Origin of the sequence: Streptomyces sp. NBC_00090 (genome assembly GCF_045160815.1) — a bacterium.
GTDB lineage: Bacteria > Actinomycetota > Actinomycetes > Streptomycetales > Streptomycetaceae > Streptomyces.
On sequence record NZ_CP108224.1, the window covers coordinates 6,848,628 to 6,904,764 of the forward strand.

Consider the following 56,137-nt stretch of genomic DNA (forward strand, 5'->3'; position numbering starts at 1 on the left):
CCCGGCCGCCCGCCGGCCGCGCCGCCAGCTCGGCGCGCACCCGCTCGTAGCTCGCGGCCACCTCCCGCGCGGTGCCACCGAGCCCGTACACCGCGTCGTGCTTCGCCACCCACGTACGGAAGTCCGCCCAGCGCCGCTCGAACGCCTCCGACTGGGCGAGGTTGTTGTGGTACCAGATCCGGCCCGGCGTCGGATCGACCGGCGCGTCGAGGACCATCCGCCGCACCCTGTGCGGGAAGAGGGTCGCGTACAGACCGCCGACGTACGTGCCGTACGAGGCGCCCAGGTACGTCAGCCGCGGCTCGCCGAGCGCCGCCCGGAGGATCTCCAGGTCACGGGCGTTGTTGAGCGAGTGGTAGTGGCGCAGGGCCGCGCCCGTCCGGCGCGCGCAGCCCTCGGCGTAGGCCTTCGCCCGCGCGATCCGCTCCCGCTTGTAGACCTCGGAGGGCAGGGTGGGCGCCGGGGTCGGGCCCGTCACCCGGTCCGCCGGGTCCTGGCAGGAGACCGGCGCCGAACGGCCCACCCCGCGCGGGGCGTAGCCCACCAGGTCGTACGCGGCGGAGATCCGCCGCCACTCCGGGAGCTCGGCGGCCAGCGGGAAGTACGTCGAGGAGGCGCCCGGGCCCCCGGGGTTGAAGACGAGCGCGCCCTGCCGCCCGGTGGCGGGCCCCGAGGCCCGGACGCGGCTGACGGTCAGCGGGATCCGGTCCCCGCCCGGGTCCGCGTAGTCGAGCGGCACCCGGACCGTGCCGCACACGACGGACGGCGGCAGCTTCTCGGCCGCCGGGCAGACGCCGAAGTCGATCCCCTCGGCGGCGGCCCGGCGGGCGGCGAGCACGGTGCCGCGCGCCTCGGCCTGCGGAGCGTCGAAGGAGGAGGGGGATGAGGGAGTGGAGGGGGAGGAGGGGGAAAGGGAGGGGGAGAGGGGGACGGTGGTGAACAGGAGGGCGGTGAGGGCTCCGTACAGCGCGGGAGAGGGCATCGGTGCTTCCCTTCGTGGCCGCGTACGCGTGGGGCGCGCGGGGACAAAGGGATCGTTGGCGCGGGGGAGCGGCGAAGTAAAGGATCTACGGCAGGCGTGCGGGAGCGTGTCCCCGGAGCGCCGCGCGGAGCTCGGGCTCCAGGACGGCCGGGCCGCGCGTCGCGAGCGCCGTGAGCGGATCGGCGGGGGAGAGGCCGGAGAGCAGCCGCTGCCCGGCGGGGGAGGCCCAGCGGGTGTACGGGTACACCTCGATCCGGTCGATCAGCAGACAGAGCCCGGACGCGAGCAGCGGCAGCGTGAACGCGGCGACGACCAGGGTCCGTTCGGCGGCGGGCACGAGGAGCGCCGACGCCGTCCCGAGCGCGAGGGCGAGCAGGAAGGCGGCCCGCACCGCCCGCACCCCGGCCGCGACCTCACGGCGGCCCGACTCGGACACGGCGAGCCCCCGGTCGACGAGCCGCTCCGCGAGCGCCCGCACCGCGTCGGCGGCGGCCACCACCGGACGGACGGCGGGGACGGGGCACTGGCCGGCGGGCCCGATGGCGCCGAGCACGGCGCCCTCCAGCTCGTCCCGGCCCCCGCCGGTGGCGTCCACGACGGTCGCCCAGCCGGTGTGGGCGAGCAGCAGCCGCCGCTCCCGGTGCATCGAGACGAGGGTCAGATCGATGACCCGGAGCGGTCCGCCGGCGAGATAGGCGGCTTCGAGGACGGTGAGCTCCGGCTCGCTCCCGGCGGCGGGGCCGTACGGGTCACCGGGCGCGTCACCGGGCAGGCCGGTGGGCGCCGGGTGGGCCGCCGCGAGGGCGGCCCGGCACAGCCGCGCGCAGCCGATTCCGGCCACGACGCACGCCACGAGGAGAAGGGGAACCCAGACCATGCCCTGGTTGTACGGCAGGACGGACGGGCCCGCCACTCGAACGGGTGCTCAGTCGCGGGTGCACCGTCCCGGGTGCTCAGTCGCGGGTGCTCAGTCCCGGGTGCTCAGTCGCGGGTGATCAGCCGCTGGAGCTGGAGCACGAACTCCCGCTGGAACTGGAGCTTGAGCACGAACTGCCGCTGGAGCTGGAGCACGAGCTGCCGCCCCCGCCGCCGCAGCTCGACCCGCCGCCGGAGCAGGAACCCGAGGAGCAGGAACCCGAGGAGCACGAGCCGGAGGAGCACGAGCCGGAGCCGCCGGAGGAACCGCCTCCGCCGCACGAGCTGTTCTCCGCGCACCACATCATGGCCACACCTGCGGCGCCCGAGTCCGTGGCGTAGAAGGGCGAGGGCGCGGGACGCCGCCCCCGGCCCCGGCCCCGCGGCGGCGCGTACACCCGGGCGGCGGCGAGGAGCTGCTCCCGCAGCACCGGGTCCGGCAGGGCCCGCAGCCCGTACAGGGCCACGAGATGGCCGGCGTCCGCGAGGTGACCGTGCGCGCGACCGTACGCGGCGCGGGCGGCCTGCCCGTACGCCGTGACCTGTGACGCGGAGATCGCCCCGCAGGCGATGGCCGTGACCCCGGCGGCGGCGAGGACGGGCAGCACCTTGACGACGAACGGGACCGACACCTCCGATGTGGTCGCGAAGTCGACGATCGTGAGGACGACCGAGAGCGGGAAGAGGAAGAAGGCCGTGAGCCCGAGCGCGAGGCACCACCGGAGGGTGGTGCGCCGCGTCGCCGGGGCCACGATCAGCCCGCGCCCCGCGAGACCGTCGCCGATCTCCTGGACCGCCGGGTGCCGCATGACGGCGAGCCGCAGGTGGTGCAGGGCCCCGTGCGGGGCCGCCGCGTGCTCCTGGAGCACGGCGCGCTCCACCGGGTCGTACGCGGTGGGCCGGACGACGGCCACGATGCCGGGGCCGCCGATCGCCAGCCGGCCGTCGGCCTGGAGGGCGGCGATGGCGGTGTCGGCGACCCTGGCCGGGCCACCGTTGAGGAAGGCGGCCTCGTACCGGTCGTGGAGGGGCCCGCCGGAGCCCCGGCGCGACCGGACCACCCGGGCGATGAGCAGCGCGACGCCGGTGATGCCGGCCAGGTAGAAGAGGACGAGCAGGACGTCCATGGTCACCTCCGTACGAGGGCGTGGCGGGCGGCCCGGGCGAGCCGGGTGGCGCGGCCGGGCGGGCGGCTGCCGGAACGGTCCTGCCACCACTCCGTGAGCCGCCGCCGGGCGGCCGGGTCCTCGGGGCGGTCGGCGAGCAGCAGGTGCTCGGCGAAGTCGAGCGCGTCCCGGCGGTAGCCGCCGGTCATGGGACGGGACCTGGCGTACGACAGGAACGCGGGCCGGAAGCCCTTGCCGAGGATCTCCGGCAGCTCCGGGGCGACCTTCGCGACGACCCCGGCCCGCTTGGAGGCGAGCGCCCGGCTCTGCACCCCGAGACGCCGGCTGTCGAAGCCCTCGGGCGCGGGCGTCCCGGCGACCAGCGCCGACAGCAGCGAGGCCTGCGCGAGCCCGACCCGCTGCCGGGCACGGTCGCCGGACTCGGACTCGGGCTGTGAGCCGGACTCGGGCTTGGGCCGGGCGGAGTCCACCGGCCCGGACCCGGACTCGGACCCGGACCCGGACTCGGACCCGGACCCGGACTCGGACCCGGACCCGGACTCGGACCCGGACCCGGACTCGGACCCGGACCCGGACTCGGACCCGGACCCGGACTCGGTGGAGGCCGCGGGCGCGGGCACGAGAGCCGCGGCCACCGGCGCGGGCACGACGTCTCCGTACTCGGGCACCTCGTCCGGTGCCGTGACGGCGACGCTCGGCATCGGACCGCCCGACACCCGGGCGCCCGCGCCGATGAGCAGCGGCTGAGCCGGCGCGCCGGAACGCGGGACGCCCGACACCGACCTCCGCGTCACGGCCCCGTGGGCCGTCGAGCTCCCGGCCGCCCGGCCCCGTGCCGTCGCGCCGCCCCGGGCCACGGTCTCCCGGATCACGGTCAGCTCCGCCGCCAGCTCCTCCGACGGCGGGAAGTCGTCGTCCCGCTCCAGGAGCACCCCCGGCGGCGAGACCCGGGACGCGAGGTCGGCCAGGACGTCGAGGACCGGGCGCGGCACCGGGTGGGCGTGGGTGTCGTGCCAGACGCCGTCGCGCTCGACGCCGCCCGCCACGTGCACGTACGCGATGGCCTCCACCGGCAGCTCGGACAGGGCCTTCGCCGGGTCCTCGCCACGGTTGACGTGGTTGGTGTGCAGGTTGGCGACGTCGATGAGGAGCCGCACCCCCGTGCGCTCGACGAGTTCCGCGAGGAACCGCCCCTCCGTCAGCTCCTCCCCGGGCCAGGAGATCAGGGCCGCGATGTTCTCCAGGGCGAGCGGCACGGGCAGCGCGTCCTGGGCGATGCGTACGTTCTCGCAGAGCACGTCGAGCGCGTCCCTGGTCCGGGGTACGGGCAGCAGGTGGCCCGCTTCGAGGAGCGGCGACGCGGTGAGCGGGCCCCCGGCCCGTACGAACGCGATGTGCTCCGTGACCAGCGGCGCCCCCAGCGCCACCGCCTTCTCCCCGAGCGCCGCGAGCCGCGCCGGGTCGGGGCGGTCCGCGCCGCCGAGCCCCAGCGAGACCCCGTGCGGGACGACCGTCACGCCGCGCTGCCGCAGCCGGGTCAGCGAGTCGGGCAGGTGATCGGCGCAGATGTTCTCCGCGACCACCTCGACCCAGTCGACGCCGGGCAGCGCCTCCACCGCCTCCGCGATCTCGGGACGCCATCCGATGCCGATGCCGAGTTCCGTCATGTCCCCCTCCTTCGGTCCTCAGTCATCCACGTGATGACCCCGGTGGAGTCGTTCGAATCCCGGGAGGGGGACGTTCAGAGCTTCATTTGAGGTTCCGGATGTGAGGGTCGGACCTCGGACGGACACCGCCCGCCCGCTTCCGGCCTCGGACGAGGGCCCCGCCGAGGTCCAGTCGGTCGAGCAGTCCGGCCCGGGTGAAGGCGGCGACCAGGTCGGCACGGTCCTCGGTGAAGTGCGCCCAGCTGTCGCAGTGGACGGGGACCACCCGACGGGCACCGAGGATCCCGGCGGCCTCGGCGGCCTGCGCGCTGTCGAGGACGCTGACGCTTCCCCTGCCCAGGTCTCCTGCTCAGGCCTCCAGCGCAGGCCCTCTGCCCACGCCTCCAGTTCAGGCCCCCTGCTCAGGCCTCGCAGGCGGTCCGGGGGAACTCGGACACCACCGTGCAGGAGCCCGGGACGATCTCCGTGAACCCGGCGTCCCGGACGACCGGCAGCCCGCTCACCGTGAGGGCGGCCCAGCGCTCGGGCGTCGCGGTCCGCACGGCGAGCGGGAAGCCGGCCTCCTGCCACGCCTTCCGGTCCGCGTCCGACATCGCCCACCACAGCAGCTGCGCGCCGTGCCCGGTCTGCGCCATCGTCTTGCCCGCCGACATGTCGAGACCGGGGTTGAGCCAGAGCACCGCGGCCCCGTCCGGCACGGGTCCGGGTTCGGCCGGGTCGTCGAGGTCGGTGCCCGACACCTGGAGCTTGGCCAGCAACTTGGGCCAGCCGTCGAGCGGCACCGGCGGGAAGACCCGTACCTCCGCCTCCGTGCCGGTCACCGTGATCCCGGGGAGATCGCCGGCCCGCCGCCACTCCGCGCCGCGCGCCCGGCGCACGACCTTGCGGATCCGGGCGTCCTGCCAGTCGGTCATGGCCTGCGCCCACTCGCCCTCGTCGAGGGAGCGGTCGTCGGTGAGGATCTCCAGGACGGCCCGCGCGGAGGTCTCCAGGGCGTCGGTACGGGACGGGGGCGCGTCGCGCTCGATCCGTACGACAAGGGGGAGGACGAACTGGGGCTTCTCATCGCGGAGGTCGGTCTCGTTGCTGCTCACCCGGCAAGTCTGCCACCGCGGGTGCGGGGCGGACGACGGCGGGACGGCGCGCGTGGGCGACGGCCGGACGGCGCGTGGGCGACGGGGGATTCTTGTGGGAATCGGAACCTCCGGGCCAGGATGCCCCTCATGAAGAGTGATCTGTTCGCGGGCGAGCACCTCGCCGAGACGGCCGACTTCCCGGGCATGACCCTGCAGAACGCCAAGTCGGTCAAGTACACCGTCAACGGCGAGATGCACGCCCGCCAGGGCTCGATGATCGCCTTCCGCGGCGATCTCCAGTTCGAGCGCAAGGGCCAGGGCATCGGCGGCCTCCTCAAGCGCGCCGTCACCGGCGAGGGCCTGGCGCTGATGGCCGTGCGCGGCCAGGGCGAGGCCTGGTTCGCGCACGAGGCGCAGAACTGCTTCATCATCGAGATCGAGCAGGGCGACGCGTTCTCGGTCAACGGCCGCAACGTGCTCTGCTTCGACGCCACGCTCCACTACGAGATCAGGACCGTGAAGGGCGCCGGCGTGACCGGCGGCGGCATCTTCAACTCCGTCTTCTCCGGCCACGGGAAGGTCGCGCTGATCTGCGAGGGCAGCCCGATCGTCATCCCGGTCACCCCGCAGGCCCCCGTGTACGTCGACACCGACGCCGTCGTCGGCTGGAGCGAGCAGCTGCGCACCTCGCTGCACCGCTCGCAGTCCCTCGGCTCGATGATCCGCGGCGGCTCGGGCGAGGCGGTGCAGCTCAAGCTGGACGGACAGGGCTTCGTCGTCGTCCGCCCCAGCGAGCTCACCCCGCAGAAGAACTCGTCCAGTTGAGGCTGGAGCGGGTCGGGCGCCGGTACGGCCCGCGGGGGCCTTGGGTCCTGCGCGGGGTCACCCTCGGCCTGCCCGCCTCCACCCTCGTCCGCGTCACCGGCACCAACGGCACCGGCAAGTCGACGCTGCTCCGGCTGGTCGCCAGGATCGACGCCCCCGGCGAGGGCCGGGTCACCGGCCGCCCGCCCCGTACCGCGTACGTCCCCGAACGCTTCCCCGCCGTCCTGCCCTTCACCGCCGCCGACTACCTGGTCCACCTGGGCCGCGTCCAGGGCCTCGGCCGGGCGGCGGCGAAGGCCGGGGCGGTGGAGTGGCTGGAGCGTTTCGGGGCCGCCGAGCACGCCCGTACCGAACTGTCGGAACTCTCCAAGGGCACCAGCCAGAAGGTCGCCGTCGCCCAGGCGCTGGTCGCCTCCCCTGACCTCCTCGTCCTCGACGAGGCCTGGACCGGCCTCGACACCGCCGCCCGCACGGAGCTGGACCGCGCGGTCCGGGAACGGGTCGCGGCGGGCGGGACGGTCGTCTTCGTCGACCACGACCCGCGCCGCCTCGCGGGGGAGGCGGACGCGGTGTACGGGGTGAAGGCGGGCGCGGTGCGGGCCGTGACCGCGGCCGAGGCGGGTGAACGGGAAGCGGCGCCCGGGCCCCGGGTCCGGATCACCGCCTCCGGCGGCAAGCCGCTCCCGGACGGACTGCCGGGCGCCCCCGCCACCGAGCCGCCGGACTACTCCGACAGAGCCCCCGGCGGCCCCGGCACCCCCGACACCCTCGTCCTCACCGTGGACGCGGCCCACTCCGACGCCCTGCTCGGGGCGCTCCTCGCGGCCTCCTGGCACATCCACCGCCTCGGCACGGAGAAAGGCGTACGGGTATGACGGCGCTCCTGCGCTACCAGTCGGGTCTGCTGCTGCGCTCGCAGCGCTGGCTCGCGCCCCTCCTGCTCTACGCGGCCTTCCTCGCCGTCGGCGTCCGCGCGGGCGAGCCCGTGCTCGGCGCGCTCGGCTTCGCGGCGGCGGGCCTGCTGCCGGTGACGGCCTGGTGCGTACGGATCTGCCTCACCCAGGAACCGCCCGCCGCCCGGAACGTGGTCGCCGCGGCCGCCGGCCGGGGCCGTGCCCACCTCGCGGCGCTCCTCACCGGCACCGCCCTGCCGGGGCTCCTCGGCGTGGTCGCCGTCCTCGGGCTGACCGCGATCGGCGACCGGCGCGGTGTCGGCCCGCTCGCCGCGACGGGAGCCGGGCTGCTCGCGACGACGGCCTGTGTCCTGACGGGCGCCGCCGTCGGAGCCCTGGCCTGCCGTCCTTTTCTCAAGGCGCCCGGCTGGTCGGTCGCGGCCCTGGCCCTCGGCTCGCTCCTCGCGCTCGTGACCACGGGCTCCCCGGCGAAGCACGCGCTGACGGCCCTGGTCACGGGCTCCCGCACGGCGACCGCGCAGCTGCCGTGGCTCGCGTGCGCCGGTGCGGTCCTCCTCGCGGCGGCGACGGCGGCCCTCGCCTGCCGGGCGACGGCACAGCTGGAATGAGGGGGCCCGGAGTGCGTACGCTCGAAGACATGAGCGAGTCGACGTCGTACTGCGATGCTCCCGAGCCCGGCCCGAAGCACGAACCGGCCGCCGAGGGACCGTTCGCCGCCTGTGTGCTGTGCCAGGAGCCGACCGAGTACCCGGAGTCGGTCAAGGGGATCACGCTCTGCCCGGTCTGCGAGTGGCAGGAGGCCCAGCGCAATGCCTGCTCGGGCTGAGGCGACCGAGCGCCACCCTCGCCGTCAGCGGCTTCAGAGGCTTCAGCGGCTCAGTGCCGTCAGCGGCTCATGAGCTCCGAGACCTTCACGAAGCGGTAGCCGCGCGCCCGCAGCTCCGGGACGATCCGGCGGATCGCCCGTTCGGTGACGGGGGCGGCGCTGCGCGTGCAGTGCATGACGACGAGCGAACCGGGCTTCACGCCGTCGAGGACCTGCTCGGCGACGGAGTCCGCGTCCTCGGCGAAGGCGTCGCCGCTGACCACGTCCCACTGGACGGCGGTCACCCCGGCGGGGCCGAGCGCGCGCAGAGCGGCGTCGTCGTAGCAGCCGCCGGGGAAGCGGAAGTACGGCACGACGTTGACGGCCCCGGCGTCCCGGAAGGCGTCGAAGGCCCGCTGCACGTCGGCCGTCATGTCGGGCCCGGCGACGGTCGGGAGGCCGTAGCAGGGCGACGCGAAGGCGTAGTGGCTGTAGGAGTGGTTGGCGATCTCGAAGAGCGGATCGCCGCCGATGGACCTGGCCTGGTCCGGGTACTCCTCCGCCCAGCGGCCCGTCATGAAGACGGTGGCGTCCACCTTCAGGCGGCGCAGGGTCGCGATGAGCCGAGGGTTGTCGAAGTGCTCACCGCGCGCGGCCCTGGGCCCCTGGTCGGCGGTCATGTCGGCGTCGAAGGTGAGCGCGACGACCTTCTCGGCGCTGTTCGGGGAGCCCGCCGCCCGGCGCGCGTACACCGGGGTGAGCCCGCCGGGACCCGGGGTCAGGGTGGGCGGCGCGGTGGGTACGGTCCCGGGCCGGGGGGCGGCCTTCGCGGCGGGGGCGGTGGGTGCCGCCTTCGCGGTGGGTGCGGCGTTGCCGTCGGTGCGGGCGAGGGGCGCGGTGCCCTCGCCGCAACCGACGAGGACGGCGCCCAGAAGACCGAGCGCCGCCAAATTTCGTACAGGAATGTTCACAAACGGAAGCTAGCCGATCGAATTGACTATCGCTCGCGACTCGACAGCAGCAGCACCCGAGTCCACGCGCTGAGCTGACGCACCATCGCCTGGGTGTGCGCGGCCCGCTCCCGGCGGAAGGGGAGCACGAGCAGTGCCGGTACGAAGGCGAGGGTCACGAGCAGCAGGGGCAGCGTGGCCACGAGAACGATGAGGGCGCGTTGCGCCCAGCGGAGGGTACGCATGCGGAGAGGGGCTCCTTCGGCCGGGGAACGGGTGAGCCCCCACCGTCGGTCGCTTCGGGTACGTTGCGACAGCCGCAACCGTTGCCGATGCGGCGTCAACACCGCTGGGGGAGAGGCGTCATGACCGAGGTCGCCCGCACGCAGGGCAGTTCGTCGGAGATCGAGCGGGGCGGAGTCCCCGAGGTTGCGGCGCTCGGCAACGTGTTGAAGGGGCTGTTCAACAGACTCGACATCCCACAGGCCCAGTACGCCCACCGCGTCCACCTCGACAAGTCGGCCGTCTCCCGCTACCTCGCGGGCCGCCGCCTCGCGCCCCAGGAGTTCATCGACCGTCTGGTGCGGGAGGTGGAGGAGCACGTCGGGGCCCCGCTCCAGCAGGAGGCGAAGGAGGCGATCCGGAACCAGCGGCTGGAGGCGCTCCGCGTCTGCAATCCGGACGAGTTCCGGCTGGAGACCCTCCGGGGCGAACTGGCCCGCTCCCGACGCGACACGGAACGCGCCCACCGCAACATCGAGGCCCTGCACGCCCTCCTGGAGCGCAAGGAGTCCGAGGTCCGGCACGTCGCCGATGACCTCACCCGGCTCCGCCTCGACTGGGGAGCCGAGCGGACCGCCCTCACCCGCTCGCAGGACGAGCTCCTGGGGGAGATCGCCCGGCTCCGCCAGGACCTCCAGGACGCCGAACTGCTCCGGGCGGATGCCGAGCGCCAGAGCCGGGAGCTGAGGGACCACGTGCTGGGCCTGGAGGAGGAACTGTCGCGGCGGGGGCCGGCGGTGCGGGGCGACGTACCGCTGGAGCTGTTGAAGAGCCGGCTGATGGGGATGTGGGACGAGGACGATCTCCCCGAGGCGTCGCGAGACCTGACCGAGGCCGCGTGGTCGCGTCCCCTTGAGGAGGTGGCGGAACTGCTGCGCTGGTTGCTGGAGCGCGGAGCGGCCCCGGAGACCTTCGCCGCGGACGTGGCCCGGCTGCGGCCGCTGGACGACGTGCTGGCCTTCGCCCCGGAAGTCGTACGACTGGGACGGACCCGGACCCGGGAGTCGTGGACGGCGGCGGTCGCCGCCCGGGTCAACGAGCGCAACGCCGCCGTCGTCTTCCAGGGCCTGCGGGACGCCGGGACCCGCTCCGACTCCGAGGCCGACCGCGTCCTCGCCGAAGCGGTGCGCCGCGTGCGGAGCAACGTGGAGGTGGTCGCCCTCGTGACGGCCGCGCTGGCCGGCACGGCGACCCCGGTCCGTCTGACGCGGCTGGCGGAGAAGCTCGCCCACGGGAGTCGGCTCGACCGGTTCGGCCTGCGGGTCTCGATCGGGCTCGCGGAGGCGGGGAGGTTCGACGTCGCGGCGCTCGTGCTCGCCGCAGGGTGCGGCCACGCGCCCGACCGGCTGGGCGACGACATCGACGACGTGCGGCTCGGCCATGCCGTCAGGGAGCTCGACGACGCCGGGATCGACGCCCTGTTCGATCTGGTGACGTGGCTGGACGACACGAACGTCATGACCACCTTCACCGACCGGCTGGCCCGTGCGCACGAGACGGCGCTCCTCGACCGGCTGTTCACCACGATGGTGGACCACGACCGACTGGAGCTCCTCGACCTCGAGTCGTCCGAGCCGCTGACGAACGCCGTCAGGAACTGGCGCCGCTCACGTCAGCAGTAGCCGCCGCCGGCACTCGGCCACGTCGAAGTCGCCCGCCGGGTACTTCGGGTCCAGCGCCTCCAGGTGTTCGAGCAGCAGCTTGCTGATCGCCCAGTTCCGGTACCACTTGCGGTCCGCCGGGACCAGGTACCAAGGGGCCTCGTCCGTCGTGCACTGTTCGAGGGCGATCTCGTACGCCTCCTGGTACGCCGGCCACACGGACCGCTCCTCGATGTCGCCCGTGTTGAACTTCCAGTGCTTCTCGGGATTGTCCAGGCGCTCCAGGAGCCGGTTGCGCTGCTCCTCGTACGAGAGGTGCAGGAAGACCTTGACGACCGTCACCCCGTCTTCGGCGAGGGAGTTCTCGAAGCGGTTGATCTGGTCGTAGCGGCGGTCGAGCCGCGCGCGCGGAACCAGGTCGCGGACGCGTGCGATGAGGACGTCCTCGTAGTGCGAGCGGTCGAAGATGCCGATCTCGCCCGGCTGGGGGAGCGCCTGCATGATCCGCCAGAGGAACGGGTGGTTCTGCTCCTCCGGGGTCGGGGCCTTGAAGGCGCGGATGCGGCAGCCGGACGGGTTGAAGAGGCCGATGACGTGCTTGACCGTGCCGCCCTTGCCGCTGGTGTCCATGCCCTGGAGGACCAGGAGCACCCGTCGCCGGTCGCCGGCCGTGCTCGACGCGTACAGGCGATCCTGGAGGTCCGCGAGGCGCGGCGCGAGGGCGGCGGTGGCGGCCAGGCCGGCCGCCTTGCCGGTGGGGCCGGCCGGCGTCCCCGCGGCGTCGTACGCGGTGAGGTCGAGCCGCTCGCCCTCGGGAACGCGCAACACGTCACGCAGGGGTACGTCACGCGGGAGTGCTTCCCGCTGCCTCGGGTGCCTCTTCCTGCCGTCCTTCTTCGCCACCTCGGGACCCTTCCGCCGCGCCGCTCGTCCTCGCCTTCCCCTGATCCTGCGACGGAACCAGACCGCCCGCGAGCGCTGGGGAGCGGCTCGGCAGGTGGTGGAAGAGGAGGCTGAGCAGGAAGGCGGCGGTCGCGCTACGCGCTCGTTACGCGCGTAGCGCGACCGCCTGGTGCGGATCGGATCAGCTCAGCACCACGGGCCCGTCACCGCGAACGTCGTCCCCGGCGTGTAGCAGTTCACGTACATCGTGGAGCCGTCCGGGGAGAAGGTGACGCCCGCGAACTCGCCCCATTCCGGGGCCTCGGGGGTCCCGATGTTCTGCGCTCCCCGGGCGACCGGGTACACCTCGCCCTTCCTGCTCACCCCGTAGACGTGCTGCGCCCCTTCGCCGTCCTCGCTGACCATCAGGCCGCCGCTCGGCGTCAGACAGATGTTGTCCGGCGACTCGCCCGGGAGCTGGATGTCGGTGCTCGGGCCGAAGACGACGACGAGCGTGAGCCGGCGCCGGTGCGGCTCGTACTTCCAGACCTGCCCGAAGTGGGTGGCGCCGGAGCCGTCCGTGAGGCGGGCGAAGGAGGACACGAAGTACACGGCCCGCCCGCCCCAGTAGCAGCCCTCCAGCTTCTGGGCGTGCGTGATGCCCTTCGGGCCGAAGTCCTGGAGCCTGATGGGGGTCTCGGTCGCCTGCGGATCCGGTACGGGCACCCATTCGACGCCCTCGAAGCGCGCGCCGGTCTCCTGGACCACGGAGAGGTCGGGTACGCCGGGCACCCGCATGGCCTCCAGGGCGCCGCCCGCGCGCAGCGAACCGGTGCCGCCGAGCGGCTTGTGCGGGAGGAAGCGGTAGAAGAGGCCGAAGGGCTGCTGGAAGGCGTCCTCCGTCTCGTACACGATGCCGCTCGACGGGTCGACGGCGATCGCCTCGTGCTGGAAGCGGCCCATCGCGGTGAGGGGGACGGCTCCGGTGCGGTGCGGGTCGGCTCCGTCGACCTCGAAGATGAAGCCGTGGTCCTTGGTGTAGCCGTTCGTCCCCGCCCTGTCCTCGGTCTCCTCGCAGGTCAGCCAGGTGTTCCAGGGGGTGTGCCCGCCGGCGCAGTTGACGGCGGTTCCGGCGATGGCGACGCGCTCGCCGAGGACGTTGTTCCGGCCGTCGAGTTCGAGGGCCGTGCACCCGCCCTTCGCGGCCGGGTCGTACGTCAGGCCGGGGACGGTCGGGACGCCGATGCGTCCGGTGACCCGGTTCTCGTGGTTGCGGACGAGGTGCACGCGCCCCCGGCGGCCGGGGAAGGCGCCCATGCCGTCGTGGTTGCTGGGGACGGGGCCCTCGCCGGAGCGGAGCGGCTCGCCCTGCCGGGAGAGGACCTTGTAGCGGAAGCCGGCCGGGAGGTCGAGGAGCCCGGCGGGGTCGGGGAGGAGCGGGCCGTAGCCGCCCCGCGTACCGAGCTTCCCGAGGTCTCCGGCGGCGGCCGCGCTGCCTGCGAAGAGCTCGGAGAAGGCGCCGGTGAAGGCGATGCCGGCGACGGACGCGCCGGTGCTGGACAGGATCTGACGTCGTGTTGCGGACATGAGGCAACCCACTTTTCCTGTTGGCGGACAGGCGTGATGTGACGTGTGACCCGCATGTGTGTATCACGCACTGTGCTGACACGTGAACCATGCGGGCCACAACTGCCTCATGTGGCGCTTGTTCTGACCTGGGGTCAGATGAGCTTGGCGGTGAGCGTGATGGTCGTGCCCGTGAGCGCCTGGCTGACCGGGCAGTTCTTCTTCGCGTCCTCCGCGAGCTCCTGGAACCGGTCCGGGGTCAGGCCCGGCACGTCGCCGTCCACGGTGAGGTGGACGCCGGTGATGCCCTCGCCCGGCTGGAAGGTGACGTCGGCCTTGGTCTCCAGGCGGGTCGGCGTGTTGCCGGCCTTGGCCAGGATGTTGGAGAAGGCCATCGAGAAGCAGGAGGAGTGCGCGGCGGCGATGAGCTCCTCGGGGCTCGTCTTCCCGTTCGGCTCCTCGGTGCGGGCCGGCCAGGAGACGTCGTACGAGCCGAGGCCGGACGAGTCGAGGGTGACGACGCCGGAGCCCTTGAGGAGGTCGCCCTGCCAGACGGTGTGGGCGTGACGCACGGTGGCCATGGTGGATCCCTTTCGATCGGGTATGGCCCCCAAGCTACTGCCCCACAAGCCCCTTTGCGTCGCGTGCGAGCGCGGTGAGCCGGGAGATCGCCCGGAAGTACTTCTTGCGGTATCCGCCGTTCAGCATCTCTTCGCTGAACAGCCGGTCGAAGGGGAGGCCGGAGGCGAGGACGGGTATCTCGCGGTCGTAGAGGCGGTCCGCGAGGACGACGAGCCGGAGCGCCGTCGACTGGTCCGGGACCGGCTTGACGTCGGTGAGGCAGACCGCGGTGAGGTCGTCGGTGAGCGCGCCGTACCGGCTCGGGTGCACCTTCGCCAGGTGTTCGAGCAGGTGCGGGAAGTCGTCGAGGGAGGCGCCCGGCGTCGCGTACGCGGTCTCCGTCACGACCTGGTCGGAGTAGGGGGCCGGGGCCTCGGGCAGGCCGCGGTGGCGGTAGTCCTCGCCGTCGATCCGCAGCGGCATGAAGTGGGCGGAGAGGCCCTGGATCTCGCGGAGGAAGTCGGCGGCGGCGAAGCGGCCCTCGCCGAGCTTGCCGGGGAGCGTGTTGGAGGTGGCGGCGAGCGCCACGCCCGCCTCGACGAGCTTGCCGAGCAGGCTGGAGACGAGGACGGTGTCGCCCGGGTCGTCCAGCTCGAACTCGTCGATGCAGAGGAGACGGTGCCCGCTGAGGGTCTTCACCGTCTGCTGGAAGCCGAGCGCGCCGACCAGGTTCGTCAGCTCGACGAAGGTGCCGAAAGCTTTCAGCGAGCGGTCGGCGGGGGTCGCGTGCCAGAGGGAGGCCAGCAGGTGGGTCTTGCCGACGCCGTACCCGCCGTCCAGGTAGACCCCGCGCGGCCCGCTCGGGGCGGCCGGCTTCTTCGCGAACCAGCGGCGCTTCCCGGCGCCGGAGGCGTGCGCGCCGCCGAGACCCTCGGCGAAGCCGCTCAGCGCCTTGACGGCGTCCGTCTGGCTGGGCTGGTTCGGGTCAGGGAGGTATGTGTCGAACCGTACGGAGTCGAAGCGTGGCGGCGGCACCATCTCCGCGACGAGACGGTCGGCGGGGACGTGGGGCTCTCGGGAGCAGAGCGAGAGCGGGGCCGCTTCGGGGGAAGCCGCTTCGGTGAGGGCACGGGTGGACACAGTTCCCCACTGTAAGCGCCATGTCAGACTGCGAGGATGCGACGCCTGCTCCCTGTGACGGACATGACAGCCCACGAGACCGAGGCCGGGGGCCGGGACTGGTCCCTCGACGAGCTGGCCGACGCCTACGCGTATCCGGCGGGGGACGGTGTGTGGCTGCGGGCCAACATGGTCTCCTCGCTCGACGGGGCCGGCCAGCACGACGGGCGCTCCCAGCCGCTCTCCTCCGACACCGACATGCGGATCTTCGGCACCCTGCGCGGTCTCGCCGACGTGGTCGTCGTGGGTGCGGAAACGGTACGTCTGGAGGGGTACCGCCCGGCCAGGGCGCGGGAGGCCTTCGCCGCCCGCCGGGCCGCCGCCGGGCAGGGACCCGCACCTGTGATCGCCGTGGTCAGCGCCTCCCTCGCCCTGGACTTCTCGCTGCCGCTCTTCTCCGGGCCGCTGGTGCAGACCCTGATCCTCACGGGGGCCGCGGCCCCCGCCGAGCGGGTACGGGCGGCCCGGGACGCGGGCGCCGAGGTGCTGATCGCGGGCGACGGGGCCGGGGTGGAGCCGGCCCGTGCGGTGGCGGCCCTCGCGGAGCGCGGGCTGCGGCGGCAGCTGACCGAGGGCGGGCCCCGGCTGCTCGGCCAGTTCGTGGCGGCGGGCGTCCTCGACGAGCTCTGTCTGACGGTCTCGCCGACGATGACCGCGGGTGACGCGCAGCGGATCGCCGGAGGCCCTTCGGTGGCCGTCCCGACACGCTTCGCCGTGGCTTCGGTGCTGGAGCAGGACGGCTTCCTCTTCACCCGCTACCGTCGGATCTGACAATCGGCGGAATTTGTCGTTCCGCTTACCGTCCGCTGGGCACACTTACTTCGCAGACCCCGTGCGGGCACGGGGAAGGATGGTTTCCGCAGAAGGGCTCCAGAGGTGTTCACAAGCGTTCTGATGATCGAGAAGCCCCTGACGTCCGTCGACGTGGAGTTCGTCACCACACTGCACGGAGACGAGGGCGTGTCCTTCATCGTCCTCATGCAGCCGCGTGGTGACCAGGCCGATGTGCTGTTGCGTGCCATCGACGACGTCGCCATGGGCGAACTGAAGGAAGCCGCCCACGAGGGCGGGGAACCGGAGGGCAAGGCCGCCCGGGTCCCCGCCGAGCTGGCTCTGGAGCACTCGCTCCAGGGCCTGAGAGACGCCGGCTGCGAGGCGGTCGGCCAGGTCGTCGAGGACCACCCGCTCACCAGGATGAAGGCGGTGGTCGAGGAATCGGAGGCGGACGAGGTGATCGTTCTCACCGCCCCGCACTACGTGGAGGAGTTCTTCCACCGGGACTGGGCCTCCCGCGCCCGCCACAAGGTCGGCGTACCCGTGCTCAAGCTCTTCGCCCACAGCGAGGAGTAGCGAGGAGAGCTCTTCGCCCACAGCGAGGAGCGGCGAGGAGAGCTCTTCGCCCACAGCGAGGAGCGGCCGGGAGCAGTGGGGAACCCCTGGGGGGTGTCCGGCGGCCCGGCCCTCGGGCAGCCCGTGTCCGCGCCCCGTGCAGGGGGCGCGGACACCGCGCACCCGCCGCGCCCGGGGCCGGCCCGCGCGAGCCACTAGGCTGGTGCTTCCAGTACGTCGCACCCCCGGGGAGAGATCCGCATGGCACCCGCCATCCCTGCCGCCATGGAACGGCCGCACTTCATCGGCATCGGCGGTGCCGGAATGTCGGGCATCGCGAAGATCCTCGCCCAGCGCGGCGCCAAGGTCGCCGGCAGCGACGCCAAGGAGTCCCCGACCGCCGAGGCGCTGCGCGCCCTCGGCGCCACCGTGCACATCGGCCACGCCGCCGAGCACCTCGCCGACGACGCCTCCGCCGTCGTCGTCTCCAGCGCCATCCGCGCCGACAACCCCGAGCTGGCCCGCGCCGCCGAGCTCGGCATCCCGGTCGTCCACCGCTCCGACGCGCTCGCCTCCCTCATGGACGACCTGCGCGCGATCGCGGTCGCCGGCACGCACGGCAAGACCACGACCACCTCGATGCTCGCCGTCGCCCTCACCGAGCTGGGCCTCGACCCCTCGTACGCCATCGGCGGCGACCTCGCGGGCCCCGGCACCAACGCCCGGCACGGCGCCGGAGACGTCTTCGTCGCCGAGGCCGACGAGAGCGACCGCAGCTTCCAGAAGTACGACCCCGAGGTCGCGATCGTCCTCAACGTCGAGCTGGACCACCACGCGAACTACGCCTCCATGGACGAGATCTACGAGTCCTTCGAGGCCTTCACCGCCAAGATCCGCCCCGGCGGCACCCTGGTCGTCGGCGAGCACGCGGGCGCCCGCGAACTCGCCCGCCGCGTCGCCGACCGCGACGGTCTGAACATCGTCACGGTCGGTGAGTCCGAGGACTCCGACGCCCGCATCCTGAAGATCGCCCCGAACGGGATGAAGAGCGAGGTGACGGTCGCCCTCGACGGCGTCGAGCACACCTTCACCGTCTCCGTCCCCGGCCGCCACTACGCCCACAACGCCGCCGCGGCCCTCGCCGCCGGCGCCCGCGTCGGCATCGACCCGGCCGAGCTGGCCCAGGCCCTCACCGCCTACACCGGCGTCGGCCGCCGCCTCCAGCTCAAGGGCGAGGCCGCGGGCGTCCAGGTCATCGACTCGTACGCGCACCACCCGACCGAGATGACCGCCGACCTGGAGGCCATGCGCGGCGCCGCCGGAGCCGCGCGCCTGCTCGTCGTCTTCCAGCCCCACCTGTTCTCCCGCACCCAGGAGCTCGGCAAGGAGATGGGCGACGCGCTGGCCCTCGCCGACGCCTCGGTCGTCCTCGACATCTACCCGGCCCGCGAGGACCCGATCCCGGGAATCACCAGCGAGCTGATCATCGCCGCCGCGCAGCGCGCCGGCGCCGACGTCACGGCCGTCCACGACAAGGCGACCGTCCCCGACGTGATCGCGGGAATGGCCAAGCCCGGCGATCTCGTTCTGACCATGGGCGCGGGCGACGTCACGGACCTCGGCCCGCGGATCCTGGACCACCTGTCGAGCTGACCAGCAGCTGAGGAGCGAGCGATGGCGTACGAGGTCGAGAAGCCGGACGAGCAGTGGCGTGCGGAGCTGAGTCCGGCGGAGTACCAGGTGCTGCGCCAGGCGGGCACCGAGCCCGCCTTCCGGGGCGAGTACACCGACACCACGACCAAGGGCGTCTACTCCTGCCGTGCCTGTGGCGCGGAGCTGTTCACGTCGAACGAGAAGTTCTCGTCGCACTGCGGCTGGCCGTCCTTCTTCGACCCGAAGGACAGCTCAGCCGTCGAGCTGATCGAGGACCGCACCCACGGCATGGTCAGGACCGAGGTCCGCTGCTCCCGCTGCGGCTCGCACCTCGGCCATGTCTTCGAGGGGGAGGGCTACCCCACCCCGACGGACCAGCGGTACTGCATCAACTCGATCTCGCTGCGGCTGGAGTCCGAGCCGGAGGTTCAGGCGTAGCGGTACGCGTGCCCCGCGCGGGGGCGTTCCCCGCGCGGGGGCTCAGCTCGGAGAGGGTTCCGGGGTGAGCTCCTCGCGGTCGAGGCGGGAGCCCGACTTGTAGATGGTCACGGTGCCGCCGCTGATGACGTAGCGGTACGGGCTGTTGTTCGCCTCGTACCCGTCGCTCGTCTTCTTCGCCGGCATGGCGATGCCCGCCTCGCGCCGGTCCCTGAACTCGCCGTAGTAGTACAGCTTCCCCGCCTTCGTACGGCAGAGGGTGATCTGGTGGTCCTCCGTGTGGAAGGCCTCGACGAGCGTGGCGCCCTTGCCGCTCGGCAGCGCCGAGGCGATACGCGACGGGCACGTGGCGCCGGTGCTGCTCGGGCTCGACGTCGGTTTCGAGTCGGTCGGGTCGTCCGAGTCGAGGGCCCCGATGAAGACGCTCTGCGCGATCCCCAGCAGCACGAGTCCGCCGACCACGCCGAGGCAGCTGATCATGCAGCCGTTCGACTTCTTCTTCACCGGCGCCCGGTACGGGGGCGGGGTGTAGGTCGGCGGCGTGTACCGGGGCGGGGTGTACGAGGGAGGGGTGTACGAGGACGGGGTCGTCGCCCGGGGCGGCGTCGGGGTGTAGCCGGTGCTGCTCGGCGGCGGGTAGAAGACACCCGTCGGCCGGCTTCCGGTGGTGCCGGTGCGCGGCGGGGTCGCCTTCCTGGGGGTCGCCTTCTTGGTCGGGCTCGTCCTCGGAGGTGTGGCCTTCGGGGTCGTCGTCCGGGGCGTCGTCGTCCTCGGGGGCGTGGCCTTCGGGGTCGCGGGCCGCGGAGACGTCTTCTTCGGCGCGGGGCCGCCGGTCTCCTTCCAGTCCTTGCCGCAGCCGGCGCAGGTGGACCTTCGCGCCGGGTTGGTGGCGCGGCACCTCGTGCACTGCCAGTCGCCGGCGGGCCGGGCGGGCGACGGGCGTTTCGGCGCCGGGCGCGACGGGGCGGCGGGCCGCGGCATCGGAGCCCGCCGGGTCGACCCGCAGATGGCGCAGGCCGTGTCCTTCGGTCCGTTGTTGTTGTCGCAGTCCGCGCACTTCCAGTTGGCCGAGCCCGCCACCCCTGTCGTCCCTCCTAATGGTCGCTGTTCGCCGGGCGTTCCATCACGGCCCGGAAGAGTTCTCTGGACCCCGGTCCGGCGGGGCTGACGATCCAGCCGGGCGCGTCGGGGGTCCGCTCCAGCTCGGCCTCGTCCGAGGCCGCCTCCGGCACGGCGCCGGCGCCGGGACCGGCGTCGATGCCGGTGCGGGTGTCAGTGTCGAGACCGTGGCCGGTGCCCGTGTGGCCGTCCGTGGCCGTCACCGTGACCGGGGCCCGCGCCGTCCCGGACACGGTGACGGTCTCCGCGTCCGCCTTCGCGTCGGCCTCGTCCGGCACCCCGTAGTCCCTCCAGAGCACACCCACGAGGCGCTGGGCCTGATCCACCTTGCCGACGGGCACGTCCGCGCGGATCACGACCGACTCGGACCCCGTGGCGATGCCGGGGAAGCGGAACCGGAAGACGAGCCGGTGGCTCCCGCCCGCCTCCTTCGGATGGCGGAGCGAGGCCGAGAGACAGTTCGTCACCCTGGTCTCGAAGATCCCTCCGCCGATCCAGGTGAACTCCAGAAGACCGTCGGACCCCAGGGAGAGGCGGAAGCCGTCCCACTCCAGACTCACAGGCTGTTCGCGATCGTCTCGATGATCTCGTCCATCTCGAACTCCTCCAGTCCCTCGCCCGCCTTGGAGGCGAAGTGCAGGGTGAGGTCCCACTCCTCGGCGATCGGATCGGACCAGGGAGCCTCCTCGGGGGCGAAGAGCACCAGGCGCTTGGCGGACTGCTCCATGACCGAGGTCTGGCTGCGGGCGTAACCCCACTGCTCGAAGAGGTCGTCCATGCTCCGGGGGATGTTCCGCGGGTAGGTGGCCGCGTCCGCGCCGACCGTACCGAGGGCGTGCGCGGGGGCGTCCGTGAACATCACGATGACGTGGCGCCTGCGGTCGAGCCCGGTCTCCCAGGGGGAGTTGATCGCGAGCGCCAGCGCCTCCAGGCCGGACTCCGGGATGTCACCGCCGCCGCCCGCGTCGATTCCGCTGACGAACTGCTCGAACTCCTTCGCCTGGGCGGGGAGGTGGAGGAAGTCGGTCTCCTCGATGGCGTCCGAGGGGTCGTCGCCGAAGTCGCGGAAGGCGATGACCTTCAGCCGCAGCTGGCTGATGGACTTGCCCTTCTTGGCCATCACGTCGTCGAGGCGCTGGTGGAACTGGAGGGCGCTCGACTTCACCGTGTCGAGGACGGGGTGCATGCTGCCGGTCGCGTCGATGCACAGGGCGATGTCGACGGCGTACTGCAGATTGCCCTGGTACTGCCCGCGGGCATCGTTCATGGGTGGTTCTCCTTGTCAGGGGGTACGGCGGTCGCCGCGGCGACCGCCGAGGTTGATGCGGACGCGGGACGTGCCCGGCGTCGGCGCGGGCTCCGGGGTCGGTGCCGGTGCCGGTTCGCCGGCCGCCGGGGGAGGAGGCGCGGGCGCGGGAACGGTGGGGGTCGTGGGTGCGGCGGGGGCCGCCGGCGGCGGGGTCCCGACGGAGTCCTTGCGGCGCCCGAAGGTGGACCGGATGCGGCTACGGCGCTCGTCGGACGGTGGGGCCGTGGCGGTCGACGGCGTGGCGGAGGGCGCGGCCGTCGTCGGGGCCGTCGTGCCCGGCCGGCGGTGCTGGAGCGTGCACACCCCGGGGTCGGCGAGCGCCGCCAGGAAGGCGGAGACGTCCGGGCGGGCGCTCGGGGCGGCGGAGGTCATCCGGCGCAGCAGGTCGAGCAGTTCGTCGGAGAGGCGCGGGTCGAGCCGGAGCTCCTCCCCGGCGTTCACGGCGTCCGCGGGAGAGCCGAACCTCGCGTCGTACGTGGGCAGTTCGCCCACCACGTACAGATGGGTCATGAGCCCGAGCGCGAAGATGTCGACGGCGCAGGTGAGGTCCTTCGGGCCGGCCGCCCCGTCGCCCTGGAGGTAGCGCCGCCACTCCGGGGCGCCGTACACGGAGTCGCCCGAGATGTCGTCCGGATTCGGGGGGTCCCCGGAGTCGTAGGAGTCGTCGAAGTCGATCAGCTTCGCCGAGTGGAATGCGGCGCCCTCGCGCTTCTGGACCAGGACGTTCAGCGGCTTGAGGTCTCCGTGCACGGTGCCGGTGTCGTGGAGCTGCTTGAGGCTCGACCCGAGCGTCTTGAGCAGCACCATCTTCTGCCGCGGTTCCAGGGACTGCGGCCGGTCCAGGCTGGAGGTGTCGATCCGCTCCGTGACCTTGTAGTAGGTGCTGCCCTCGTGGAAGAAGTCGGTGGCGAGGACGAGGTTGCCGCCGCCGAGCGTGTCCGGGCGCAGCCGCTTCATGATCTTGCGGTGCCGCTGCTCGAACTCCCGGGCGACCTCGCGGCGGATCCGTACGCTCTTCGAGTCGGCGGCGTCGTCGCGCGGGCGCTTCGGTTCGAGGAACTGCTTGATGAAGTACTGTCCCCCGTCCTTCTCCGCGAAGGCCCAGATGCACTTGCCGCCGTTGGCGTTGGTGGGATCGGTGACGACGCGGTACCCCGCGATCGTTTCGCCCTTCTTCATCGGTACTCCTCGGATGCGGGCGGCAGATAGGTCTCGTATCCGGCGCGGTAGGTCTGCCAGCTCTGGTCCTGCCAGACGCGGACGCGGGCGTGCGTCTCGCGCTCGTCCTCCGGTCCGCCGGACCCCTCGCTCCCGGCGCGGGACGCCCGGTCGAGGATTCGCGGACGGCCCCGCAGGTGCCGGTCGCCGAGGTCGGCGAAGCGCTGCTCGTAGAGCGCGCGCAGTTGGGCGAAGTCGTGGTGGCCGAGGGCCAGCAGGGCGAGCGAGGCGTCGTCCCCGGTGTACGCCTGCACCTCGCGGCGCAGCAGATCGGCCCACTCGTACTCGTTGTTGGCCTGGCCCAGGGTGCTGAGGAGCAGGTACTCGAAGTCGGCGGGGGTGTGGACGTAGCCGAAGTACCCGTCCGTGGCCACGACCAGGATGCAGGGCAGCTCGAACGAGGCGATGAACTGCGCGCCGATGGTGAACTCCCGGTCCGCGCAGATCACGTTGGTCATCGGCGGGTCGGTGCGCAGCAGTTCGAGGGCGTCGCTCTCGCGGGTGTGGTCCCGGGTGAGGACGTGCAGTCCGCTCTCGGGGGAGAGGACGTACGCCCGGGAGTCGCCGGCCCACAACGGGCGCAGCTCGACCGCGGAGCCCTCCTCGCGGATGCGGTAGTGCAAGCCCGCGAGGGTCGTGGGCAGCTGGCGGCGCATGGTGCCGCCGATCTTGCTGCGCCGCTGGGGCGCCTTGGCCAGGAACCAGTTCAGGTACCCGTGAAGGGTTCCCGGGCCCACCTCCTCGTTCCCGCGCGCGACCTCGTGGAACCAGCAGTCGGTGGCGAGGCGCGCGACCCGGGCCCCGACCCAGGCCCCGGTGTGCCAGTTGCCTTCGGGATCCTGCCAGGCGGGGGTGGCGCCCGCGCCGCCCGAGCCGTCGAACACGGCGATCATGCCCTGCGCGGTGTCCCAGTGGTGGGCGACGAACGGGTCGGCGTCCTCGCCGAGACCGGGCACCTGCTCGGTCCACACCGAGAGCGCGTGAAGGCCCTGAGTGCTCCTCGCCCAGATCGCCTGCGACGGCGGCCGGCGGGCCGGCGGCTCGGGCTCCTCGTCCGGCAACGGCGGAACGCCGACCGGGCCCTTCGACGCCATCGGACCGGGCCCGATCTCCGGGCCGGTTCCCGGGCCGAGGGTCTCGAAGGGCCCCGCCGGCGGCTCCGTGGGGGCCGGGGGGCCGGCCGGTCCGGCGGGTGGCGACGAGTGATGCCACAGGTCGGGGCTGTGCCCCGGCGTGGCGGTCCAGGCCCTGTGTTCCTGCTCTGCCATCAACGCTCCCTGTCGGGTCCGGGTCGAGGGGTGTCCCGCTTGGTGGTGCCCCGCACCCTGCTCACCCGGGGCGCCGGCCGGTCCGTGGGCGGTGTGGTGGACGGTGCGGCGGGCCGGGTGGCGGACGGCTCGTCGGCCGCGGCGGGAGGCTCCGCGACCGGGCGTCCGGGGCGGCCACGGCCCGGGCCGGAGCGTTCGCCGCCGCCCGCGCCCGGCAGCGGCTCGTCCTCGGGAGGCCCGTAGCGCCCGGCGCCACGCGGCGCCGAGCCGTAGCGCCCGCCGTCCCGGTCGCGTCCGCCATCACGGTCACGGCCATGGTCGCGGTCGCGGTCACGTCCGCCGTCCCGGTCGCGGTCACGTCCGCCGTCCCCGTCACGTCCGAAGTCGCGGTCGTGGTCGGTGTCCCGGTCGCGGTCCCGCTCGGCTCCGCCGTCGCGGTCCGCCGTGCGCGGCGCCCGACGCTCGGATCCGTACCCCTCCGTACGACTGGCGTCGCCATACCCCTCCGAACGGCCCGCGTCGTACCCGCCCGAGCGCCCGGGTCCGTACGCCTCCGAGCGCCCGGGTCCGTACGCCTCCGAGCGCCCGGGTCCGTACGTCTCCGAGCGTCCGGAGCCGTACGCACCGGGTCCCCGTCCGCCCGGGCGGGACCGTCCGGCGTCCCCCGGGGCCTCGTCGCGCAGCACCTCGCCGCGCAGCGGCCTGCGGGGTTCCGCGTCGTGGTCGTAGTGGTCCTCCGGCGCGGGTCCGAGGGCGGGGGCGGGGTCCGTGGCGCGGGCCAGCGAGCCGCGCAGCCGCCCGCGCCGGGCGGCGCCGTCGAAGAGCCCGTCGCCCTCGCGCAGCACCTCCTCCAGGACGGTGCGCTCCAGCTCGGCCTGCTCGAAGGGCTCCCGGTCCGAGTCGCCGCGGTCCAGGACCATGCGCATGATCTCGCGCCGGACCTCGCGCTTCTCGGCCTCGTTCTTCTCGATCCAGGTGAGCGCGGCCCGGGGGCCCTCCTTCTCCATGATCTCGGCGATCAGGCCGTCGAGGCCCTCCTCGCGGATCATGTCCAGGTGGCGCCCGCGCCGCATCCCGGAGAGCCTCGTCTCCCGTACGACGTCACGGAACTCGCGTCCGCTGGCGGCGATCTCGTCCTCGTCGACGAGCAGTTCGACCTGTACGTTCCGCAGGCGGATCGCGTCGTCGCCCGTGAAGCCGGCCACCGCCGAGTTCAACGCCCGCTCGGCGTCGTGGAACTCGGCGATGTCGTGCTCCCGGGACACCTCGCGGAGCGTCTTGCGCAGGTAGCCGAAGAGGGCCCCGCTCATGTCCCGGATGCCGCGCGACACGACCTGGGCCGGGTCGGCGACCCGGCACACCAGGTCGACCCGGCTGCGGAAGGAGAAGGTGTGGTCGCGGCTGAGCAGCGGGATGTCGAGGACGAGCCGGTGCTCGGTCATGTCGACGGTGAACATCCGGTGGTACGCGCCGAAGCGCGAGGACGGGATCTCCTCCCCGTTCCGGATCGTCAGGGACGGGCCGCTGTCCCTGACCAGGACGAGCGCGCGGCCCGGCTCCGGCGGCCGAACCGGCTTCGTCAGCCGCCACTTGGGCAGCTCCTCACTGGACAGCACCGGGTCGTAGGTCTGCTGTTCCACGGGCTCCTCCTCCCTTCCTCAGGCGTGTTCAGGTCGTGCGGGCCGGGTCGTACAGGTCAGGTCGTACGGGCCGGGTCGCGGTCGTACAGGTCAGGTCGTAAACGTCAGGTCGTACAGGTCAGGTCGTACGGGTCAGGCCCCGGTGCAGCAGGGCCGCGTTCCGCGAGGGCCGCTCGCGGTCGCGCGCCCATTTCTCGAGCCACCACACCAGCCGCTCGTGGTGCGAGCCCGGCCTGCGGGCGATGTCCCACAGCAGGCCGCCCAGGGCGTCGAGGGTGGCGGGACCGCCCCGGTCGGCGTACACGTCGATCCAGTCGCGCAGTGCGAGGAGGGCGGTTTCCTGCATCGGGCGGCGCGCGAGGGACCGCGCCCACAGCTCCCCGATCGCCCGTCGGTGCGAGGGGAGTCCGCTCAGCAGCACGGGCACCCCGGGGACGCCGTCCACGAGGCCGTCGGCCACCGCCTCGTACGGACGGGTCGTCGCGAAGAGGAACGCGGAGAGCGACTTCACGACCATGGGGGAGAGGTCCTGCGGCTCGGACCACTCCAGATAGGCGTCGAGGAGCGGCCCGGCCTGCCCCTGGTGAAGGAGGTGGACACCTCCCCAGGCCACGGACGGCAGGGTGCCCCAGTCGTCGTCCCGGTCGAGGGCGTCGTGCAGGACGGCCACGGCCCGCTCGGGCGCCGCACGGCCGAGGAGCCCGCCCGCCGTGTTGGCGGCGGTCCCGGCGAGCCGGCGCTGCCGCGCGGAGCTTCCGCCGCGCGCCCAGCGGTGCAGCAGCTCCCACACGGCCTCCGCCGAGTCGGATCGGCTGCCGGCCACGCCGAGCGCCGTCGCGGCGGCCTGGCGCAGCGGCCAGGACGATTCGGCGGCCCAGGTGGTGAGGAAGCGGTGCACCGCGTAGTGGTGGTCGGCCCAGGCGAGCACCCCGGCGGCGACGGCGGCCCGGGCACGGACCTCCAGGTCGCTGTGGTCGAGGAGCCGGCGCAGCCAGGAGAGCATCGGCTCGCGCCAGCCGTCGAGGCCGGTCCAGGCGTAGATGAGGACGACCTGCCCGACCATCGCGTTGCGGAAGCACACCCGGGTCGGCCCGAGGCCGTCGTTGTCGAGGCGGATCCACTGCTGCTCGTCGCCGAGCCGGTCCCTGAACCGGACGTCGGGCGGGGAGGGTTCGGGCGTCGCGAGGGCGGCCCGGAGCTTCACGGCGGCCTCGGCGACGGTGAGGTAGCCGCTGTCCTCCAGGACGGCCGCGGCGAGCGCGAACGCCACCGCCTCCGGGTTCCTGTGCCGGTCGAACCAGGTCCGCACCTGGTCGCTGGGGTCGCGCAGCGCGGCGGCGGCGACGGCCACGTCCCGCCCGGCGGCGATGTCGGCGGCCAGGCGGACGGCGTGCCGGGCGGCGGGCATCTCCCGCAGGGTGTCGACGACCCCGCCGGAGTCGAGCTCGGCACGGAGCCGGGCGCGGGCCTCCCGGGTACCGCCGTGCCCGAGGACGCGCCGTTCGAGGACGGCGATCGGGTCGACGGGCGTGAGGGCGTGCGCGGGGACCGATTCGCCGCCGTCGCCCCGCACGGCGACGGCGAGGTCCTGGCCGCCGGTGAGTACGAGGTGACAGCCCTGGGCGCGGAGGGCGGCCACGACGGCGTGCAGGCGCCGGGGGAGCGCCGTGAAGTCGCGCGCCCCGGCGGGCCCGTCCTCGACGAGGGCGAGGTAGCCGCTGTTCTTGACGGGCGGTTCCCAGTCGGGCGCGAGGACGGCGGCCGGGTCGAGGAGCCGGTGGCAGACGCCGCCGCCGTCCGCGCCGCTCAGGACGAGCGCCTCGGCGAGCAGATTGACGGCGGCGGCCTCACGGCCGCTGCCGGAGGGCCCGGTGAGGACGAGGAGCCGCCGCTCGCAGAGGGCGGTGAGGGCGGAGTCGTACCCCTCCGGCTGTACGAACAGGTCGGTGTGGTCGCTCAGTTCGGCGGCCGTGAGCGGCGGTACGGAGCCTCCGCCGTGGTGGGACGTACGACCCGTGCCGCCGCCGCTGTGGAATCCGCCGCCGAAGCTGACGGAGTCGTTGAAGAGGGCCAGCGTGCCGATCCGGGTGCCGGAGGCGTCGGCGTTGAGGCGCTGGGCGATGAGGTCGGCGATGGCGCCCGCCTTCAGCGCCTCGGACCGCTCGGCGTCGTCGGTCGCCGTGCCCTCCTTGAGGGAGCGCAGCGCGTCGGACTTGTTGACGGGTCCGTCCTGCTCCACTCCGGCGGGCCGCCGCTCACTCTCCGGTAAGCCCTTCGGGGCGTCGGCGGAGGCGGGCGGGGTGGCTGCCGGATCGGAGCGGTCGCTCGTACCGCCTGGTGGCGGCTCGGCGGTGGATTCCTCGCTCATGGCACACGGTCTTCCGGGGTGGGGCGGCGGAGGGCAGCACTGTGGCGGCCCCTCTCTGCGCAGGGGCGGAACCGATCAGGAACGGACCCGGCAGGCAGGGGGTCCGAACGGGGCGGGACGTCGCTACGAGACGTTCCAGTCGCCCTTGATCTCGACCTTCTCGTTGAAGATCTGGGCGTTCTTGATCAGGGCCGCGCTGACCTGCGGACCACCGCGACCGCTCGCCGCGACGGCCTCGTCGACCAGCTTCCGGATGTCGCTCTCGAAGTCGCGGTCCCGCAGCATGTGCGCCGCGAGCATCCGCTCCAGGTCCTGCTGTCCGGTCTCGTCGTCCGGCGTGTCGGTCACGCGCTCCAGTGCGGTCTGGGCGTCGGAGTCCCCGCGGAACCGCTCCCTGATCCGGGCCACGAGCCGGGCCCCGCCGGTCCAGCCGCTGCGCCCCGCCTCCTGCCCGGTGGCTTCCAGAGCGCCCTTGACCACGAGCGCGACGCCCGCCGCCGCGATGGCCGTCAGTGGGTCCATGTGCTCCCCCGATTGTTCTTCGCACACAAGTGAAGCCATTCAAGTGGCCGTGGTGCGAGATGCCAGGGGTTCGGCGAACAATGACCGAAAACCGTCAGCCCTGCGGGGCGAGATGTGGCCGATTCCGTACGGTGACGGAGCGCCCGCGCCGGGCTGCTGCGACAGGTGGGACGGACGGGGTCAGTGGACGGAGAAGCCGCCGTCCACGAAGACGGACTGCCCGGTGACGTACGCGGACGCGCCGCTCGCCAGGAAGACCGCCGCCCCCGCGAAGTCCTCGGCGAGACCGTTGCGGCCGACCATCGTGCGGGCGGCCAGCGCGGCCACCTTCTCGGGATCCGAGGAGAGCCGCTGGTTGAGCGGCGTCATGACGAAGCCGGGGACCAGCGTGTTGCACGTGACCCCGTACGGGGACCAGGCCTCGGCCTGCGAACGGGCCAGCGACTCCAGGGCGCCCTTGGACACCCCGTACGCGCCGCTCTGCACGAACGCGCGGTGCGCCTGCTGCGAGGTGACGTGGATGATCCGCCCGAAACCGCGCTCGGCCATGCCGGGCCCGAAACGCCGGCCGAGGAGGAACGGCGCCTCCAGGTTGATCGCCATGGTGGTGTCCCACACCTCGTCGCCCAGCTCGCCCATCGGGGGACGGAGGTTGATCCCGGCCGAGTTGACCAGGATGTCCGGCTCGCCGAAGACGGCGGCGGCCTCCTCGGCCCCGGCCCGCACGCCCTCGCGGGTGCTCAGGTCGGCGCTCACCCAGGCGGCCCGGCAGCCGTCGGCCGTCAGCTCGTCCACGGTCGCGACGAGCTCGCCCTCCTTCCGCGCCAGGACGACGACGCTCGCCCCGGCCCGGGCGAGGGCGGTGGCGATGGCCCGGCCGATGCCGGAGCTGCCGCCGGTGACGAGGGCGGTGCGGCCTTCGAGGGAGAAGAGGTCGGAGAGGTAGCCGCCGGGGGTCGTGCTCATCGTGTCGCTCCTCGTGTCGTACGGTGCCGGCACGTCCGCGTGCGGTGGACGGCCGGTCCCCGCATCGTGGCACAGGGCATTCGCGGGCAGCGGACCCACCCGATTCGTACAAGGCGGAACGGTGGAATCTGCTCGGGTGGCGGCACGGCCCAGGTGTATTGATCCGCAGGGCTGTTGACGCGGCTGCTCCACCTGCCTGGGGGTGTCTCAGGTGGGCCGGGAGGTCGGCCCGGGAGTCGGCCGGGGGGTCGGGCGGGAGGTCGGCCCGGGGATCGGCCGGGAGGTCGGCCGGGGGAGGACCCTCTTGGCGCCGAGCCGGACGGCGTAGCGCTCTCGTGCCGCGAAGTCCGCCGACCCCCACACCGTCGGGTGCCCGACCTCCGCGCACAGGTGGAGGATCGCGTCGTCCCCGACGTGGACGCCGACATGGGCCCCGTACGCGCTGGCCGTGGAGCTGAACAGGACCAGGTCGAGGGGGTGCGCGACCGGCACGTGGACCGTGGCCTCGGTGTCGCTCCAGAGCTCGGAGGAGCGCAGGTCCGGAGGCGTCAGGCCGAAGTGCCGCAGCACCTCGTACGCGAACAACTGGCAGTTGGCGCCGGCCGCGAGGCCCGGCCGGGCGGCCACGGACGCGGCGCCCGGGAAACGCGAACCCTCGTACCGGACGGTCCAGAACTCTGCCGGGAGACCGGTGATCGTCGACCCCATCCCCTCATCCTTCCTGCGGGCGCGGGTTCACCAGTACATCGGCTCCACCCATTCATCCAGCTCGTCCTCGGGGCGGAACGCGCCGTAGGTCCTGGTGACGTGCAGCCGGACCACCACCAGGTTGTGCACGGGGACGGGTGGGAACGTGAGCGCCGTCTCCCACTCCTCAAGCTCTCTCTCCGCCCAACGGAAGTATTCAGTGGTGGCCCGGATCTCCTGTTCGGTCTCGTCGCCCGGCTGTGAGGGAGCGGAGATGCCGATCCTGCCTTCCGCGGCCAGCCAGTAGTAGTAGTCCGCCTTGTCCTGGACTATCCGTGCCCAGGTGTTGCCCCGGAACTTCCGCACGAGGGCGCTGTCCTGCGTGCCCACGAACCGCGCGATGCGAGTTGCGGGTTCCCAGCTGTACGTGTCCGTCATGCCGGTCAGCCGCTCGCCCTGGAACCGCCCCATCTGCTCCGCGGTGGCGTACACCCGGAGAAGGCCGCGATCGGTTTTGAAGGGGCCCCGCATGGAGGAGCTGAAACTATCAAATGCTTGCTCATCGGACATCGCAGCCATATTCGCCCCGCTGTGATCGGCGTCGTTACCGTCAAAGTGACGATAACGCGGTATGGTCAACGCATGACGGATTCACGAGACGAGAAAAGCGCCGCCTCGACTGCTGCCGACAAGCAGACCGATGTGGAACTGGCGCTTGCCGCCGCCGAGTTGGTGACCGAGTGGGTATCAGGGAGTAAGCCCCTGTCGGAGGCACAGGGGTGGGTTCTGGTCGGCCTTCAGTACGCGGGCTCCGGGCACATGGAGATGCATGTGTGGGACCGCGTGAGGGACTGGGAGCGCCGGCTTGCCGAAGTCCTGGCCGCCGACGACGGGAGCGAGGACAGCCGCCGACGCGGCGAAGCTGCGAAGCGGGCGGCCGTCTCCGAGATGCGCGACATGTTTCTTCGCGGAATCCCGGCGGGGGAGCGGTCGAATCAGATCTGGCGCAAGGGTCTGGGCCCCGACCCGCGCGACGAGTTGCGCCAGTTCATCGAATCCCAGGCGGGAAAGACGGCCTAGGCCGGTCTCCAGCCGTGATCAAGATGCCCGCCTGCGCGGGGCGGTGAGCCGGCTTCGCAGCCTCCACCCCGCCACGTGATCACGACCGGAGCATGCCCTGAAGCTCCGGCAGTAGGTGCGCACCCGAGCCGCACGCCGCGACACCGCCCGCAGCCGCGCCTAGCCTGGTGTCATGGCAACGGTGCAGGTTGGCGGGGTCGAGGTCGCCTACGCGCGCGTGGGTCACGGCCCGCCCCTGGTTCTCGTGCACGGAGCAGGCCTGGACGGCCGCATGTGGCAGCCACAACTCGCGGACCTGGAAGATGAGTTCACCGTGGTGGCCTGGGACGAGCCGGGCGCGGGGCGTTCCTCCGATCTGCCGGCCGGCTTCGGCCTGGTGGACTTCGCGCACTGCCTCGCCGCCGTGATCGAGGCGCTGCGGCTCGGCCCGGCCCACGTTGCCGGGATCTCCTGGGGCGGGACGGTCGCGCTGGAGCTGTATCGCCACCGCCCGGAGCTGGTCAGGACGCTGATCATGGTCGACACCTACGCCGGGTGGAAGGGCTCGCTGCCGCCGGAGGAGGTGGCGGCCCGGGTCGAGGGGGCCAAGCGGATGCTCGCGGTGCCCCGGGAGCGGTTCGATCCGACGCTGCCGGGGCTGTTCGCCGGTGACCCTCCCGCCGCGTTCGTGCCGTTGCTCGACACGATGGCCGACGACGTGCGGCCGGAGACCCTGGGGGCGGAGCTGTTCATGATGGCCGAGGCCGACGAGCGCGACCTGCTGCCCGCGATCACGGTGCCGACCCTGCTCCTCTGGGGCGAGCTCGATGTGCGGTCACCCTTGAGTGTCGCCCATGCGTTCGAGGACGCGATTCCGAACACCGAGCTTGTGGTGCTCCCCGGCGTGGGGCACGTCAGCAACCTCGAGGCACCGGAGCGGTTCAACCACACCGTCCGCGAGTTCTGCCGTGCCCACGCGTGATCGGGTCGAGGACCCTCGGTACGGCAACACGCCCGGGAGCTACCTCGTCGGGCTCCACCTGCGCGGGGTCGCCTGTGCGGCCTGGGCGAAGTGGGGATGGGGCGCAAGGAGTTCCAGCGGCGCGGGAGGGGCTGGTGCGCGGCGGCGGGCCATGGCCGATTTCAGGAGCTCGCGCAGCGCTCCCCGTACCGCGTCGTGGCAGGTGAACGTGGTCGCCCGCAGAGTCAGGGCAAGCGTACGACCTCGCCGGTGGCGGCACTGTCGCGCGCGGCGTCCAGTACTGTCGCGGTGGTCACGGCATCCCAGGGATCTACAGGCAGCGGACGGGTGCCACGGACCGCGGCGGCGAAGGCCGGGTAGAAGAGGTCCCACTCGCCGCGGGCGGACGGTGCCGACTCGGCGTGGTCGCCGCGCAGCACCTGGCCCCAACGCCGCTCGGGCTCGACGCCCCAGCGCTCACCCTCCGACGCCGGGGAGGCACCCGCGATCAGCAGGGCTTCCTGGCCGTCCACGCCGTCGGCCACGTACGTCCCGGTGGTCCCGGTGGCGCGGAAGCGCGGGCCGGGTGCGCCCTGCCGCCAGCTGCCGGACAGGTGCGACCGGACGCCGCTCCGGTGGGTCAGCGCGACGAAGACGTCCTCATCGAGCTCCTCGCCGCCGACGCGGCTCCGCATCTCCGCGTACACCCGCTCGACTGGTCCGCACAGGACGAGTGCCTGGTCGACAAGGTGGCTGCCGAAGTCGAGCAGGGTGCCACCGCCCGCGGCCGGCGGGCCGGGCTCGGGCTGGAACCGCTCGAAACGCGACTCGAAGCGGGTCAGAGTGCCGAGCGCGCCGTCGGCCACAAGCCGACGCAGAGTCAGGAAGTCGGAGTCCCAGCGCCGATTCTGATAGACCGTCAGTGGAACCTTCAACCGCTCCGCCAGTTCCGTCGTCTCCCGGGCCGAAGCGGCGTCGAGCGCGAACGGCTTGTCGCAGACCACTGCCAAGCCCAGCCTCAGCGCCTCCTGGGCCAGCGGGATGTGCGTGGCCGCCGGGGTGGAGATCGCGACCGCCTCGGCTCCGGCCCGGGCCAGTTCCTCCAAGGAGTCGTACGTCGGCCGGTTGAGCTCGTCGGCGATCTGCTTGCGGCGCTCGGGAGAGGTGGTGACCACCCCGAGGAACTCGCAGTCCGGGGTCGAGGCGAGCAGCGGCGCGTGGAAGTACCTGCCGCCGAAGCCGTAGCCGGCCAGTCCGATCCGTATGGGTGTGCCCGTCATGCGTGGTCCCTGTCGTCAATCTCGTGAAGCCGGCCGCAGTAAAGCCGCGGTGGACATTGGAGCCTGAGCCCAACCGAGAGTCAACATATTTGCACAGGACCCAGCATTACTAAACAGCTCGCAACGACTGATTCCTACCTGGCGGCTGCTGCTGAAAGACCTCGGCGGCCATCCGGTCGCCGAGGTCGGCCAGGTGGGCCCGCTGATCGGCGAGATGGCAGTGGAGGGGCCGACCCAGTGGGTGTACATGTCGCTGACCAGCGCAATCAGGCGACGTGCGTGGGGTCAGGGAGTAACCGCGACCTGGTCGACGGTCCAGAAGGCGCTGTTGGTGCCTGTGTAGTGGAATCGCAGCCGGGCGGAGGTCGCCCCCGCCGGGACGTCGACGGTGAGTCTCTCGACGGTGTTGATGTCTTCGCGGTAGGAGGCGAGTAGTTGGGGGGTGCCGTCGTCGAAGGAGATGTAGACGTCTCCGGTCTGAGGGCCGTCGATCTTGTAGTTCGTGGCGTAGGAGACGGTCGCCTGCGCGCCACCGATCACGGGGAAGGCGGGACTGACGAGGGTGGAGTCGAACTGTCCGTCGCCGTGTGTGTTGTCGTCCCACTCGTCGGAGTCGGCGACGGCGAAGACGTTGCGGGCACGTACGTTGGTCTCGCGGCTCTGGCCGAGGTCGGTGTTGGTCCAGAACTCGTCGGTGGCGAAGGACCAGCCGCGCCATTCGGTGACCCCTCCGGCGGGCATGGCGGAGTTGTCGATGCTCCAGCCGGTCGGCGTGGTGGTCGTCCATCCCTTGAGGGTTGACTGCAGACCGGTTTCGTCGATCGCGGTCTGCAGGGAGGGACGCAGGGCGTCGAAGGCGTCAGGGGTGAGGGTCTTGATCGGCTTGCCGTCCAGTTGCCAGGTCGGGTCGTTGGCGATGCCGAAGTGTGCGAGGACGGTAGGAGCGATGTCGGTGATCTTGACGTCGTAGCGGACCGATCCCGGGGTGAAGCCGGTGCCCTTGGCGATGACGAACGTCTGGCGCTCGGCGGGGGTGTTTCCGCCGTGGCCTCCGCTGGGCGTGTGGCCGTGGTCGGCGGTGATGATGATCTGCCAGTCCTCGTTGGCGTAGCTGGTCCTGGATTTCACCGCCTGGATGATCTGTCCCACACTGGCGTCGGCGGCCTTCAGGGCGTTGAGGTATTCCGTGCTGTCGGTGCCATGGGAGTGGCCGGCCTCGTCGACGTTGTCGAGGTGGACGAAGGTGGCGTCGGCGTCGGTCTTGGAGAGCTTGGCGACGGCCGTCGTGGTGGTGTCCGTGTCGCTGACACCGCCGAGACGAAGGTCTGTGGCCGAGCCGAAGATCGTGGTGGGGACGGCGGACCAGGTGCCCACGACCAGCGTGTTCAGCGATGAATTGGCGGTCTCCAGGCGGGTGAAGTAGTCGGGATGGAGGTCGAAGCGGGCGCCGTTGAAGCTGTTGTCGACCACCTTGTGCTTGTCGGGCCAGGTGCCGGTGGCGATAGAGGACCATCCCGGTCCCGAGTAGGTCGGGGCCATCGGAGAAGCGTAGAGGTTGCTGGTGGCGGTCATGCCACCGGTCATCAGGCTCTTGACGTTGGGCATTCTCGCCTTGCTGAACGTGGCGAACGTCGCGCCATCGATGCCGATCACCAAAGACTTGGGGCGCTTCGTCGCAGCGGCCGTCTGGCTGGTGGATCCCTTGCTCGAGGCTTGGGCGTGAACGGCCGCGGCGAGCGGCAGCGCGGCGGCGATGGTGACGGCCAGAGCCGCACGCAGGGAACGGGGCAGGTGCACGGATTCTCCTTGGGAAGTCCTGGCCGCCGGCCAGGGCAGGGGGCAGCGCCAGTGGTGGTGCACGGATGCCGCTGCTGTGGCCCGGGCCTGGCGTATGGATCACTGTCCGCGTCCCGTCGGCGGCCACCTTGTCAGGACGGCGCCCGGTCGCATGGATCGCGGTCGAGGGAAAAGGGAACCCGGTCGGCTCTTTTCTCTGCCCGGCTTATGCGGAGACCTGGTGATCGCCGCGGTCCGACGAGGCCCCTCCGCATGTTTGCGTTAACGCGAATGGTGGAGTGAGTCTGAGGGCGGCGTCCGAGCGTGTCAAGAGACTTCACAGCCATCGGCAAGGGCTTGACCAGCGGCGAGATCTCCGCCGGCTCGTCCGGTGCGAGTCCACAGTCAAGACCCGTGTCGGCCGCGGCCTGGCCACGATCGATGCCCGTGACCGCATCCAGGTCGTGGTCATCGCCGACGATCTCTGATTCTCACCGGCCCCAAGCAGGCTGAGCGAGCAGGGTGGTTCAGTCTGCCGCCCCAGCTGACGCGCCGCACAGGACTCAAAGCGAAAGTGGGCAGCCGACGGCAGCCGGAAGAGGGTCTTCACCAGCTTGCTCGCCCAGGCCGACACCGAGGATGGTCTCGACTGGGTCGTCGCGGTGGATTCCACCGTCGTTCGTGCCCACCAGCACGCGGCCGGGGCCCGTAAAGAAAGGGGGGGCTGGCCGACGAGCCGAATGATCATGCGCTTGGGCGGTCGGTGGCGGGCTGACGACGAAGATCCACCTGTCGGCCGACAGCCGGATTGTCGAGGTCCTTGTTCCTGCTCCGGCCGGAGGCACTTCTCAGGTGAAGAAGAGCATCGGGTTCTACCCCCGCGGGCGCGTCGAGGGCGGTGGCCGCGGGGTGGTCTCGCAGGCCGGGGCGGTGCTGCTGGTCGAGACGGTCCGCAAGTCCGGGCTGGACGGCGCGATATCGGCGGCACCGGCGCCGTGGCGCAAGCCGCGGGCGGTGCACGATCCGGGGAAGATCCTGCTGGAAGGCCGTCGCCCACACGCACAACCTCGCCCTCGTCGCATGGCCGGACCGGCCGCCATCCCGGCTCTGACCTGCCCGGACACAGCCTTCTGCAGCACGCTGGAGAAGAAAAGAACTCGGATCCGCCGGACGAGCGGCATACCCTGAGCGCTTTCCGCGCTTTCTGGGAGTGTCATGACAAGTAGGTTCACCGAGTTGGCCGTTGACTGCCACGATCCGGAGGCGCTCGCGGCCTTCTGGTGCGAGGTCCTGGACTTCAAGGTGATCGACCGGAGTGAGGGTCTGGTCGAGATCGGCTCCTGGGTGCCGACCGTCGAGGAGGTGCGGGCCCGCCAGATGCCGCCCACCATGTGCTTCGACCGGGTGCCCGAGGGCAAGACCGTGAAGAACCGGCTTCACCTCGACATCAGTCCGATCGACCGCAGCACCGAGGACGAGGTGACCCGACTGCTCGGCCTCGGCGCCACCAAGGCGGATGTGGGTCAGGGACCGGACCGGAGCTGGTTGGTCATGGCGGACCCCGAGGGCAACGAGTTCTGCGTCCTGCGCACCCTGGCGCCGTAGAACCAGGCCGCCACGCCGTTCGGCCCGCACCGCTTGTGCGGGCCGAACGGCGTCGTTCAGGTGGTCCTACGGGGCCGGTGCCGGGGCGTACCCCGCGGGCCGGGTGGTGAAGGTGCCCCGGCCCTGGGTGCGGCCGCGGAGGCGGGACGCGTAGCCGAAGAGCTCGGCCAGCGGCACCGTCGCCGAGACCACCGCCGTACCGGAGCGGGTGGTCGAGTCCGTCACCCGGCCGCGGCGGGCCGCGAGGTCGCCGAGGACCGCGCCGACCGACTCCGCCGGGACGGTGACCGTGACCTCGGCCACCGGTTCCAGGAGCGTCATCGCGCTCGCGCGGAGCGCCTCGCGCAGGGCGAAGCGGCCCGCAGTGCGGAACGCCAGCTCCGAGGAGTCCTTCGGATGCGTGGCGCCGTCCGTGAGCGTGACCCGGACACCCGTCACCGGGTGGCCGCCGAGGGGACCCTCGACGAGGGCGTCCCGGCAGCCGGCCTCGACCGCGCGGACGTACTCCTGCGGCACGCGACCGCCCGTGACCGTCGAGGAGAACGCGAACTCCTCGTCCGTCCCGGTCGGTTCGAGGTCGATGACGACGTGGGCGAACTGGCCCGCGCCACCGTCCTGTTTGACATGGCGGTGCAGCAGACCGGTGACGCCCTTCGCCACCGTCTCGCGGTACGCGACCTGCGGACGGCCGACCGTCACCTCAAGGCCCCGGTCGCGCCGGAGCTTCTCCACCGCGACCTCCAGGTGCAGTTCGCCGAGGCCCGAGAGCACGGTCTGGCCGGTCTCCGGGTCGGAGCGCACGACCAGCGACGGGTCCTCCTCGGAGAGCCGGGCGAGCGCCGTCGCCAGCTTGCCGGTGTCCGTGCTCCGGCGGGCCTCCACGGCGACCGAGACCACCGGGTCGGCGGTCGTCGGCGGTTCGAGGAGGACCGGCGCGTCCGGGGCGCAGAGCGTCGCGCCCGCGCGGGCGGCCTTCGGGCCGACGACGGCGACGATGTCGCCGGCGCGTGCCACGTCGACCTCCGTCGCCCGGTCGGCCTGGACGCGCAGGATGCGGGAGATGCGCTCGGTGCGGCCGGTGGTGGTGTCGAGCACGGTGTCCCCCTTCGCGATCGTGCCCGCGTAGACGCGGACGTAGGTCATGCGGCCGGTGGCCGTCGCGCTCACCTTGAACGCGAGCGCGGTGAACGGCGCCTCCGGGTCCGCCGGGATCTCGCCGCGCACCGGCGGCATGTCGGACGGTGCCGGGAGGTACGCGACGACGGCGTCGAGGAGCGGTTCGACGCCCCGGTTGCGGTACGCCGAGCCGCACAGCACGACGACGGCATCGCCGGTGAGGGTGAGGTCGCGGAGCGCGCCCGTCAGGGTCCCCGCGGAGAGCGCGGAGTCCGCGCAGAACTCCTCCAGGGCCGCCGGGTGCAGCTCCGCCACCGTCTCCTCCAGGCGTCGCCTGCGGTGCCGGGCCTCGTCCCGGAGCTCGTCCGGGACCGGTTGCTCGGTGTACGTGTCGGCGCCGTCGGCCCACACGTACGCCCGCATCCGGACCAGGTCCACGACGCCGGTGAAACCGTCCTCGCGCCCGATGGGGAGCTGGACGGGGAGCGGGACGGTGCCGAGGCGCGTACGGATCGACTCCACGGCGCTGTCGAGCTCCGCGCCCGCGCGGTCCAGCTTGTTGACGAACGCGATGCGCGGGACGCCGTGCCGGTCCGCCTGCCGCCACACCGTCTCGCTCTGCGGCTCGACGCCCGCGACGGCGTCGAAGACGGCGACGGCGCCGTCGAGGACGCGCAGCGAGCGCTCGACCTCGTCGGAGAAGTCGACGTGACCGGGTGTGTCGATCAGGTTGATCCGGTGCCCGGCCCAGTCGCAGCTGACGGCCGCGGCGAAGATCGTGATGCCCCGGTCCCGCTCCTGCGGGTCGAAGTCGGTGACGGTCGTGCCGTCGTGGACCTCGCCGCGCTTGTGGATGGCGCCGGTGAGGAAGAGGAACCGCTCGGTGACGGTGGTCTTGCCCGCGTCGACGTGGGCGAGGATGCCGAGGTTGCGGACGCTGGTGCTGGTGCTGGTGTTGTTGTTGCTGGTGCCGAGAGGGGTACGCACGGTCTCGTGCCTTTCGCTGCTGCGTGGAAACGGGGCAGCGCGATTCCCGGACGGCGGCCGGTCGGTCCTGTCAGGAGGCCCCTGTCAGGAGGACGGCGTCGTCACGGGCGGCGATGGCGGGCGCGCAGCCGCCACCGCTCGGCCGAGGAGGCGAGTATCACGTCGTACCGGGCACGGGAGGGCGACACGGCGACGGCGCCACGGCTGTTGCTACGGCTTCGCACGGTCGTCTCCCCCCTCGGTCAGGTGCCGGTCGGCGCACCGATCCGTGCGCCGAGACGTGAGTGTAGGGAGGGCAACGGGCCGCGCGACAGCGGTTTTCGCCGCTGGGAGTTGTCTTCAGGTGACACGCCCACATCAGGAGCGGCGCAAGGGTGACAGCCGCGCGGTGGGCGGTCAGAGGCGTTCGTAGGCCTCTGAGGCCATCCCCGAGGGCGCGGGAAGACCACGCAAGATCGTCGTGCGGGCACATCAACACGCTGCCGGCGCCCGCGCTGAACCGCCCCCTGTTCCCGCCTCAAAGGGGGACGCGGCAGCAGAACACCAGGACGAGACGTCGTGGCAGAGCCTCGTCGCCCGCCTGGTGGAGGTGGTGCGGGAGGTGAGGGCTGGGCCGATCGCGCGGCGGGGTCACGACCAAGCTCCACCTGAGCGCGGACGGCCGCTGCCGCCCGCTGTCCCTGGTCGTCACACCGGGACAGCGGGCGGACTGTACGCAGTTCAGGACGGTGCAGGAGAAGATTCGCGTCCCGCGGATCGGGCCGGGCAGGCCGCGCAAGCGGACCGCGGCTGTCGCAGCCCTCGCCATCTGGCTCCGCACATGATCGGCCAGGGAAGTGCTGGTGGTGTCTCTGGCCGTGGGGCCCGGATCAGTCTCCGGTGAAGCCCCAGAAGCACAGCTCTGCCGGGCGGCCCTCGCCTCCGTAAACGATCGTGCAGCAGCCGGAGCCGCGATCGAACGGAGGGAACCAGCCGTCTCCGGCCCGTTTCAGGGCCTGCTCGACAACCTCCCGCACGGGCTGCGCCGTCCCGAACAGTTCGATGACTTCCGCCGCTTCGACCACCCTCACGTCACCGGGCTCCTCCATGTCTTCCTCGCAACGGACTACGCGCTCGACGTCCAGCACCGAATGCGTCGGCTCCTCCTCTGGCCAACCGCTCGCCGTCAGCGCTGCCGGCGTCTCGATGCCTGCTTCCCGGTAGTACTCGGCGTCCCGGGCGAAGACCGTCTCGCGAAGATCGTTCAGCGCATCTTGCTCACTGTGCTGGAAAGGCGTGAAGTACGACCATCTACTCGCTCCCATGTCTGCGGACCCTACTGATGGCCTGAGACAGGAGCCCTTGGCACGTCACCGCAGCGTGATCGCCCGGGACAGGTCCTAGGCGAAGGCGGGGGCGTCCGCCGGCTGGAGGAGGTCCCAGCGGTTGCCGTAGAGGTCCTCGAAGACGGCGACCGAGCCGTACGGCTCGTGGCGCGGCTCCTCCTGGAAGCGGACGCCCGCCGCGGTCATCCGGGCGTGGTCGCGGGCGAAGTCCTCGGTGTGGAGGAAGAAGCCGACGCGGCCGCCCGTCTGGTTGCCGACCGAGGCCGTCTCGGCCTCGTTCTTGGCGCGGGCCAGGAGCAGGCCGACGTTGCCGAGGCCGCCGACGCCGGCTGCGCCGCGCGGGCGGACGACGACCCAGCGACTGCCGTCGCCCCGGTCGGTGTCCTCGACGAGGTCGAAGCCGAGGGCGTCGGTGTAGAAGGCGATGGCCTCGTCGTAATCACGGACGACGAGAGTGACGAGTGCGATGGACGGCATAACCCCAACGTAATACGCGGAACGGGTAGGAACCTACCCGCGTCAACCCCCTGCGCGACCCTTGCGGGATCGAGGTCGGATCGAGGGTCGGACCGAGGGTGGGAGGAGGGTCGAGGGCGAGGGTCGGGGGCAAAGGGCGAGGTGGGGAGGGTGAGGGGTGAGGTGGGGGCGATGGGGGCTGAGGTGGGGAGGGGTGAGGGGTGAGGTGGGGGCGAGGGGTGGACCGGCCCGGAGCCGAGCCACTGCCGCTCGCCCCCGCCCGGTGGGACGATGCCCCGCATGGACGCACAGGGATTCGACCGGCTGGCCGCCCGCGCGCGGCGCCTCGCCGCGCCCGGAACGCGCCGGCTCCTCGGCCTCGCGGGTCCTCCCGGCGCCGGGAAGTCCACGCTCGCCGCGCGGCTCGTCGCTCGCCTCGACGGGCTCGCCGTCCTCGTCCCGATGGACGGCTTCCACCTCGCGCAGGCCGAGCTGGAGCGCCTCGGCCGGGCAGGCCGGAAGGGCGCGCCCGACACCTTCGACGCCGCCGGGTACACCGCGCTCCTCGCCCGCCTCCGCGCCCCCGAACCGGGCGTCACCGTCTACGCCCCGGCCTTCGACCGCTCCCTGGAGGAACCGATCGCCGGAGCGATACCGGTCCCGCCCGACGTCCCGCTCGTCGTCACCGAGGGCAACTACCTCCTCCACGACGAGGGCCCCTGGGCCGCGGCCCTGCCCCTCCTCGACGAGGCCTGGTACCTGGACCTGGACGACCGCCGCCGCGTCCCCCGGCTCGTCGAACGACACGTCCGCTTCGGCAAGGACCGGGCCCGGGCCGAGCGCTGGGTCCACGAATCGGACGAGGCCAACGCCCGTCTGGTGGCCCGGAGTCGGGACCGCGCCCACCTGGTCGTGAGGATGGGTTAGGCGGACAGTACGATCCCGTGCCATGGTCAAGGACTCGGGGCAGGGCGGAATACAGGCCGGAGCACACGGTGGGGAACAGGCCGCGGTCGGGCTGCTCTACCGGCCGACGCGCGCCGACATCCTCACGGCTGTGCTCGTGCGTGAGCGGCTCCGGCGCCTCCACCTCCTCCGCTGGGGCTTCACGCTGCTGTTCGGCGGCACTGCCCTGCTGACACTGGTCGCACAGCGCAGCCTCACGACGCTCGTCGTGCTCGCCCTGTTCTGCGCCGTCCTGATCTGGGCCATGCCCCACTTCCAGGCCCACCACGCGCTGCGCACCGTCGAATGGCAGGGCGAGTACCGCGCCTCCGTGAGCGGGACGGGGATCGAGACCGAGACCGCCCATGTGAGGCTCCTCCAGCGCTGGTCGGTCTTCCGCGGCTACCGCGAGACCCGCGACCACCTGGTGCTGCTCAGCCGCGACCCGAACGTCCTGCTCGTGGAGGTGCTGCCCAAGCGCGGGCTGAGCTCACCGCAGGACGCGGAGCGACTGCTGGAGCTGGTGGGCCACCACCTGCCCCGGGTCTGACCCTCTGCCCCGGGTCCGGCCCTCCGGGGAGTTCACCTCCCCGCGTGCCGCACCGCCGCCGTCGCGAGCGCGCGGATCAGGGGGTGCGGGCGCGTGCCGTCGCCCGACAGCTCCGGTTGGAAGAGGGTCGCCAGGAAGAAGGGGTGCGAAGCCGTGGGCAGCTCCGCGATGCGGACCCCGCCCTCCTCGTCCGTGCCCGTGAAGCGCAGGCCGTGGGCGCGCAGGGTGTCGAGGTGCCGGCTGTCCGGGCCGTAGTCGCAGTGGTAGCGCTCGGTGGTCCGCTCCGCGCCCAGCGCCTGCTCGGCGAGCGAACCGGCGGTGACCCGGACCACGCCCTCGTGGCCGACGAGCGAGCAGGCGAGCGGCGCGATCAGCAGGTCGCCGGAGTCCGCCGCCGGATCGTTCTCGGCGTGCGCGGCGCGGGTCAGGCCGCAGACGTCCCGCGCGTACTCGAGGAGCGCGTGCTGGAAACCGCCGCAGGTGCCGAGGAACGGGATCCCGTCCTCGCGGGCGGTACGGATCGCCGCCAGCGCCCCCGCCTCGCTCGCGTACGGGCTGCCCGGCAGCACCCACACCGCGTCGAAGCCCTTCACGGCGCCGGGTACCTCGGCGTCCCCCGTCGGGATCCAGTACGCGTCGAGGGCGACCCCGTCCCGCTCGGCGAGCGCGTCGAGGAGGACGGGGACGCGGACGTGGGACCTGACGTGCGGGGAACGGTCCCCGACCAGAGCGATACGGGGGGTGCGGGGGGTGCGGTGAGAAGTGCTCGTGCTCGTGTTCATGGCGTTCATGCTGGTCGGAGCCCTCGGTTCACGTCCAACGATGATTCGTGGATCATCCATCAGAAATGCTTATGCGGCCGTGGATAGGGTGACCGCATGGCCACCACCGATCACGAAGATCACGAAGATCACAAAGATCGCAAAGATCACGAAGAGCCGTCCGACCCGCACTCCGACCCGCACTCCGACCCCCAGGACTGGGAGCGCCGGGTCGCCGCGCTCTGGGAGCGCTTCGACGACCACGAGCCCGAGGAGTTCCGCGCCCGCGTCGCCGCCCTCGCCGCCGAGCGGCCCGCCGACGACGCCGCGGCCCTCTTCGAGCTGGGTGCCGCCCACGACTCCACCGGCCTGCCCGAGGAGGCCGTCGACCTCTACCACCGTGCCCTCGACCGCGGCCTGACCGGGCTGCGCCGCCGTCGGGCCGTCATCCAGCTCGCCAGCAGCCTGCGCAACCTCGGCCGCCCCGACCGCAGCGTCGAACTCCTCACCGCCGAGCGCGACCTCCCCGCCGACCGGCTCGACGCCGACGAGATCGCGCTCTCCGGCGCCGTCGACGCCTTCCTCGCCCTCGCCCTCGCCGACACCGGACGCGACCGCGAGGCCGCCTCCCTCGCCCTCGGCGCCCTCGCGCCCCTGCTGCCCCGCTACAACCGCTCGCTCGCCCACTACGCGCGCGCCCTCCTCACCGCCCCCGACGGCTCCTGAGGCCCTGCGTGGACCCGCACCTCCTCCGTACGTACGTCACCGTCGCCCGGCTCGCCTCCTTCTCCGAGGCCGCGCGCGAGCGGGGCTACACCCAGTCCGCCGTCTCCCAGCACATCGCCGCCCTGGAGACCGACCTCGGGCTGCCCCTGCTCAGCCGGCGGCCCGTCGCCCCCACCCCGCCGGACAGCGGCTCCTCGAACACGCCGGGGCGCTGCTCCTCCGCTTCGACGCGGCCCGCGCCGACCTCGGCCGGTTCGCCGCCGCGCCCCGCGCGACCCTGAGCGTCGCCGCCTCCCCGCTCGCCCTGCACCCCCGTACCCTCGCCGCCCTTCCCGCCACCGGGGTCACCCTGCGCGAGCTGCCCCGCGAGCGGGTGCCCGAGGCCGTCGCCACCGGCGAGGCCGACGCCGGGCTCGTGGACGGGATCGCCGCGCCCAGCGACCCGCTGCCGCTGCCCGACGTCGCCCCGCTCCGCGCGACCGGCGTCGCCGAGGAACCGCTCGTCGTCGTCCTGCCCGCGAGCCATCCGCTCGCCGGGCGCCCCGGGCTCCGGCTCGACGACCTCGTGGACGCCCGCTGGCTGGACGCTCCCGCCGCCGGCATCCCCCTCGACCGGCTGCGGGCCGTCCACGGCGGACCCGCCGGGCGGGGCTTCCGTACCGCCCTGCGCTACGAGGGCACCGACACCCGTACCCTCGCCGCCCTCTCCGCCGCCGGGCACGGCCTCGCGCTGCTGCCCCTCCCGGTGGCGGGCGGTGTCCCGGGCGCCACCGCCGTCCCTCTCGTCGCACCCCGGCTCGTCCACCGCACCGAACTCCTCCTCCCGGGCTTCGACGAGCGCGAACCCACCGGACCGGCGGCCGAGTTCACCCGACGGCTCAAGAGCTGACACCCGCACTCGCTACGCTGTCAGGAACGGCGACGGAAGGCGGGCAGGCGTGGGATGGCTGCGACGAGGACCCAAGCGGGACGGCGAGGACGCACCGAGGGATCCCGAGTTCGCGTACTTCTCCCAGCGTGAGGCGGCACTCTTCCGCGGCCGGGTCCGCGCGACCTTCGCCGAACTCGGCCTCGAGGTCACGGTCTACGCCGACCACGTCATCGACGACAAGGGACGCAGGTTCGGCCTCGGCAACCTCGCCGCCGTCTGCCACCAGGACCGCCGGGGGCCGCGCGTCTGGCCGGAGACGATCCACCGTCACGTCGACCTGGTCGTCCGGGCGATGGAAGGGCCCTCCGCCCTGGAGACGCTGCCGCCCGAGCAGATCCGCGCCCAGCTCTACCCCCGGGTCGTCCGCGGCGAAGGCATCGACGCCGAAGCCTTCGGCTACGCGAGGACCGTCGGGCCGGGCCTCTACGAGATCCTCGCCCTCGACCTGCCGGAGAGCGTGATGATGCTCACCGACGACGCGCTCGAACGGCTCGGCGACCACGCGCAGCTCCGCGACCGGGCGCTGCGCAATCTGCGCGGGCTGCCCGTCGAGGAGCACGAGACCGTACGGGACGCCGACGGCATGTGCTTCGAGATCATCCTCGGCGACTCCTTCTACACCGCGAGCCGCGTCCTCGACCTGGACGGCGTCGCCCAGCGCGTCACCGGCCTGCCGCTGGGCGAGCACGGCGCCCTTGTCGCCATGCCCTTCCGCCACCAGCTCGCCTTCCACCCCATCCGGGACACCTCGATCATCCCGGCGCTCGGCGCGATGGCCTCCTTCGCCGCCTCCGGGTACGAGGACACACCGGGGGCCATCAGCCCGTACGTCTTCTGGTGGCGGGGCGGCACGCTCACCCAGCTCAGCGAGCACGACGAGGAGCGGGGCGATCTGCGGATCGTCGTCGGCGACGACTTCCAGGAGCTCCTGGAGCGGCTCATCGCCCAGGGCCCGGACCGCCGCTGAGCGGTCGCGTCGAGCGGGCCCGGACCGCCGCTGAGCGGTCGCGTCGAGCGGGCCCGGACCGCCGCTGAGCGGTCGCGTCGGGCGCCGCCCCCGGGCAGGATGCTGTACGTCGACGCAGCCCGAGAAGGAGCCCCCATGTCGAGCACCCCCACCCAGGAAGACGTCGTCCCCTTCACGGCGGACGACTACCGGGCCCGGATGACCCGCGCGGCCGACTCCGCGGCGGACGCCGGGCTCGCGGGCGTGCTCGTCGCGCCCGGCCCCGACCTGGTCTACCTCACCGGCTACCAGCCGACCGCGATCACCGAACGGCTCACCGTCCTCGTCCTCGCCGCCGGTCAGGAGCCGGTCCTCGTGGTCCCGACCCTGGAGGCGCCCGACGCCGAGAAGGCGACGGGGGCGGCCGCTCTCACCCTGCGCGACTGGACCGACGGCAAGGACCCGTACGCCGTCACCGCCCCGCTGCTCGATGTCGACGGGCGCTTCGGCGTCAGCGACAACGCCTGGGCGATGCACCTGCTCGGCCTCCAACAGGCCCTGCCCGGCACCTCGTACGTCTCCCTCACCGAGGCCCTGCCCATGCTCCGGGGCGTCAAGGACGCGCACGAGCTCGCCCGGATCGCGGCGGCGGGAGCCGCAGCCGACCAGGCGTACGGCGAGATCCTCAAGGTCCGTTTCGCCGGCCGCAAGGAGACCGACGTCGCCGCCGACCTCGCCGCGCTCCTCATGCGCTTCGGCCACTCCCAGGTCGACTTCACCGTCGTCGGCTCCGGCCCCAACGGCGCCAACCCGCACCACGAGGCGGGCGACCGGGTCATCGAACGCGGCGACATGGTCGTCCTCGACTTCGGCGGCCTCAAGCACGGCTACGGCTCCGACACCACCCGCACCGTCCACGTCGGCGAACCGACCGCCGAGGAGCAGCGTGTCCACGACCTCGTCCGCGAGGCCCAGCAGGCCGGCTTCGAGGCGGTCCGCCCGGGCGTGGCCTGCCAGGAGGTCGACCGCGCGGCCCGCAAGGTCATCAAGGACGCAGGCTACGGCGAGTACTTCATCCACCGCACCGGCCACGGCATCGGCGTCACCACGCACGAGCCCCCGTACATGATCGAGGGCGAGGAGCTCCCGATCGTCCCCGGCATGTGCTTCTCGATCGAACCCGGCGTCTACCTCCCGGGCCGCTTCGGCGTCCGCATCGAGGACATCGTGACGGCGACGGAGGACGGTGCGGGGCGCCGCTTCAACAACACCCCGCACGAGATGGCGATCGTCGAGTAGCTCGTAGCGAACCCGGCCGCCCGGCCGCCCGGCTGGCCAGTCGGCCGGTCGGGTCAGTCGGGCGGCCGGTCGGTCAGCCGTCCGTCAGGACGACCGCCGACTCGGCCGGGAGGCGCAGCACCCCGTCCGCGTCCATGGACGCGACCGGGTCCCAGGCGGCGAGGATCCGGTCGCGGCCGTTCGAGCCGAGGGGGATCATCGCCGTCTCGTGGCCCATGTTGACCGCGACCCTCAGGTCGCCGCGGCGGAAGACGAGCCAGCGGGACTCCTCGTCGAAGGCGACCTTCACGCCCGCCAGGTCCGGGTCCGTCAGGTCCGGCAGGGTGCGGCGGAGCGCGATGAGCTGGCGGTGCCAGGCGAGCAGGACCGTGTGGTGGTCCCGTTCGCGTTCGGTGCGGTCGAGGACCGAGCGGTCGCGGGTGGCCGGGTCCTGGGGGTCGGGGACCTCGTTCTCGGACCAGCCGTGCTCCGCGAACTCCCGTCGCCTGCCCCGCCGTACGGCCTCCGCGAGCTCCGGGTCCGTGTGGTCGGTGAAGTACTGCCAAGGGGTGGTCGCCCCCCACTCCTCGCCCATGAAGAGCATCGGCACGGAGGGGCCGGTCAGGACGAGCGTCGCCGCGCAGGCGAGCAGACCGGGGGAGACGGTTGCCGAAAGGCGGTCGCCCAGGGCCCGGTTGCCGATCTGGTCGTGGGTCTGGGCGTACCCCAGGAAGCGGTGGGCGGGGGTGCGCTCCCGGTCCACCGGACGCCCGTGGCGGCGGCCCCGGAACGACGAGTACGTGCCGTCGTGGAAGAAGACGTGCGTGAGCGTCTTGGCGAGCGCCGCCATCGGGGCCCCGGCGAAGTCGCCGTAGTAGCCCTGGGACTCACCCGTCAGCGCCGTGTGCAGGGAGTGGTGGAAGTCGTCGCTCCACTGGGCGTGGACGCCGAGACCGCCGAGCGTGCGCGGGGTCGTCGTGCGCGGATCCGCGAGATCGGACTCGGCGACCAGGAAATGCTGGCGCCCCTGCTCCTTCGCCAACTCGTCGACGGCGGAGGAGAGTTCCTCCAGGAAGGTGAGCGCCCGGGTGTCGGCGAGCGCGTGCACCGCGTCGAGCCGCAGCCCGTCGATCCGGTAGTCCCGCAGCCAGGCGAGCGCGCTCCCCAGGAAGTACGCCCGGACCTCGTCCGAACCCGGCGCGTCCAGGTTCACCGCCGCACCCCACGGCGTGTGGTGCGTGTCGGTGAAGTACGGCCCGAAGGAGGGAAGATGGTTGCCGGACGGGCCCAGGTGGTTGTGGACCACGTCCAGGACCACACCCATGCCGAGCCCGTGCGCGGTGTCCACGAACCGCTTGAGCGCCTCGGGGCCGCCGTACGGCTCGTGGACCGCCCACGGCGCGACCCCGTCGTACCCCCAGCCCCGCACGCCGGGGAAAGGGCACAGCGGCATCGGCTCCACATGGGTGATGCCGAGGCCCGCGAGCTCCCCGAGGCGCGCGGCCGCCGCGTCGAGCGTCCCCTCGGGGGTGAAGGTGCCGACGTGCAGCTCGTACAGGACCGCGCTGCGCAGCCGCAGGCGCGGGGACTCGTGCCGCCAGGTGTACGTGGCGTGGTCCACGACCGCGCTCAGGCCGTCGGGGCCGTTGGGCAGCCGGCGTGAGCGCGGGTCCGGCAGGACGGGCCCGCCGTCGAGGGAGAAGCCGTAGCGGTCGCCGTCCTCGGCGGGGACGACACCGCTCCACCAGCCGTCCCGCTCGGCGTCCCTTTCCAGGGGGTGGCCGGTGCCGTTCAGCTCCAGCGTCACACGGTCACGGGCGCTCGGCGCCCACACCTCGAAGAGCACGCGCATCCCCTCGTCGACGGACCAGCCACTCAACGACTGACTACCGCGTCCATCCTGGCAGTCAGGACTCCGACGCGCCCGGCGCGTCCCACACGTAGTTGATCGCCCGCTCGAAGATGATGTAACCCGTCCGGCCGAAGGACGCCGCCATCGGCACGTTCCCCAGGTCCGTCGCCGCCCTGATCCGGGGCACGTCCGTGGCGGCCAGGATCCGGGTGCCCTCCGCCAGGATCTCGTCGATGTAGCCGTGGCCGCGGTGGGCCGGCAGCACACCGATGTACGCGATCGTGTGGTGGTAGTTGTTCCGCGCGGGGATGACGAAGCCGACCGGCTCGCCGGTCTCCGGCAGCTGCGCGACCTGCCACCACTCGCGGGGCGAGGTGTAGTGCGCCAGCTCGTCGTCGTAGTGCAGCTCCGCCGCCTCCCGCGCCGAGAGCCCGGACGCCAGGTCGGCCTGCCCGTGCGCGTCGAGGGTGCCCTCCATGACGGGCGTCATCAGCGTCACCAGGTCCTCGCGGTCCCGCACCGGCCGGAAGCCGAGACGGCCCTTCGGCTCCGGTACGGGCGTGCCGGGCCGCCACTCCAGCCGGAGCCGCTCGACCAGCGGGCGGGCGCCCGAGCGTTCCAGGACGCCGAAGAGGGACTCCAGGAGGGACCGGGTCTCCGGGACCTCGCGCCAGTCCGCCGGTATGAACCGTCCGAACTCGGGGCGCTGCGTGCCCGCCGGGACGACCTCGGCCGTCGCGGTCTCCAGGAGCCGCAGGCCGATGTCGGCGCGCTCCTCCTCGGAGAGCTCCGGGGCGAGGTCGAAGAAGTCGAGCGCCAGCGGCTCGCCGCCGGCCTTGTTGGTCCACCAGGCGATCCGGCCGAGGAGTTGGTCGCCGTCGAGCGCCACCCACATCCACCCGGGGACGCGGCGGCCGGTGGCGAGGTCGTCCTCCAGCTCGTGGTCGAGCGAGTACGTGAGGCCGAGGAACAGGTCCAGTTCCTCGGGGCCAGCGAGAGGGCGTATGACGAGGCCGGGAGCGGCCGATGAAGCGACCGCAGAAGAGGACGAAGAAGAGGACGAAGAAGAGGACGAAGACGAGGACGAAGACGAGGACGAAGACGAAGAAGAGGACGAAGAAGAAGACGCTGTCACGTCGGATTTCCCCCTGGGGATCTCTGGATCGGAGACCGCAGACCGTAGCAGTGATCTTGTCGGGCCGGTGCGGAGTTCCCAGGTCGGGGGCCCTTCTGGACACTTCGGGCCCGCCGGGCCGACAATCACGTGTGTGACGACCCCCTTCGAGCTTCCGGCGAACACCCCTCGGCTGACCGACGCCGAGCGGGACCGTGCGCTGACGCTGCTCCGTGAGGGCGCCGCTCAGGGCCGCCTCTCCCACGACACCTTCGTCTACCGGATGGAGCGCGCGCTCCAGGCCCGCCGCTCGGACGAGCTCGACCTGCTCACCGCCGACCTGCGGACCGAGGGCACATGGACCCGGCGGGTCGTGGGCGCGGTCGAGCGGATGTCGGCGTTCACGGTGCGGCTCGGGAGCGCCTGGCGCGCGGAGCGGCTGCCGAAGCTGCTGCTGCCGCTCCCCGGCCCGCATCCGTTGCGGATAGGCCGCGACCCGGTCAACGGACTGCGGCTCAGCCACGAGACGGCGTCCAGGCTGCACGCCGAGCTATCGCTGCAGAGCGGTATGTGGGTGCTGCGCGACCTCGGCTCGACCAACGGGACGACCGTCAACGGGCGGCGGGTCACCGGCGCGGTGGTGGTACGGCCCGGGGACGTCGTCGGGTTCGGCCAGATGTCGTTCCGGCTCTCCCACGGCTGAGCCGACCCTCCGTCATTCACCCGTTCGGCGGTATGTGGCGCGCGGTGCGGACCGCCCGGTGATGGGGTGAGGAGACGCGCGCCACCATCTCCGGCCGCGGCACCCACCGCCGATCGTCAGGGGACGCGATGACCGACGAGCCGAACCGAGGCATACGGAACGACCGGCCGGAGGAGTCCGGGGACCCCTGGACGCGACTGCCGTCGATGGCCCCGGGCGCGGTCTCCGCCGCGATCCCGACCGTGGCGTCCGGCGCGACCCCCCTCCGCGGCACCGCCCTCCCGGGCCGGGTGCGGACCGTCGCCGACCCGACGGCCACCGGACCCGACGGACCCGCCGGCCCCCTCGGGCCCAACGGGCGGACCGTCGCGCCGAGCCCCCTCGACCCCGGTGCCTCGCTCGACCCGCACCCGATCCACCGGGCCCTGCGCGAGGAGTTCCCGCTCACGTACGACCCGCTGCTGCGCGCCTGGGTCCTCAGCCGGTACGCGGACGTGGCCGCCGCCCTCACCGACCCCCGCTTCACCCATGGGCACCGGCCCGGAGACCCGCCCTGCGCCCAGGCCCATGTCGACGTCGACATCGCCGAGTTGAGGTCCGTCACCGAGCGCACGGCATACGTCCTCGCCCGCCGCATCGCCGAACGCCCACAGGCCGACCTCGTCGCCGACTTCTGCCACTGGCTGCCCGCCGGCACCGTCGCCGCGGCGGTCGGCGTCCCCTACCGCGACATGATGCGACTCGTGCGCGGCCGGGCCGCCGGGGCGCTCGCCGGTGAGTGCGGGGGCCAGATCGCCGTACGGGAGAAGGCGCTCGCCTCCTTCCTCGGCAACGTCCTCACCGACCCCGACCAGGTCGCCGCCCTCCGCGACGCCCCCGCCGGGCTCGTGGCCCGCGCCTGGACCGAGTCCCTGCGCCGCGACCCGCCCGTGCAGATCACCGTGCGCCGCACCCGCGCCGAGGTGAAGGTCAGCGGCGGCATCGTCCCGGCGGGCGCGTCCGTCGCCCTGCTCGTCGGCTCCGCCGGCCGGGACCCGGAGCGCTTCCGCGAGCCCGACCGCTTCGACCCGTTCCGCGACGACGGGGGCCAGCTCACGTACGGCAGCGGCTTCTGCCCCGCCGTCCTGCTCGCCGGCCTGGAGGCCGAGTACGCCCTGCGCGCGCTCTTCACGGCGATGCCCCGGCTGCGCCTCGCCGACGGCTTCCGGCCCACCTGCGCCGGCCTCATCACCCGGGCCCCGCGCAGCCTGATCGTCCGCCCCGGCGGCTGACCCCGTCCGTCAGTCGTCTAAGGGCTGTCCCGTAATCCCCGGTGGATCAGCGCGCGGCGTCAGATGCGGTGCGTCGCAAGGCGGAGGGGCATCCGCATACTGGATGTATGCGGACGTTCCGACAACGCGGCGAGGCGCCGTAGCTGTCGTCGCGCGCCTGCCGGGGATTACGGGACAGCCCTTAGCCGGGCGAGGAGCGCCACCGGCCGGTCCGCGAAGAGCTCGGCGAGCTTCAGCTCCGTCGCCGGACCGCCGGTGAACTCCCGTACGCCGTCGAGGAGATCGGCCCAGCGGCCGTCCGGCAGGACAAGCTCCGTGTCCTGCCAGCCGCCCGCCTCCGCGAGTCGCAGGGAGAGCCGGGTCACGGCCGTCACCACCGCACCGGAGCGGGCGAAGGCCAGACAGTGGGCCTCGGCGGGGCCGCTCGCCGCGAGCGGTGTGTAGGTGCCCCCCGGACCGAATGCCTCCGGACGCTCCCGGCGCAGCCGCAGCGCCGCCCGGACCAGGGCCGTCCGGTCGTCCTCCGGGCCGGTCGCGAACGGGGCGCGGTTGTCCGGGTCGACGAGCGCCCGGTACTCGCGCTCCGTGTTCTGGTACAGCTCCGGCACCCCCGGCATCGTCAGCTGCGCGAGCGCGGCGCCGAGGGCGTGGGCCCGGATGTGCGGCTCCAGGGCGAAGGCCGCCTCCGAGGCCGAACGCAGCGGGATCCGGCCGGGCCCGGCCGCCGTGAACTCGGCCACCGCCCGCTCGTACGCCGGATCCGGCTCGGTCCAGCTGGTCCGCAGCCCCGCCTCCCGTACGGACTTGAGGATCGCCGGCCCGAGCCGGTCCACGTCCGGGGTGCCGAGGCCGAAGGCCGTCTGCCACGCCGTCCACGCCAGGTGCGGATCGGGCGCGGCCACCCCGCCGACCTCGGCCAGGAGCGCCGCCCAGGTCTCCGGGCACTGGGCGAGCACCGCGATCGCGGCCCGCACGTCCGCGCTGCGCTTGGTGTCATGGGTGGACAGCACGGTGCCGGTCGCCGGCCAGTCCCGGGCGATCCGCAGGCAGTACGCGTGGAACTCGTCGACCGACACCGCCGGACGTCCGGCGTCCCCGCCCACCTCGTTCGCCGAGAGCAGCGGCGCGTACCGGTAGAAGGCCGTGTCCTCCACGGACTTGGCCCGCAGCGCCGACGAGGTCTGCGCGAACCGGGCCCGGAACGCCCGGTGTTCCGGACCGTCCCCCGACGATCCGAGCGCCAGCTCCCGGACGAGGTCGACGGCGGCGGCCTCGTCCGGCACCGCGAACGCGGCCTTCGCGCCCCGCGCGGCCGCCGGGGTCAGCACCTCCTCGCCGCCCGTCCGGTAGGTCCGGTAGACCGGCACGCGGACGAGGAGCTCGCGGATCGCGGTGCGCAGCGCCCAGGGGGCGTGGTCCCGCAGCGCAGGGTCGGCGGCGCAGATCCGCTCCGCCAGCCGGGTCAGCGCGGCCGTCTCGGCGGCCAGGTCGTGCCCCACCACCTCGTAGGCGGCGCGCCGCTCGGTCGCCTCCCACCGGCCGCCCCGGTCCCCGGCGCAGCCGGTGAACGCCCGGTAGACATCCGCTAGTTCGTCGGCGCCCACCGGATCGGTGAGCACCCCTTCGACCTGCCGCAGCGCGTCGTACCCGGTGGTGCCCGCGACCGGCCAGGCGGCGGGCAGCGTCTCCGCCCCCGTGAGGATCTTCTCCACCACCGTCCAGCAGCGCCCGCCGGTCGCCGCCGCCAGGTCCTCCAGGTACCCCTGCGGGTCGGCGAGCCCGTCCGGGTGGTCGATGCGCAGCCCCTCGATCACCCCGTCCGCCACCAGCTCCACGATCTTCCCGTGGGTCGCCGCGAACACCTCGGGGTCCTCCACCCGCACCCCGATGAGCTCCGAAATGGTGAAGAAACGCCGGTAGTTGAGCTCGGTGCGGGCCAGTCGCCACCAGGAGAGCCGGTACCACTGGGCGTCGAGCAGCTCGTCGAGCGGCAGCCCCTCCGTGCCCGCCCGCAGCGGGAACTCCTGCCCGTCGAGGTGCAGCGCCCCGTCCGAGACCCGCAGCCGGTCCCGTACCTCCGGGAGCCTCGCGGGCAGCACCGGCAGCAGCAGCCGCCCGTCACCGCCCCGCCAGTCGACGTCGAACCAGCGGGCGTACGGCGAGTCCGGGCCCTCGCGGAGCACGGAGCGCAGCGCGTGGTTGTGCCGGGGCGAGGCCGCCATGTGGTTGGGCACCAGGTCCACGACCAGGCCGAGGCCGTGCGCCCGCGCCGTCGCCGCGAGCGCCCGCAGCCCCTCCTCGCCGCCCAGTTCCGCCCGTACGGACCGGTGGTCGGTGACGTCGTAGCCGTGGGTCGAGCCGGGCACCGCCTCCAGGACGGGGGAGAGGTGGAGGTGCGAGACCCCGAGCCCGGCGAGGTACGGCACGGCACGCTCGGCGGCGGCGAACGGGAACTCCGGCTGGAGCTGGAGCCGGTAGGTGCCGGTGGGGGGAGCGGGGGGAGTGGCAGGAGCGGGAAGGGCCGGGAGGGAGGTCATGCGAACCTACGTACCCCTCCGGAGGGCTTCTGTGTCATCGCCCCATGCATCCGTTCGTGTGCATCGCGTTACGTTCGCGTGATGCTCCGGATGTATCGCGACACGTTCTCGCTGCTCGGACCGGTCCTGCCGACCGTCTCCTTCCTCGGCCGGCTGCCCACCGCCATGTGTCAGCTCGGCAGCCTCCTCCTGGTCGCCGAGACCAGCGGTTCGCTCGCCACGGCCGGCCTCGCGGGCGGCGCGCTCGCCGCGGGACAGACCGTCGCCGGGCCGGTCATCGGCCGCCTCGCCGACGGGCACGGCCAGCGCGGAGTCGTCCTCGCCGCCTCCCTCGCCCACCCGGCCGCCGCGCTCCTGGCGGCCGCGCTGCTCCTCGCCGTCTGCGGCTCGGCCTTCGCCCTGCACCCCACGGCGAAAACCACCGCACCGGACGCGGATCCGATCACTCGTCCAGCCGCGAACCCGGATCCGGGCACCCGTCCGGCCGCCGATCGGGACCCGATCACCCGTCCGGGCGCGGCCGAGCGGGGGCGGCTGCCCCGGTCCGTGTACGCGCTGCGCGGCACGATGGTCCTCCAGGGCGCCATGTTCGGCGCCTCGCAGGCCGGGATCACCGCGCTCACCGAGGAGCTCGGAGCGCCCGCCCAGGCGGGGCTCGTCTACGCGGCGATGGGCGTGATGAGCGCCGCCGTCGGCCTCTCGCTCGCCGCCGTGCCCGCCCGCATCGGGCTCACCACCCGCTGGCGCGCCGCCACCGCCGGGCTCGTCGTCCTCTCCGTACCGCTGCTCTTCGTCGGCTCCCTCGGCGCGCTGTACGCGGTCGTGGTCGTCCTCGGCGCCGCCTACGCCCCGCACCTGATCACGGTCTTCGGGCTCACCGAGCGGACCGTGCCTGCGGCCCGGCTCACCGAGCGGACCGTGCCGGCGGCCCGGCTCGCCGAGTCCATGGCCTTCCTCACCAGCGGGATCGTCGGCGGCCAGGCCCTCGCCCTCGCCGTCTCCGGGCGCCTGGCCGAGAGCCACGGCGCCCCCGCCGCCTTCGCGGTGGCGGTGGGGGCGGCCGTGGCCTGCGCGCTGCTCGCCTGGACGGTACGGGTGCCGGAGCCGCGCGTGGCGGGGAAGCCCGCTCTCAGACGGGCCGCCGCAGAACGGTCAGGCTGAGCGGCGCGAGCGTCACCCGCTCGCCGCCCGTCAGCTCCGGCCCCTCCTGCGGCGGCATGCCCTCCGGGTCGGAGGTGTCCACCACCGTCCGCCAGTACCGCCCGTGGCTGTCCGGCACCACGAACTCCAGCTCCTTCGCGGAGGCGTTGAACATCAGCAGGAAGGAGTCGTCGGCGATCCGCTCGCCCTGGGTGCCCGGCTCCGAGATGGCGTTGCCGTTGAGGAAGACGGTCAGCGCCTTGGCGTGCGCCGCCTGCCAGTCGCGGGACGTCATCTCCTCGCCCTCGGGCGTGAACCAGGCGATGTCGGTGAGCTCGTCGTGGGTGCCCTCGACCGGCCGGCCGTGGAAGAAGCGGCGGCGCCGGAAGACCGGGTGCTCCCGCCGCAGGCGCACCATCGACCGGGTGAAGCGGAGGAGCGTGGCCTCCGCCTCGCTGTTCTCCTTCGGCCACCGCACCCAGGACACCTCGTTGTCCTGGCAGTACGCGTTGTTGTTGCCGCCCTGCGTCCGCCCGAACTCGTCGCCGTGGCTCAGCATCGGCACACCCTGCGACAGCATCAGCGTGGCGAGGAAGTTGCGCATCTGGCGGGCGCGCAGCTCGGTGATCCCGACGTCCTCGGTCTCGCCCTCCTCACCGCAGTTCCAGGAGCGGTTGTAGCTCTCGCCGTCCCGATTGCCCTCGCCGTTCGCCTCGTTGCGCTTCTCGTTGTACGAGACGAGGTCCCGCAGCGTGAAACCGTCGTGGCAGGTGACGAAGTTGACCGAGGCGAGCGGCCGCCGCCCGTCGTCCTGGTAGAGGTCGGAGGAGCCGGTCAGCCGGGAGGCGAACTCGGCGAGCGTGCGCGGCTCGCCCCGCCACAGGTCCCGTACGCAGTCCCGGTACTTGCCGTTCCACTCGGTCCACAGCGGCGGGAAGTTGCCCACCTGGTAACCGCCCTCGCCCACGT

53 protein-coding genes and 5 pseudogenes (2 of these 58 only partly in view) are annotated in these 56,137 nt (G+C 72.9%); 24 read left to right on the forward strand and 34 right to left on the reverse strand.

Going from position 1 to position 56,137, the window contains the following annotated elements; all coding sequences use genetic code 11:
* The 6 genes and pseudogenes from OG361_RS30525 to OG361_RS30550 form a co-directional block, all read right to left on the reverse strand.
* Positions 1-982 carry the 5' portion of an alpha/beta hydrolase gene (locus OG361_RS30525; protein WP_405858604.1) on the reverse strand. It extends 668 nt beyond the left edge of the window, so 982 of the gene's 1,650 nt are visible here — the first part of the coding sequence; the start codon lies at positions 980-982; its stop codon lies beyond the left edge, outside the window.
* Between the two features lie 85 nt (positions 983-1,067).
* Positions 1,068-1,859, reverse strand: coding sequence for a TIGR04222 domain-containing membrane protein (locus OG361_RS30530; protein ID WP_405858606.1), 792 nt, complete (start codon positions 1,857-1,859; stop codon positions 1,068-1,070).
* Positions 1,860-1,977: 118 nt separating this feature from the next.
* A complete protein-coding gene (locus OG361_RS30535; protein ID WP_405858608.1) occupies positions 1,978-3,024 on the reverse strand; it encodes a TIGR04222 domain-containing membrane protein in 1,047 nt (348 codons plus the stop codon).
* 2 nt (positions 3,025-3,026) lie between these two features.
* Positions 3,027-4,691: a DUF692 domain-containing protein gene (locus OG361_RS30540; RefSeq protein ID WP_405858610.1), complete on the reverse strand. Its 1,665-nt coding sequence runs from the start codon at positions 4,689-4,691 to the stop codon at positions 3,027-3,029.
* Between the two features lie 160 nt (positions 4,692-4,851).
* Positions 4,852-5,022, reverse strand: a pseudogene (locus OG361_RS30545) (MBL fold metallo-hydrolase); the annotation flags it as partial.
* Positions 5,023-5,092: 70 nt separating this feature from the next.
* Positions 5,093-5,785 (reverse strand): peptidyl-tRNA hydrolase, encoded by a 693-nt coding sequence (locus OG361_RS30550; protein ID WP_405858612.1) that lies wholly within the window; start codon positions 5,783-5,785, stop codon positions 5,093-5,095.
* Between the two features lie 129 nt (positions 5,786-5,914).
* Here OG361_RS30550 and OG361_RS30555 point away from each other — a divergent pair, with 129 nt between their 5' ends.
* Genes OG361_RS30555 through OG361_RS30570 form a run of 4 tightly spaced genes read left to right on the forward strand, consistent with a single transcriptional unit; the run spans position 5,915 to position 8,332 of the window.
* On the forward strand, positions 5,915-6,592 hold the full coding sequence (locus tag OG361_RS30555; RefSeq protein ID WP_405858614.1) for an AIM24 family protein: 678 nt from the start codon (positions 5,915-5,917) through the stop codon (positions 6,590-6,592).
* Positions 6,589-7,467: an ATP-binding cassette domain-containing protein gene (locus OG361_RS30560; RefSeq protein ID WP_405858616.1), complete on the forward strand. Its 879-nt coding sequence runs from the start codon at positions 6,589-6,591 to the stop codon at positions 7,465-7,467. Before OG361_RS30555 ends, OG361_RS30560 begins: the two co-directional genes overlap by 4 nt.
* The gene (locus OG361_RS30565) at positions 7,464-8,114 is read left to right on the forward strand and encodes an ABC transporter (protein WP_405858617.1); all 651 of its coding nucleotides are present in this window, start codon (positions 7,464-7,466) and stop codon (positions 8,112-8,114) included. The genes OG361_RS30560 and OG361_RS30565 overlap by 4 nt, the downstream gene beginning before the upstream one ends.
* 29 nt (positions 8,115-8,143) lie before the next feature.
* Positions 8,144-8,332, forward strand: coding sequence for a hypothetical protein (locus OG361_RS30570; protein ID WP_384570565.1), 189 nt, complete (start codon positions 8,144-8,146; stop codon positions 8,330-8,332).
* 59 nt (positions 8,333-8,391) lie between these two features.
* Here the strand turns inward: OG361_RS30570 and OG361_RS30575 are convergent, their stop codons facing one another.
* Positions 8,392-9,261, reverse strand: coding sequence for a polysaccharide deacetylase family protein (locus tag OG361_RS30575; protein WP_405858620.1), 870 nt, complete (start codon positions 9,259-9,261; stop codon positions 8,392-8,394).
* A gap of 47 nt (positions 9,262-9,308) precedes the next feature.
* Positions 9,309-9,506 (reverse strand): hypothetical protein, encoded by a 198-nt coding sequence (locus tag OG361_RS30580; protein ID WP_405858622.1) that lies wholly within the window; start codon positions 9,504-9,506, stop codon positions 9,309-9,311.
* Between the two features lie 120 nt (positions 9,507-9,626).
* On the opposite strand from OG361_RS30580, the gene OG361_RS30585 reads away from it, so the two are divergent.
* Positions 9,627-11,165 (forward strand): hypothetical protein, encoded by a 1,539-nt coding sequence (locus tag OG361_RS30585; protein ID WP_405858624.1) that lies wholly within the window; start codon positions 9,627-9,629, stop codon positions 11,163-11,165.
* On the opposite strand, the gene OG361_RS30590 is transcribed toward OG361_RS30585, so the two are convergent.
* The 4 genes from OG361_RS30590 to zapE form a co-directional block, all read right to left on the reverse strand.
* Positions 11,151-12,047, reverse strand: coding sequence for a PPK2 family polyphosphate kinase (locus tag OG361_RS30590; RefSeq protein WP_405858626.1), 897 nt, complete (start codon positions 12,045-12,047; stop codon positions 11,151-11,153). The genes OG361_RS30585 and OG361_RS30590 overlap by 15 nt on opposite strands.
* A gap of 186 nt (positions 12,048-12,233) precedes the next feature.
* Entirely contained in the window at positions 12,234-13,613 is a 1,380-nt protein-coding gene (locus OG361_RS30595) for an alkaline phosphatase PhoX (RefSeq protein WP_405858628.1), read from the reverse strand.
* Positions 13,614-13,747: 134 nt separating this feature from the next.
* A complete protein-coding gene (locus OG361_RS30600; protein WP_405858630.1) occupies positions 13,748-14,173 on the reverse strand; it encodes an OsmC family protein in 426 nt (141 codons plus the stop codon).
* Between the two features lie 34 nt (positions 14,174-14,207).
* Entirely contained in the window at positions 14,208-15,293 is a 1,086-nt protein-coding gene (zapE, locus tag OG361_RS30605) for a cell division protein ZapE (protein WP_405858632.1), read from the reverse strand.
* A gap of 36 nt (positions 15,294-15,329) precedes the next feature.
* On the opposite strand from zapE, the gene OG361_RS30610 reads away from it, so the two are divergent.
* From OG361_RS30610 to msrB, 4 genes are all read left to right on the forward strand, one after another.
* Complete coding sequence (locus OG361_RS30610) at positions 15,330-16,103, forward strand: pyrimidine reductase family protein (RefSeq protein ID WP_405858634.1); 774 nt, start codon at positions 15,330-15,332, stop codon at positions 16,101-16,103.
* Positions 16,104-16,208: 105 nt separating this feature from the next.
* Complete coding sequence (locus OG361_RS30615) at positions 16,209-16,682, forward strand: indole-3-glycerol phosphate synthase (protein ID WP_384570542.1); 474 nt, start codon at positions 16,209-16,211, stop codon at positions 16,680-16,682.
* 240 nt (positions 16,683-16,922) lie between these two features.
* Positions 16,923-18,314, forward strand: coding sequence for a UDP-N-acetylmuramate--L-alanine ligase (gene murC / locus OG361_RS30620; protein ID WP_405858637.1), 1,392 nt, complete (start codon positions 16,923-16,925; stop codon positions 18,312-18,314).
* Between the two features lie 21 nt (positions 18,315-18,335).
* The gene (msrB, locus tag OG361_RS30625) at positions 18,336-18,752 is read left to right on the forward strand and encodes a peptide-methionine (R)-S-oxide reductase MsrB (protein WP_405858639.1); all 417 of its coding nucleotides are present in this window, start codon (positions 18,336-18,338) and stop codon (positions 18,750-18,752) included.
* Positions 18,753-18,794: 42 nt separating this feature from the next.
* On the opposite strand, the gene OG361_RS30630 is transcribed toward msrB, so the two are convergent.
* The 11 genes from OG361_RS30630 to OG361_RS30680 form a co-directional block, all read right to left on the reverse strand.
* Entirely contained in the window at positions 18,795-19,832 is a 1,038-nt protein-coding gene (locus OG361_RS30630; protein WP_405858640.1) for a zinc finger protein, read from the reverse strand.
* 14 nt (positions 19,833-19,846) lie between these two features.
* Entirely contained in the window at positions 19,847-20,431 is a 585-nt protein-coding gene (locus tag OG361_RS30635; RefSeq protein WP_405858642.1) for a hypothetical protein, read from the reverse strand.
* The gene (locus OG361_RS30640) at positions 20,428-21,138 is read right to left on the reverse strand and encodes a vWA domain-containing protein (protein WP_384570528.1); all 711 of its coding nucleotides are present in this window, start codon (positions 21,136-21,138) and stop codon (positions 20,428-20,430) included. The genes OG361_RS30635 and OG361_RS30640 overlap by 4 nt, the downstream gene beginning before the upstream one ends.
* A 15-nt stretch (positions 21,139-21,153) precedes the next feature.
* Positions 21,154-22,359 carry a protein kinase domain-containing protein gene (locus OG361_RS30645; protein ID WP_405858644.1) on the reverse strand — a complete coding sequence of 402 codons (1,206 nt, stop codon included), beginning with the start codon at positions 22,357-22,359 and terminating at the stop codon, positions 21,154-21,156.
* Positions 22,356-23,666 carry a serine/threonine protein phosphatase gene (locus tag OG361_RS30650; RefSeq protein WP_405858645.1) on the reverse strand — a complete coding sequence of 437 codons (1,311 nt, stop codon included), beginning with the start codon at positions 23,664-23,666 and terminating at the stop codon, positions 22,356-22,358. Before OG361_RS30650 ends, OG361_RS30645 begins: the two co-directional genes overlap by 4 nt.
* Entirely contained in the window at positions 23,666-25,306 is a 1,641-nt protein-coding gene (locus OG361_RS30655; protein ID WP_405858647.1) for a hypothetical protein, read from the reverse strand. Before OG361_RS30655 ends, OG361_RS30650 begins: the two co-directional genes overlap by 1 nt.
* Positions 25,307-25,424: 118 nt before the next feature.
* Positions 25,425-27,674 (reverse strand): hypothetical protein, encoded by a 2,250-nt coding sequence (locus OG361_RS30660; RefSeq protein WP_405858649.1) that lies wholly within the window; start codon positions 27,672-27,674, stop codon positions 25,425-25,427.
* Between the two features lie 123 nt (positions 27,675-27,797).
* On the reverse strand, positions 27,798-28,196 hold the full coding sequence (locus OG361_RS30665) for a hypothetical protein (RefSeq protein WP_384570513.1): 399 nt from the start codon (positions 28,194-28,196) through the stop codon (positions 27,798-27,800).
* Positions 28,197-28,376: 180 nt separating this feature from the next.
* Positions 28,377-29,162 (reverse strand): SDR family NAD(P)-dependent oxidoreductase, encoded by a 786-nt coding sequence (locus tag OG361_RS30670; protein ID WP_405858652.1) that lies wholly within the window; start codon positions 29,160-29,162, stop codon positions 28,377-28,379.
* A 207-nt stretch (positions 29,163-29,369) separates the two neighbouring features.
* Positions 29,370-29,870: a hydrolase gene (locus OG361_RS30675; RefSeq protein ID WP_405858654.1), complete on the reverse strand. Its 501-nt coding sequence runs from the start codon at positions 29,868-29,870 to the stop codon at positions 29,370-29,372.
* A gap of 27 nt (positions 29,871-29,897) precedes the next feature.
* On the reverse strand, positions 29,898-30,341 hold the full coding sequence (locus OG361_RS30680) for a hypothetical protein (protein WP_405858656.1): 444 nt from the start codon (positions 30,339-30,341) through the stop codon (positions 29,898-29,900).
* Between the two features lie 63 nt (positions 30,342-30,404).
* Between OG361_RS30680 and OG361_RS30685 the strand changes: the two genes are divergently transcribed.
* Complete coding sequence (locus OG361_RS30685) at positions 30,405-30,929, forward strand: hypothetical protein (RefSeq protein ID WP_405858658.1); 525 nt, start codon at positions 30,405-30,407, stop codon at positions 30,927-30,929.
* Positions 30,930-31,101: 172 nt separating this feature from the next.
* Positions 31,102-31,890 carry an alpha/beta fold hydrolase gene (locus OG361_RS30690; protein WP_405858660.1) on the forward strand — a complete coding sequence of 263 codons (789 nt, stop codon included), beginning with the start codon at positions 31,102-31,104 and terminating at the stop codon, positions 31,888-31,890.
* 224 nt (positions 31,891-32,114) lie between these two features.
* Here the strand turns inward: OG361_RS30690 and OG361_RS30695 are convergent, their stop codons facing one another.
* The gene (locus OG361_RS30695; protein ID WP_405858662.1) at positions 32,115-33,149 is read right to left on the reverse strand and encodes a Gfo/Idh/MocA family protein; all 1,035 of its coding nucleotides are present in this window, start codon (positions 33,147-33,149) and stop codon (positions 32,115-32,117) included.
* 285 nt (positions 33,150-33,434) lie between these two features.
* Positions 33,435-34,946 carry an alkaline phosphatase family protein gene (locus OG361_RS30700; protein WP_405858663.1) on the reverse strand — a complete coding sequence of 504 codons (1,512 nt, stop codon included), beginning with the start codon at positions 34,944-34,946 and terminating at the stop codon, positions 33,435-33,437.
* Positions 34,947-35,494: 548 nt separating this feature from the next.
* Between OG361_RS30700 and OG361_RS30705 the strand changes: the two are divergent.
* From OG361_RS30705 to OG361_RS30715, 3 genes and pseudogenes are all read left to right on the forward strand, one after another.
* Positions 35,495-35,732: pseudogene (locus OG361_RS30705) on the forward strand (IS5/IS1182 family transposase); the annotation flags it as partial.
* Between the two features lie 45 nt (positions 35,733-35,777).
* A pseudogene (locus tag OG361_RS30710) lies at positions 35,778-35,969 on the forward strand (IS1380 family transposase); the annotation flags it as partial.
* A gap of 171 nt (positions 35,970-36,140) precedes the next feature.
* The gene (locus OG361_RS30715) at positions 36,141-36,530 is read left to right on the forward strand and encodes a VOC family protein (RefSeq protein WP_405858665.1); all 390 of its coding nucleotides are present in this window, start codon (positions 36,141-36,143) and stop codon (positions 36,528-36,530) included.
* Positions 36,531-36,596: 66 nt separating this feature from the next.
* On the opposite strand, the gene fusA is transcribed toward OG361_RS30715, so the two are convergent.
* Both fusA and OG361_RS30725 read right to left on the reverse strand, forming a co-directional pair.
* Positions 36,597-38,633, reverse strand: a complete 2,037-nt coding sequence (fusA, locus tag OG361_RS30720; RefSeq protein WP_405858667.1) for an elongation factor G — start codon at positions 38,631-38,633, stop codon at positions 36,597-36,599.
* A gap of 101 nt (positions 38,634-38,734) precedes the next feature.
* Positions 38,735-38,857, reverse strand: a complete 123-nt coding sequence (locus tag OG361_RS30725; RefSeq protein WP_267046449.1) for a hypothetical protein — start codon at positions 38,855-38,857, stop codon at positions 38,735-38,737.
* Between the two features lie 384 nt (positions 38,858-39,241).
* Between OG361_RS30725 and OG361_RS30730 the strand changes: the two are divergent.
* Positions 39,242-39,433, forward strand: a pseudogene (locus OG361_RS30730) (IS5/IS1182 family transposase); the annotation flags it as partial.
* 69 nt (positions 39,434-39,502) lie between these two features.
* Here OG361_RS30730 and OG361_RS30735 read toward each other — a convergent pair.
* Positions 39,503-39,937: a hypothetical protein gene (locus tag OG361_RS30735; protein ID WP_405858670.1), complete on the reverse strand. Its 435-nt coding sequence runs from the start codon at positions 39,935-39,937 to the stop codon at positions 39,503-39,505.
* A 75-nt stretch (positions 39,938-40,012) separates the two neighbouring features.
* Positions 40,013-40,435 (reverse strand): VOC family protein, encoded by a 423-nt coding sequence (locus OG361_RS30740; protein WP_405858672.1) that lies wholly within the window; start codon positions 40,433-40,435, stop codon positions 40,013-40,015.
* A 270-nt stretch (positions 40,436-40,705) separates the two neighbouring features.
* Here OG361_RS30740 and OG361_RS30745 point away from each other — a divergent pair, with 270 nt between their 5' ends.
* Together OG361_RS30745 and OG361_RS30750 are read left to right on the forward strand one after the other, a co-directional pair.
* Complete coding sequence (locus tag OG361_RS30745) at positions 40,706-41,341, forward strand: nucleoside/nucleotide kinase family protein (protein ID WP_405858674.1); 636 nt, start codon at positions 40,706-40,708, stop codon at positions 41,339-41,341.
* A gap of 22 nt (positions 41,342-41,363) precedes the next feature.
* Entirely contained in the window at positions 41,364-41,909 is a 546-nt protein-coding gene (locus OG361_RS30750) for a YcxB family protein (RefSeq protein ID WP_405858676.1), read from the forward strand.
* Positions 41,910-41,941: 32 nt separating this feature from the next.
* On the opposite strand, the gene OG361_RS30755 is transcribed toward OG361_RS30750, so the two are convergent.
* Complete coding sequence (locus tag OG361_RS30755; RefSeq protein ID WP_405858678.1) at positions 41,942-42,691, reverse strand: glutamine amidotransferase-related protein; 750 nt, start codon at positions 42,689-42,691, stop codon at positions 41,942-41,944.
* A gap of 96 nt (positions 42,692-42,787) precedes the next feature.
* Between OG361_RS30755 and OG361_RS30760 the strand changes: the two genes are divergently transcribed.
* From OG361_RS30760 to OG361_RS30775, 4 genes and pseudogenes are all read left to right on the forward strand, one after another.
* Positions 42,788-43,396 (forward strand): tetratricopeptide repeat protein, encoded by a 609-nt coding sequence (locus OG361_RS30760; RefSeq protein WP_405858680.1) that lies wholly within the window; start codon positions 42,788-42,790, stop codon positions 43,394-43,396.
* An 8-nt stretch (positions 43,397-43,404) separates the two neighbouring features.
* Positions 43,405-44,285, forward strand: a pseudogene (locus tag OG361_RS30765) (LysR family transcriptional regulator).
* Between the two features lie 49 nt (positions 44,286-44,334).
* Positions 44,335-45,294: a hypothetical protein gene (locus tag OG361_RS30770; protein WP_384570458.1), complete on the forward strand. Its 960-nt coding sequence runs from the start codon at positions 44,335-44,337 to the stop codon at positions 45,292-45,294.
* 135 nt (positions 45,295-45,429) lie between these two features.
* The gene (locus tag OG361_RS30775) at positions 45,430-46,572 is read left to right on the forward strand and encodes an aminopeptidase P family protein (protein WP_405858682.1); all 1,143 of its coding nucleotides are present in this window, start codon (positions 45,430-45,432) and stop codon (positions 46,570-46,572) included.
* A 73-nt stretch (positions 46,573-46,645) separates the two neighbouring features.
* Here OG361_RS30775 and treZ read toward each other — a convergent pair whose 3' ends face one another.
* Positions 46,646-48,397, reverse strand: a complete 1,752-nt coding sequence (gene treZ, locus OG361_RS30780) for a malto-oligosyltrehalose trehalohydrolase (protein ID WP_405862530.1) — start codon at positions 48,395-48,397, stop codon at positions 46,646-46,648.
* Positions 48,398-48,458: 61 nt separating this feature from the next.
* Positions 48,459-49,292: a GNAT family N-acetyltransferase gene (locus OG361_RS30785; protein WP_405858684.1), complete on the reverse strand. Its 834-nt coding sequence runs from the start codon at positions 49,290-49,292 to the stop codon at positions 48,459-48,461.
* Positions 49,293-49,671: 379 nt separating this feature from the next.
* On the opposite strand from OG361_RS30785, the gene OG361_RS30790 reads away from it, so the two are divergent.
* A complete protein-coding gene (locus OG361_RS30790) occupies positions 49,672-50,220 on the forward strand; it encodes an FHA domain-containing protein (RefSeq protein WP_405858686.1) in 549 nt (182 codons plus the stop codon).
* Between the two features lie 128 nt (positions 50,221-50,348).
* Positions 50,349-51,491, forward strand: a complete 1,143-nt coding sequence (locus OG361_RS30795; RefSeq protein ID WP_405858688.1) for a cytochrome P450 — start codon at positions 50,349-50,351, stop codon at positions 51,489-51,491.
* A gap of 167 nt (positions 51,492-51,658) precedes the next feature.
* Here the strand turns inward: OG361_RS30795 and treY are convergent, their stop codons facing one another.
* On the reverse strand, positions 51,659-54,028 hold the full coding sequence (treY, locus tag OG361_RS30800; protein ID WP_405858690.1) for a malto-oligosyltrehalose synthase: 2,370 nt from the start codon (positions 54,026-54,028) through the stop codon (positions 51,659-51,661).
* Positions 54,029-54,118: 90 nt separating this feature from the next.
* Here treY and OG361_RS30805 point away from each other — a divergent pair, with 90 nt between their 5' ends.
* Complete coding sequence (locus OG361_RS30805) at positions 54,119-55,189, forward strand: MFS transporter (RefSeq protein WP_405862532.1); 1,071 nt, start codon at positions 54,119-54,121, stop codon at positions 55,187-55,189.
* Here OG361_RS30805 and glgX read toward each other — a convergent pair.
* Positions 55,158-56,137, reverse strand: partial view of a glycogen debranching protein GlgX gene (glgX, locus tag OG361_RS30810; RefSeq protein WP_405858692.1) — the end only. 1,141 nt of this gene lie beyond the right edge of the window; the window shows 980 of its 2,121 coding nt (coding positions 1,142-2,121); the start codon falls outside the window, past its right edge; its stop codon occupies positions 55,158-55,160. The genes OG361_RS30805 and glgX overlap by 32 nt on opposite strands.

Bases quoted from the DNA above. Each gene is read 5' to 3' on its own strand.
- OG361_RS30530 (WP_405858606.1), bottom strand. From the start codon at position 1,859: ATGGTCTGGGTTCCCCTTCTCCTCGTGGCGTGCGTCGTGGCCGGAATC.
- msrB (WP_405858639.1), top strand. From the start codon at position 18,336: ATGGCGTACGAGGTCGAGAAGCCGGACGAGCAGTGGCGTGCGGAGCTG.
- OG361_RS30760 (WP_405858680.1), top strand. From the start codon at position 42,788: ATGGCCACCACCGATCACGAAGATCACGAAGATCACAAAGATCGCAAA.
- OG361_RS30715 (WP_405858665.1), top strand. From the start codon at position 36,141: ATGACAAGTAGGTTCACCGAGTTGGCCGTTGACTGCCACGATCCGGAG.
- OG361_RS30665 (WP_384570513.1), bottom strand. From the start codon at position 28,196: ATGGACCCACTGACGGCCATCGCGGCGGCGGGCGTCGCGCTCGTGGTC.
- OG361_RS30640 (WP_384570528.1), bottom strand. From the start codon at position 21,138: ATGAACGATGCCCGCGGGCAGTACCAGGGCAATCTGCAGTACGCCGTC.
- murC (WP_405858637.1), top strand. From the start codon at position 16,923: ATGGCACCCGCCATCCCTGCCGCCATGGAACGGCCGCACTTCATCGGC.
- OG361_RS30585 (WP_405858624.1), top strand. From the start codon at position 9,627: ATGACCGAGGTCGCCCGCACGCAGGGCAGTTCGTCGGAGATCGAGCGG.
- OG361_RS30670 (WP_405858652.1), bottom strand. From the start codon at position 29,162: ATGAGCACGACCCCCGGCGGCTACCTCTCCGACCTCTTCTCCCTCGAA.
- OG361_RS30565 (WP_405858617.1), top strand. From the start codon at position 7,464: ATGACGGCGCTCCTGCGCTACCAGTCGGGTCTGCTGCTGCGCTCGCAG.
- OG361_RS30695 (WP_405858662.1), bottom strand. From the start codon at position 33,149: ATGACGGGCACACCCATACGGATCGGACTGGCCGGCTACGGCTTCGGC.
- OG361_RS30580 (WP_405858622.1), bottom strand. From the start codon at position 9,506: ATGCGTACCCTCCGCTGGGCGCAACGCGCCCTCATCGTTCTCGTGGCC.
- OG361_RS30750 (WP_405858676.1), top strand. From the start codon at position 41,364: ATGGTCAAGGACTCGGGGCAGGGCGGAATACAGGCCGGAGCACACGGT.
- OG361_RS30600 (WP_405858630.1), bottom strand. From the start codon at position 14,173: ATGGCCACCGTGCGTCACGCCCACACCGTCTGGCAGGGCGACCTCCTC.
- OG361_RS30610 (WP_405858634.1), top strand. From the start codon at position 15,330: ATGCGACGCCTGCTCCCTGTGACGGACATGACAGCCCACGAGACCGAG.
- OG361_RS30805 (WP_405862532.1), top strand. From the start codon at position 54,119: ATGTATCGCGACACGTTCTCGCTGCTCGGACCGGTCCTGCCGACCGTC.
- OG361_RS30540 (WP_405858610.1), bottom strand. From the start codon at position 4,691: ATGACGGAACTCGGCATCGGCATCGGATGGCGTCCCGAGATCGCGGAG.
- OG361_RS30690 (WP_405858660.1), top strand. From the start codon at position 31,102: ATGGCAACGGTGCAGGTTGGCGGGGTCGAGGTCGCCTACGCGCGCGTG.
- OG361_RS30555 (WP_405858614.1), top strand. From the start codon at position 5,915: ATGAAGAGTGATCTGTTCGCGGGCGAGCACCTCGCCGAGACGGCCGAC.
- OG361_RS30755 (WP_405858678.1), bottom strand. From the start codon at position 42,691: ATGAACACGAGCACGAGCACTTCTCACCGCACCCCCCGCACCCCCCGT.
- treY (WP_405858690.1), bottom strand. From the start codon at position 54,028: ATGACCTCCCTCCCGGCCCTTCCCGCTCCTGCCACTCCCCCCGCTCCC.
- OG361_RS30645 (WP_405858644.1), bottom strand. From the start codon at position 22,359: ATGAAGAAGGGCGAAACGATCGCGGGGTACCGCGTCGTCACCGATCCC.
- OG361_RS30535 (WP_405858608.1), bottom strand. From the start codon at position 3,024: ATGGACGTCCTGCTCGTCCTCTTCTACCTGGCCGGCATCACCGGCGTC.
- OG361_RS30650 (WP_405858645.1), bottom strand. From the start codon at position 23,666: ATGGCAGAGCAGGAACACAGGGCCTGGACCGCCACGCCGGGGCACAGC.
- OG361_RS30660 (WP_405858649.1), bottom strand. From the start codon at position 27,674: ATGAGCGAGGAATCCACCGCCGAGCCGCCACCAGGCGGTACGAGCGAC.
- OG361_RS30745 (WP_405858674.1), top strand. From the start codon at position 40,706: ATGCCCCGCATGGACGCACAGGGATTCGACCGGCTGGCCGCCCGCGCG.
- OG361_RS30740 (WP_405858672.1), bottom strand. From the start codon at position 40,435: ATGCCGTCCATCGCACTCGTCACTCTCGTCGTCCGTGATTACGACGAG.
- OG361_RS30675 (WP_405858654.1), bottom strand. From the start codon at position 29,870: ATGGGGTCGACGATCACCGGTCTCCCGGCAGAGTTCTGGACCGTCCGG.
- OG361_RS30595 (WP_405858628.1), bottom strand. From the start codon at position 13,613: ATGTCCGCAACACGACGTCAGATCCTGTCCAGCACCGGCGCGTCCGTC.
- OG361_RS30570 (WP_384570565.1), top strand. From the start codon at position 8,144: ATGAGCGAGTCGACGTCGTACTGCGATGCTCCCGAGCCCGGCCCGAAG.
- OG361_RS30775 (WP_405858682.1), top strand. From the start codon at position 45,430: ATGTCGAGCACCCCCACCCAGGAAGACGTCGTCCCCTTCACGGCGGAC.
- OG361_RS30735 (WP_405858670.1), bottom strand. From the start codon at position 39,937: ATGGGAGCGAGTAGATGGTCGTACTTCACGCCTTTCCAGCACAGTGAG.
- OG361_RS30795 (WP_405858688.1), top strand. From the start codon at position 50,349: ATGACCGACGAGCCGAACCGAGGCATACGGAACGACCGGCCGGAGGAG.